The 54,568-nt window shown below is 61.4% G+C and carries 57 protein-coding genes (1 of these 57 cut by a window edge); 28 read left to right on the forward strand and 29 right to left on the reverse strand.

Annotated features, from left to right (window positions below; translation table 11 throughout):
* Together NH234_RS12035 and NH234_RS12040 are read left to right on the forward strand one after the other, a co-directional pair.
* Positions 1-84, forward strand: partial view of a diguanylate cyclase gene (locus NH234_RS12035; protein WP_367256656.1) — the 3' portion only. Its footprint begins 990 nt before the window's first position; 84 of the gene's 1,074 nt are visible here — the last part of the coding sequence; its start codon lies beyond the left edge, outside the window; it ends in the stop codon at positions 82-84.
* Positions 85-168: 84 nt separating this feature from the next.
* Positions 169-1,404 (forward strand): M20/M25/M40 family metallo-hydrolase, encoded by a 1,236-nt coding sequence (locus NH234_RS12040; RefSeq protein ID WP_367256658.1) that lies wholly within the window; start codon positions 169-171, stop codon positions 1,402-1,404.
* An 89-nt stretch (positions 1,405-1,493) separates the two neighbouring features.
* On the opposite strand, the gene NH234_RS12045 is transcribed toward NH234_RS12040, so the two are convergent.
* From NH234_RS12045 to NH234_RS12080, 8 genes are all read right to left on the reverse strand, one after another.
* Positions 1,494-2,363 carry an oxaloacetate decarboxylase gene (locus tag NH234_RS12045; protein WP_096822909.1) on the reverse strand — a complete coding sequence of 290 codons (870 nt, stop codon included), beginning with the start codon at positions 2,361-2,363 and terminating at the stop codon, positions 1,494-1,496.
* Positions 2,364-2,523: 160 nt separating this feature from the next.
* Complete coding sequence (astA, locus tag NH234_RS12050) at positions 2,524-3,558, reverse strand: arginine N-succinyltransferase (protein ID WP_367256659.1); 1,035 nt, start codon at positions 3,556-3,558, stop codon at positions 2,524-2,526.
* A 55-nt stretch (positions 3,559-3,613) separates the two neighbouring features.
* Positions 3,614-4,630 (reverse strand): arginine N-succinyltransferase, encoded by a 1,017-nt coding sequence (locus tag NH234_RS12055; RefSeq protein ID WP_085733175.1) that lies wholly within the window; start codon positions 4,628-4,630, stop codon positions 3,614-3,616.
* 118 nt (positions 4,631-4,748) lie between these two features.
* Positions 4,749-6,098, reverse strand: a complete 1,350-nt coding sequence (locus NH234_RS12060; protein ID WP_367256660.1) for an APC family permease — start codon at positions 6,096-6,098, stop codon at positions 4,749-4,751.
* Positions 6,099-6,185: 87 nt separating this feature from the next.
* Positions 6,186-6,938 (reverse strand): N-formylglutamate amidohydrolase, encoded by a 753-nt coding sequence (locus NH234_RS12065; RefSeq protein ID WP_367256662.1) that lies wholly within the window; start codon positions 6,936-6,938, stop codon positions 6,186-6,188.
* Entirely contained in the window at positions 6,922-8,253 is a 1,332-nt protein-coding gene (locus NH234_RS12070) for a glutamine synthetase (protein WP_367256664.1), read from the reverse strand. The genes NH234_RS12065 and NH234_RS12070 overlap by 17 nt, the downstream gene beginning before the upstream one ends.
* Complete coding sequence (locus tag NH234_RS12075) at positions 8,250-8,894, reverse strand: isochorismatase family cysteine hydrolase (protein WP_085733171.1); 645 nt, start codon at positions 8,892-8,894, stop codon at positions 8,250-8,252. Before NH234_RS12075 ends, NH234_RS12070 begins: the two co-directional genes overlap by 4 nt.
* Positions 8,895-8,896: 2 nt before the next feature.
* The gene (locus NH234_RS12080) at positions 8,897-9,751 is read right to left on the reverse strand and encodes a MurR/RpiR family transcriptional regulator (RefSeq protein WP_085733170.1); all 855 of its coding nucleotides are present in this window, start codon (positions 9,749-9,751) and stop codon (positions 8,897-8,899) included.
* Between the two features lie 318 nt (positions 9,752-10,069).
* Here NH234_RS12080 and NH234_RS12085 point away from each other — a divergent pair, with 318 nt between their 5' ends.
* Entirely contained in the window at positions 10,070-10,642 is a 573-nt protein-coding gene (locus NH234_RS12085; protein WP_085733169.1) for a histidine phosphatase family protein, read from the forward strand.
* Positions 10,639-11,394, forward strand: coding sequence for a precorrin-6A synthase (deacetylating) (gene cobF / locus NH234_RS12090; protein ID WP_085733168.1), 756 nt, complete (start codon positions 10,639-10,641; stop codon positions 11,392-11,394). The genes NH234_RS12085 and cobF overlap by 4 nt, the downstream gene beginning before the upstream one ends.
* On the opposite strand, the gene ftrA is transcribed toward cobF, so the two are convergent.
* Positions 11,363-12,352 carry a transcriptional regulator FtrA gene (ftrA, locus tag NH234_RS12095; RefSeq protein WP_367256667.1) on the reverse strand — a complete coding sequence of 330 codons (990 nt, stop codon included), beginning with the start codon at positions 12,350-12,352 and terminating at the stop codon, positions 11,363-11,365. The two genes, cobF and ftrA, sit on opposite strands and share 32 nt — an antisense overlap.
* 102 nt (positions 12,353-12,454) lie before the next feature.
* Between ftrA and NH234_RS12100 the strand changes: the two genes are divergently transcribed.
* From NH234_RS12100 to NH234_RS12115, 4 genes are all read left to right on the forward strand, one after another.
* Positions 12,455-12,889 carry a rhodanese-like domain-containing protein gene (locus NH234_RS12100; protein WP_085733166.1) on the forward strand — a complete coding sequence of 145 codons (435 nt, stop codon included), beginning with the start codon at positions 12,455-12,457 and terminating at the stop codon, positions 12,887-12,889.
* Positions 12,890-13,143: 254 nt separating this feature from the next.
* The gene (locus NH234_RS12105) at positions 13,144-13,923 is read left to right on the forward strand and encodes an ABC transporter substrate-binding protein (RefSeq protein ID WP_011333505.1); all 780 of its coding nucleotides are present in this window, start codon (positions 13,144-13,146) and stop codon (positions 13,921-13,923) included.
* 127 nt (positions 13,924-14,050) lie between these two features.
* On the forward strand, positions 14,051-15,163 hold the full coding sequence (locus NH234_RS12110; protein WP_085733165.1) for a M14 family metallopeptidase: 1,113 nt from the start codon (positions 14,051-14,053) through the stop codon (positions 15,161-15,163).
* Positions 15,164-15,230: 67 nt separating this feature from the next.
* Positions 15,231-15,947 (forward strand): alpha/beta hydrolase, encoded by a 717-nt coding sequence (locus NH234_RS12115; protein WP_367256670.1) that lies wholly within the window; start codon positions 15,231-15,233, stop codon positions 15,945-15,947.
* A 3-nt stretch (positions 15,948-15,950) separates the two neighbouring features.
* Here the strand turns inward: NH234_RS12115 and NH234_RS12120 are convergent, their stop codons facing one another.
* Both NH234_RS12120 and NH234_RS12125 read right to left on the reverse strand, forming a co-directional pair.
* Entirely contained in the window at positions 15,951-16,517 is a 567-nt protein-coding gene (locus NH234_RS12120; protein WP_367256672.1) for a hypothetical protein, read from the reverse strand.
* A gap of 86 nt (positions 16,518-16,603) precedes the next feature.
* Positions 16,604-17,377, reverse strand: coding sequence for a hypothetical protein (locus tag NH234_RS12125; RefSeq protein ID WP_085733162.1), 774 nt, complete (start codon positions 17,375-17,377; stop codon positions 16,604-16,606).
* A gap of 147 nt (positions 17,378-17,524) precedes the next feature.
* Here NH234_RS12125 and NH234_RS12130 point away from each other — a divergent pair, with 147 nt between their 5' ends.
* Both NH234_RS12130 and NH234_RS12135 read left to right on the forward strand, forming a co-directional pair.
* A complete protein-coding gene (locus tag NH234_RS12130) occupies positions 17,525-18,064 on the forward strand; it encodes a chalcone isomerase family protein (protein ID WP_367256674.1) in 540 nt (179 codons plus the stop codon).
* Positions 18,065-18,140: 76 nt separating this feature from the next.
* On the forward strand, positions 18,141-19,460 hold the full coding sequence (locus NH234_RS12135) for an Nramp family divalent metal transporter (protein WP_367256676.1): 1,320 nt from the start codon (positions 18,141-18,143) through the stop codon (positions 19,458-19,460).
* A 111-nt stretch (positions 19,461-19,571) separates the two neighbouring features.
* Here NH234_RS12135 and NH234_RS12140 read toward each other — a convergent pair whose 3' ends face one another.
* Genes NH234_RS12140 through NH234_RS12150 form a run of 3 tightly spaced genes read right to left on the reverse strand, consistent with a single transcriptional unit; the run spans position 19,572 to position 22,153 of the window.
* Entirely contained in the window at positions 19,572-20,753 is a 1,182-nt protein-coding gene (locus NH234_RS12140) for an acetyl-CoA C-acetyltransferase (protein WP_367256677.1), read from the reverse strand.
* Between the two features lie 11 nt (positions 20,754-20,764).
* Positions 20,765-21,430 (reverse strand): CoA transferase subunit B, encoded by a 666-nt coding sequence (locus NH234_RS12145; protein WP_011333516.1) that lies wholly within the window; start codon positions 21,428-21,430, stop codon positions 20,765-20,767.
* Positions 21,431-21,454: 24 nt separating this feature from the next.
* Positions 21,455-22,153: a CoA transferase subunit A gene (locus NH234_RS12150; RefSeq protein ID WP_085698663.1), complete on the reverse strand. Its 699-nt coding sequence runs from the start codon at positions 22,151-22,153 to the stop codon at positions 21,455-21,457.
* 221 nt (positions 22,154-22,374) lie between these two features.
* Between NH234_RS12150 and NH234_RS12155 the strand changes: the two genes are divergently transcribed.
* On the forward strand, positions 22,375-23,253 hold the full coding sequence (locus NH234_RS12155) for a LysR family transcriptional regulator (protein WP_085733158.1): 879 nt from the start codon (positions 22,375-22,377) through the stop codon (positions 23,251-23,253).
* Here the strand turns inward: NH234_RS12155 and NH234_RS12160 are convergent.
* Both NH234_RS12160 and NH234_RS12165 read right to left on the reverse strand, forming a co-directional pair.
* Entirely contained in the window at positions 23,237-24,085 is an 849-nt protein-coding gene (locus NH234_RS12160; protein WP_367256680.1) for an NAD-dependent protein deacetylase, read from the reverse strand. The two genes, NH234_RS12155 and NH234_RS12160, sit on opposite strands and share 17 nt — an antisense overlap.
* Before the next feature lie 80 nt (positions 24,086-24,165).
* A complete protein-coding gene (locus tag NH234_RS12165; protein ID WP_085733156.1) occupies positions 24,166-25,212 on the reverse strand; it encodes a class I SAM-dependent methyltransferase in 1,047 nt (348 codons plus the stop codon).
* A 298-nt stretch (positions 25,213-25,510) separates the two neighbouring features.
* On the opposite strand from NH234_RS12165, the gene NH234_RS12170 reads away from it, so the two are divergent.
* Both NH234_RS12170 and NH234_RS12175 read left to right on the forward strand, forming a co-directional pair.
* On the forward strand, positions 25,511-26,350 hold the full coding sequence (locus NH234_RS12170; protein WP_367256682.1) for a DUF692 domain-containing protein: 840 nt from the start codon (positions 25,511-25,513) through the stop codon (positions 26,348-26,350).
* The gene (locus tag NH234_RS12175) at positions 26,343-27,092 is read left to right on the forward strand and encodes a DUF2063 domain-containing protein (RefSeq protein ID WP_085733155.1); all 750 of its coding nucleotides are present in this window, start codon (positions 26,343-26,345) and stop codon (positions 27,090-27,092) included. Before NH234_RS12170 ends, NH234_RS12175 begins: the two co-directional genes overlap by 8 nt.
* Positions 27,093-27,147: 55 nt before the next feature.
* Here NH234_RS12175 and NH234_RS12180 read toward each other — a convergent pair whose 3' ends face one another.
* Positions 27,148-28,455, reverse strand: coding sequence for an ATP-binding protein (locus tag NH234_RS12180; RefSeq protein WP_085733154.1), 1,308 nt, complete (start codon positions 28,453-28,455; stop codon positions 27,148-27,150).
* Positions 28,452-29,192: a response regulator gene (locus NH234_RS12185; protein ID WP_085708690.1), complete on the reverse strand. Its 741-nt coding sequence runs from the start codon at positions 29,190-29,192 to the stop codon at positions 28,452-28,454. The genes NH234_RS12180 and NH234_RS12185 overlap by 4 nt, the downstream gene beginning before the upstream one ends.
* A 307-nt stretch (positions 29,193-29,499) precedes the next feature.
* Between NH234_RS12185 and NH234_RS12190 the strand changes: the two genes are divergently transcribed.
* The 3 genes from NH234_RS12190 to NH234_RS12200 all read left to right on the forward strand — a co-directional run bounded on the left by NH234_RS12190 (position 29,500) and on the right by NH234_RS12200 (position 31,423).
* A complete protein-coding gene (locus NH234_RS12190; protein ID WP_085708689.1) occupies positions 29,500-29,760 on the forward strand; it encodes a DUF2790 domain-containing protein in 261 nt (86 codons plus the stop codon).
* Positions 29,761-29,792: 32 nt separating this feature from the next.
* The gene (locus NH234_RS12195; RefSeq protein WP_367256685.1) at positions 29,793-30,131 is read left to right on the forward strand and encodes a hypothetical protein; all 339 of its coding nucleotides are present in this window, start codon (positions 29,793-29,795) and stop codon (positions 30,129-30,131) included.
* Between the two features lie 77 nt (positions 30,132-30,208).
* Positions 30,209-31,423, forward strand: coding sequence for a cytochrome c biogenesis protein DipZ (locus NH234_RS12200; RefSeq protein ID WP_367256687.1), 1,215 nt, complete (start codon positions 30,209-30,211; stop codon positions 31,421-31,423).
* An 18-nt stretch (positions 31,424-31,441) separates the two neighbouring features.
* Here the strand turns inward: NH234_RS12200 and NH234_RS12205 are convergent, their stop codons facing one another.
* Positions 31,442-31,903: a GNAT family N-acetyltransferase gene (locus NH234_RS12205; protein WP_085733151.1), complete on the reverse strand. Its 462-nt coding sequence runs from the start codon at positions 31,901-31,903 to the stop codon at positions 31,442-31,444.
* Between the two features lie 228 nt (positions 31,904-32,131).
* Here NH234_RS12205 and NH234_RS12210 point away from each other — a divergent pair, with 228 nt between their 5' ends.
* Both NH234_RS12210 and NH234_RS12215 read left to right on the forward strand, forming a co-directional pair.
* Positions 32,132-32,404 carry a DUF4242 domain-containing protein gene (locus NH234_RS12210; protein WP_085708685.1) on the forward strand — a complete coding sequence of 91 codons (273 nt, stop codon included), beginning with the start codon at positions 32,132-32,134 and terminating at the stop codon, positions 32,402-32,404.
* 33 nt (positions 32,405-32,437) lie between these two features.
* Positions 32,438-33,250 carry a class I SAM-dependent methyltransferase gene (locus tag NH234_RS12215; RefSeq protein WP_085733150.1) on the forward strand — a complete coding sequence of 271 codons (813 nt, stop codon included), beginning with the start codon at positions 32,438-32,440 and terminating at the stop codon, positions 33,248-33,250.
* Between the two features lie 45 nt (positions 33,251-33,295).
* On the opposite strand, the gene pcsA is transcribed toward NH234_RS12215, so the two are convergent.
* Positions 33,296-34,018 (reverse strand): phosphatidylcholine synthase, encoded by a 723-nt coding sequence (pcsA, locus tag NH234_RS12220; protein ID WP_085733149.1) that lies wholly within the window; start codon positions 34,016-34,018, stop codon positions 33,296-33,298.
* 258 nt (positions 34,019-34,276) lie between these two features.
* Between pcsA and NH234_RS12225 the strand changes: the two genes are divergently transcribed.
* A complete protein-coding gene (locus NH234_RS12225) occupies positions 34,277-35,020 on the forward strand; it encodes a tellurite resistance TerB family protein (RefSeq protein ID WP_085733148.1) in 744 nt (247 codons plus the stop codon).
* 121 nt (positions 35,021-35,141) lie between these two features.
* Complete coding sequence (ligD, locus tag NH234_RS12230; protein WP_367256690.1) at positions 35,142-37,679, forward strand: DNA ligase D; 2,538 nt, start codon at positions 35,142-35,144, stop codon at positions 37,677-37,679.
* Here ligD and NH234_RS12235 read toward each other — a convergent pair whose 3' ends face one another.
* Together NH234_RS12235 and NH234_RS12240 are read right to left on the reverse strand one after the other, a co-directional pair.
* A complete protein-coding gene (locus NH234_RS12235; RefSeq protein ID WP_367256692.1) occupies positions 37,680-38,081 on the reverse strand; it encodes a hypothetical protein in 402 nt (133 codons plus the stop codon).
* Between the two features lie 114 nt (positions 38,082-38,195).
* A complete protein-coding gene (locus tag NH234_RS12240) occupies positions 38,196-38,510 on the reverse strand; it encodes a DUF2388 domain-containing protein (RefSeq protein ID WP_119426518.1) in 315 nt (104 codons plus the stop codon).
* A 247-nt stretch (positions 38,511-38,757) separates the two neighbouring features.
* Here NH234_RS12240 and NH234_RS12245 point away from each other — a divergent pair, with 247 nt between their 5' ends.
* Both NH234_RS12245 and mqo read left to right on the forward strand, forming a co-directional pair.
* Entirely contained in the window at positions 38,758-40,371 is a 1,614-nt protein-coding gene (locus NH234_RS12245; RefSeq protein WP_367256694.1) for a methyl-accepting chemotaxis protein, read from the forward strand.
* Between the two features lie 490 nt (positions 40,372-40,861).
* Positions 40,862-42,508 carry a malate dehydrogenase (quinone) gene (gene mqo, locus NH234_RS12250; RefSeq protein WP_085733143.1) on the forward strand — a complete coding sequence of 549 codons (1,647 nt, stop codon included), beginning with the start codon at positions 40,862-40,864 and terminating at the stop codon, positions 42,506-42,508.
* A gap of 67 nt (positions 42,509-42,575) precedes the next feature.
* Here the strand turns inward: mqo and NH234_RS12255 are convergent, their stop codons facing one another.
* Positions 42,576-43,004 (reverse strand): nuclear transport factor 2 family protein, encoded by a 429-nt coding sequence (locus NH234_RS12255; protein WP_367256696.1) that lies wholly within the window; start codon positions 43,002-43,004, stop codon positions 42,576-42,578.
* A 421-nt stretch (positions 43,005-43,425) separates the two neighbouring features.
* On the opposite strand from NH234_RS12255, the gene NH234_RS12260 reads away from it, so the two are divergent.
* The 3 genes from NH234_RS12260 to NH234_RS12270 all read left to right on the forward strand — a co-directional run bounded on the left by NH234_RS12260 (position 43,426) and on the right by NH234_RS12270 (position 45,846).
* Entirely contained in the window at positions 43,426-43,872 is a 447-nt protein-coding gene (locus NH234_RS12260; RefSeq protein ID WP_085733141.1) for an NUDIX hydrolase, read from the forward strand.
* A gap of 98 nt (positions 43,873-43,970) precedes the next feature.
* Entirely contained in the window at positions 43,971-45,182 is a 1,212-nt protein-coding gene (locus NH234_RS12265) for a helix-turn-helix domain-containing protein (protein WP_367256698.1), read from the forward strand.
* A gap of 31 nt (positions 45,183-45,213) precedes the next feature.
* The gene (locus NH234_RS12270; RefSeq protein WP_367256700.1) at positions 45,214-45,846 is read left to right on the forward strand and encodes a glutamine cyclotransferase; all 633 of its coding nucleotides are present in this window, start codon (positions 45,214-45,216) and stop codon (positions 45,844-45,846) included.
* Between the two features lies 1 nt (position 45,847).
* On the opposite strand, the gene NH234_RS12275 is transcribed toward NH234_RS12270, so the two are convergent.
* Positions 45,848-46,717 carry a CAP domain-containing protein gene (locus tag NH234_RS12275; RefSeq protein WP_085733138.1) on the reverse strand — a complete coding sequence of 290 codons (870 nt, stop codon included), beginning with the start codon at positions 46,715-46,717 and terminating at the stop codon, positions 45,848-45,850.
* Between the two features lie 139 nt (positions 46,718-46,856).
* Positions 46,857-47,627 (reverse strand): alpha/beta fold hydrolase, encoded by a 771-nt coding sequence (locus NH234_RS12280; protein ID WP_085733137.1) that lies wholly within the window; start codon positions 47,625-47,627, stop codon positions 46,857-46,859.
* Positions 47,628-47,739: 112 nt separating this feature from the next.
* Here NH234_RS12280 and NH234_RS12285 point away from each other — a divergent pair, with 112 nt between their 5' ends.
* Positions 47,740-48,684, forward strand: a complete 945-nt coding sequence (locus NH234_RS12285; RefSeq protein ID WP_367256701.1) for an aldo/keto reductase — start codon at positions 47,740-47,742, stop codon at positions 48,682-48,684.
* A 56-nt stretch (positions 48,685-48,740) separates the two neighbouring features.
* Here NH234_RS12285 and paoC read toward each other — a convergent pair whose 3' ends face one another.
* Genes paoC through paoA form a run of 3 tightly spaced genes read right to left on the reverse strand, consistent with a single transcriptional unit; the run spans position 48,741 to position 52,530 of the window.
* On the reverse strand, positions 48,741-50,939 hold the full coding sequence (gene paoC / locus NH234_RS12290; protein WP_367256702.1) for an aldehyde oxidoreductase molybdenum-binding subunit PaoC: 2,199 nt from the start codon (positions 50,937-50,939) through the stop codon (positions 48,741-48,743).
* Complete coding sequence (locus tag NH234_RS12295; protein WP_367256704.1) at positions 50,936-51,892, reverse strand: xanthine dehydrogenase family protein subunit M; 957 nt, start codon at positions 51,890-51,892, stop codon at positions 50,936-50,938. Before NH234_RS12295 ends, paoC begins: the two co-directional genes overlap by 4 nt.
* Positions 51,889-52,530 (reverse strand): aldehyde dehydrogenase iron-sulfur subunit PaoA, encoded by a 642-nt coding sequence (paoA, locus tag NH234_RS12300; RefSeq protein WP_085733133.1) that lies wholly within the window; start codon positions 52,528-52,530, stop codon positions 51,889-51,891. Before paoA ends, NH234_RS12295 begins: the two co-directional genes overlap by 4 nt.
* Before the next feature lie 283 nt (positions 52,531-52,813).
* On the opposite strand from paoA, the gene NH234_RS12305 reads away from it, so the two are divergent.
* The gene (locus NH234_RS12305; RefSeq protein WP_085733132.1) at positions 52,814-53,020 is read left to right on the forward strand and encodes a hypothetical protein; all 207 of its coding nucleotides are present in this window, start codon (positions 52,814-52,816) and stop codon (positions 53,018-53,020) included.
* Positions 53,021-53,099: 79 nt separating this feature from the next.
* Positions 53,100-54,164, forward strand: a complete 1,065-nt coding sequence (locus tag NH234_RS12310; RefSeq protein ID WP_367256706.1) for a hypothetical protein — start codon at positions 53,100-53,102, stop codon at positions 54,162-54,164.
* A 92-nt stretch (positions 54,165-54,256) separates the two neighbouring features.
* On the opposite strand, the gene NH234_RS12315 is transcribed toward NH234_RS12310, so the two are convergent.
* On the reverse strand, positions 54,257-54,529 hold the full coding sequence (locus NH234_RS12315) for a hypothetical protein (protein ID WP_367256708.1): 273 nt from the start codon (positions 54,527-54,529) through the stop codon (positions 54,257-54,259).
* Between the last annotated feature and the right edge of the window lie 39 nt (positions 54,530-54,568).

Here is a 54,568-nt window from a genome sequence, read left to right on the forward strand (position 1 = left end):
TACGAAGCCAAGGCCAGCGGGCGCAACCGGGTGATCTGCTGCAACGATGACAAGCCTCGGCGCGGGGTTTTCGATTCGGTTTGAACGGATGGGGTGTCGCATCCGGGATAGAGCCTTGGAGCGATGTCAGGTACGGTTGAGTACCCGACACGAAACAAGGATTGATTCATGACGTTCCATTTCCCTCGCTCCCTGCTGGCCGCCGGTCTCGGCCTGACCCTCTCTTTCGCAGCCGCTGGCGCGTTCGCCGAATCGCACAAACAGGTGCTGGCCGACGCCGAGCAATACAAACCCGAAGCCCTGAAATTATTGGAACGCCTGGTCAATATCGACTCCGGTTCCGGCTATGAGCCGGGGCTCAAGCAAGTCAGCGACATCGCCATCGATGAGCTGAAAAAGCTTGGCGCAACTATTGCGTTGGTGCCGAACACTCCCGAAAAAACCAACCACGTGCTCGCAACGCTCAAAGGCACCGGCAAGGCGAAAATCCTGCTGATGGCGCACATGGACACGGTGTTCAAGGAAGGTTCTGCCGCCGAGCGCCCGTTCCACATCAAGGACGGCCGCGCCTACGGGCCGGGGGTGATGGACGACAAGGGCGGAATCGTCGCCGGCATTTATGCGTTGAAAATTCTGAAGAACCTCGACTTCAAGGACTACGCGCAAATCACCTTCCTGCTCGACGCCAGCGAAGAAACCGGTTCGGACGTCGCCACTGACCTGATCAAGAAAACCGCCAAACTTCACGACGTGACCCTCAACCTCGAACCGGGTCGTCCGGCTGATGGGCTGGTGGTGTGGCGCAAGGGCAGCGCCACCGCTTTGGTCGAGGTCAAGGGCAAGGCTGCTCACGCCGGCGTCGCGCCGGAACTGGGGCGCAACGCGGCGATGGAAGCGGCGCATCAGATCCTGCAACTGGGCAAGCTCGGCGACGAAGCCAGGAAAACCACCATCAACTTCACCGTGCTCAAGGCGGGCGACCGCACTAACGTGATCCCGGATCAGGCCACGGCCAAGGCTGACGTGCGGGCGGCGGTGCCGGAAGAGTTTGACCGGATCGAGAAGGATCTGGCGCGGGTGTCGCAGGACAAGCTGATTCCTGACACCGAAGTGAAGACTTCATTGCAACGCGGCCTGCCACCGATGCCGCAGACGGCGGAGTCGGATCGTTTGATGGCGATGGCTCAAGGGATCTACGGCGAGATCGGCCGCAAGTTAACTGAAGAAGGCAGCGGCGGGGCGGCGGATGCCAGTTTGTCGGCCGGGGTTGGGACACCAACGCTGGACGGGTTCGGGATAGTTGGCGGCAATATTCATACGCCGGAGGAATACGCCGAGGTGGAGAGCGTGGCACCGCGGATTTATCTGTTGTCGCGGATGATTATGGAGTTGGCGAAGCAGTAACGGCAGCTAGCGGTTTCGCGGCGGGCGCCATGCGAGTGGGACTCGTAATGGCGTCGGGCCGCTCTGCCTCTTTGTAGCGAGGTGCGAAGTTACTCTTTGACGCTCATGTATTCCTTGGCCCAGAGGATGTATTCCTCAGGCTGGGTGTAGGTGTGGGTCAGTTCGGTGGCGCTCAGGTCCGAAGCCTGGGTGAAGATCTGGCGCTGTTCGCGCAGGCTGTCGTAAGTCGCCTTGATCGCCGCGAAGTAAGCACCGTGGCCGTCGATGGTCACGCGTACACCCAGTTCGGCCAGGCGTTTGTCGTCGCGCAGCGCCGGGTTGCCGTAGGTCACCAGCATCAGCGGGACGGTCAGGTGTTCGGCGATTTGCTCGAGCTGATCGAAGTCCTGGATACCGACCATGCAGATACCGTCAGCGCCAGCGGCCTGGTATTGGCGGGTGCGGCTGATGATTTCCTGGTTCGGCAGGATGCCGGCGTTGGTCCGGGCGATGATCGCCATTTCCGAATCGACCCGCGCTTCCAGCGCCGCGCGGATCTTGCCCACGCCTTCAGCGACCGAGATCAGGTCGGTGGATTTACGGCCGAATTGGGCCGGCAGCAGGGTATCTTCGATGGTCAGGGCGGCAACGCCGGCGCGTTCCAGTTCGACGATGGTGCGCATCACGTTGAGCGCGTTGCCATAGCCGTGGTCGGCGTCGGCGATCACCGGCAATTGGGCGACGCGGCCGATGCGAGTGGCTTGTTCAGCGAATTCGCTGAGGGTGATCAAGGCAAAGTCCGGGGCGCCCAGGACCTGCAACGAGGCGACCGAGCCGCCGAGAATCCCTACTTCAAAACCCAGGTCAGCGGCAATGCGGGCGGACATCGGATCGAACACCGAGGCGGTGTGATAGCAGGTGTCGGAAGCCAGCAGCTGACGGAAGTTACGGCGCAAATCTTGATGAGAAAGCCTGGTCATACGAGTTCCACCAATACAAAGGAATGGAAAGGCTTGAGCAAAGGTGTCAACGCCGAAGGTGAAAAGGCTATCACGCCAATGGGTCAAGGATCATGACGAATTAACGAGGAAGTTAACCAGGAAAAACCTGTTCAGGCTTTCTTGCTGCAGGCAGAGGCGCTCAGGCCGCCGCTGCCTGCTGCTGTTGATTGAGCAGCGGCACCGCCCGCACTGAGTTGCCCGGCTGCAATTGCAGGCGTTTGGCGGTGAGGCGGTCGATCACCAGACTGCTGCCGACCCGGCGGCCCGGAGCGACGGTGATGCGGCAGTTTTCCAGTCGGCGGTTGTGGATCAGCCATAGCGGCGCCTGATCGTCCGGCGCGCCAATACTCAAGGTCAGTTCCAGGCTGTCGCGTACGGTGCGGATGCCGCGGATCGGCGCTTCGATGACCGGGCCACCGTCGAAGATGTCGATATAGCCTTTATGGGCGAAACCCTCGGACTGGAGGATTTTCAGTGCCGGTTCAGTGTTCGGATGGGCTTGGCCGATCACGGCCTGGGCCTGTTCGGTGAGCATGCAGGTGTACAGCGGCTGGCGCGGCATCAGTTCGGCGATGAACGATTTGTTGCCCAGCCCGGACAAGTGGTCGGCGTGGCTGAAGTCCATCTGGAAGAAGTGCCGGCCCAGACTGTCCCAGAATGGCGAACAGCCTTGCTCGTCGGCACTGCCGCGCAGTTCGGCAATCATCTTCTCGCCGAACAGGTGCGGGAATTCGGCGACAAACAGCAAACGACCCAATGACAGCAGACGTCCATTGCTGCCGTGGCGCTGGTCGTGGCGCAGGAACAGCGAGCACAGTTCCGATTGGCCGGTCAGTTCATTGTTGAGAAACAGTGTCGGGATCTGTCGCTGGATACCCAGGTCCGGCGCCGAGCTGACAGTCAGCCCGACCCGATAGTTGTACCAGGGCTCGCGCAGGCCGACGGCCCCGGCCATGGCGCTGACCCCGACCACCCGCTGCTCGTCGTCCTCGAGCACGAACAGATAATCGGCATCGGCCCGCTCGACCTGTTCGGCGAAGGCGCGCTGCGCCCAGCGTACCCGGTGGGCCAGGCGATTTTCGTTGGCGGGCAGGGTGGTGAACCCCGGCCCGGCCTGTTGCACCAGCGTCATCAACGCTGGCAGGTCGCTGACTTGGACCGGACGGACAATCATGCTGCAACTCCTTTTGCGCGCCTGCTCGGGCACTGTCGTTGGGTGAGGGCGCGGTTCACAGGGCAATCACCCGGATCGTGCTGCCAGCGCTGACATTCAGTGCTGAACAAATCGCCGGCGTAAGCGCCAGGGGCTGACCGGGCTGGAAATCCAGCTCGGCGACCACCGCCCGAAAGCCATGCAGTGCATCGTTACTCACCAGATAGCGACCGCGGGCATCGATCAGTGGTTCCGTTTGAACCTTGGCGGTCTGGCTCTGGGCGATCGAACGGATGTTGGCAGTGCGCGCGTACAACGTGGGGCCGGCATCGAACAGGTCGATGTAGCTGTTGGTTTCAAAACCCTCGCGCTCAAGGATGTCGAAGGCTTCCTGGCCGTCCGGATGGATGCGACCGATGCACTCCTGCGCCGCCAGTGGCAGCATCGGCACGTAGATCGGGTATTGCGGCATCAGTTCGGCGAGAAACGTACGGCTCTGCAAGCCGCACAGGCGTTCGGCCTCGACGTAGGGCAGGTCGAAGAAATGTTTGCCCAGCGCGTCCCAGAACGGCGAGTTGCCTTGCTCGTCGCTGTAGCCGACGATTTCGGTGATCACCGCTTCGGCAAAACGCGTCCCGTGGGCGGCGATGAACAATAACCGTGCCCGCGACAGCAATTCGGAAAACGGTGTGCGTACCAGCGCCGCGTCGATGTGAAAACCGCGCAGCAGCGTGTGGCCGCTGAGGTCGTGGCACAGCGACAGCGCCGGAACGCCGTGTTCGATGTTCAGTTCCCGCGATGCGCTGGTGAAGTGGCGGTTGCGCAGGCTGTAGAACGGTTCGTCGTGGCCGGCCGTCGCGAGAATCTCCGAGCAACCAACCAGACGACGGCTGGCCAGCTCTTCCAGCACGAAAAAGTAATTCTCCGGGCCCTGAGCCGCGGCGTCGCTGTCGAACGAAGCGCAGGACGTGGCGATTTTTTCGTTCAGGCGCTCGCTGTCGTCCGGCAGGGACGTGACGCCCACCAGGCTGTCGCGAGCCAGTTGTTGCAATTGAGGCAGGTCGTTTGGCTCGACTGGGCGTAAGACCAGCATGGATGCACTCCTGTATCAAAAGGTTCGGCACATTCGCCGAACCTGACTATCACTGTCGGTTTCCACGCGTTAAAGCGGCGGTCGCCTGATTTGTTGTCAGACGCCGCTCTTTTTCTTGTCAGCCATTGCTCGGGTCAGGCAGCGCGGTACTGGCGCCGAGCTTGTTCAGGAAGAACAGGTACACCAGACCCAAGGCGATCCAGATCAAACCGAGTTTTTGTGCATCGACGCCCATGTTGTACATGATGGCCGCGACGATAATGAAGCCGATGACTGGGCAGATCAGGTGACGGATCACCTGGCCGGACTTCTGCCGACGCCAGTAGTAATTGATCACGGTCAGGTGCAGCAACATGAAGCCGCTCAGGGCGCCGAAGTTGACCAGTGAGGTCAGGGTGTCCACCGAGTTGATGAACAGGTAGCAGATCACCAGCGACAACACGGCCACCAGATAGATGCTCAGGTACGGCGTGTTGTGTTTCGGGTGAACTTTGGCCAGCACTTTCGGTAGCTTGCCGTCGCGGGCCATGCCGAACAGCAGACGCGAGACCGCCGCTTGTGAAGTGATCGCCACCGCCACGCCCCAGGCCAAAGCCGTGGCCACGCCGGTCAGAGTCGCCAGCCAGCTGCCGGCGGCAATTTCGGCGATTTCATAGAACGCGGTGTCGGCGGACTTGAAGCCCATGCCAGCGGCCAGATCGGTGGCGATCCAGGTCTGGACGACGAAAATCGCGCCCATCACCACCAGAGTGATCAACGCCGCTTTGCCGACGCTGCGGCCCGGATCGCCCTTGATCTCTTCGGCGAGCGTGGAGATCGCATCGAAACCGAGGAATGACAGCACCGCAATCGACACCGCCTGCATCAGCAGGGCGAAGTTGAAGGTTTCCGGGTGATACAGCGGCGCCAGGGTCAACTGGCCATTGCCGCCGCCGTTATGCAGGTCATTCCAGGCGTAGAACAGGAAAATCCCCAGCACCACAAGCTGCGCCAGCAGGAACACGATGTTCATGCGGGCGGTGAAGGTGATGCCGCGCAGGTTGACGAACGTCGCGCTGACCAGGAACGCCAGGATGAATCCAACCTTTGGGATGTCCGGGTACAAATGGTTGAGCGCCATCGCCGCGTAGACGTAAAGCAGAGGCGGAATCAGCAAGTAATCGAGCAGCATCAGCCAGCCGGCGATGAAGCCGACGTGTTGATTCAGGCCCCGTTGCGCGTAGGAATAAACCGAACCGGCAATCGGAAAGGCCCGGGCCATGCTGCCGTAGCTCAGCGCGGTGAAAACCATTGCCACCATGCCGATGATGTACGCCAGAGGCACCATCCCCGGTGCCTCGGCGTTGACGTAGCCATACACGCCGAACGGGGCGATGGGGATCATGAAGATCATCCCGTACACCACCAGATCGGTCAGTGTCAGGCTACGTTTCAACTCCTGTTTGTAGCCGAACTCTTCTATTTCCATGAAGCGCAACTCCTTGTCAGCCAATCGTTCGTTTTAGTTGTTATGTCGGTCCGTCGTTTCCAGCGTCAGCAGTGGTTACAACAATCTTTACAACAGGGGGGCCAGATAATTCGCCCAACGGGTCACCGCTTCCGGGCTGCGCAGCAGGTCGTTACGCACCTCAATCAATACCGACTCAAGACCACGGGCATCGCCGTGCACTGGCACGGTCATGTCCCCCAGCGGGTCGATCTTGTACGGCTGGTTGCCGGCGACTTTCAGCGGATGCTCGCCGAGACCGTCGAGCAGGCGTTGGGCGTATGCCTTGGCCTGACCGAACAGCACGCCGACTTCCAGCTCACGTGGCTGGCCGTAGTACACCGGGGTAAAACTGTGAATCCCCACCACCCGCACCAGCCGGCCTTCGGCCAAGCGCTCGTCGATCAGTTGTTGCAGCCGTGTGTGAAACGGCTTGAACAGGCACTGGCGACGGTACTCACGGGTGGCTTCGTCGAGCTCGCGATTGCCAGGCACCTGGTAGATCTCGCTCTGCGCCGGAATGCTGTCCGGGGCGTGGCGCGGCCGGTTGAGGTCGATCAACAGTCGCGAATAATTGGCGCTCAGCAGCGTGGCGCCGATCTTCTCCGACAGTTGTTCGGCCAATTCCAGCGCACCGATGTCCCAGGCAATGTGTTCGCGCGCAGCCGTGTCATCCAGGCCCAGATTGTTGAGGGCGTCGGGGATGTAGCGGCTGGCGTGCTCGCACACCAGAATCAGCGGGTGCGTCGAATCTTCGCGGGTCAGTTTGTAGACCGGTCGGGTGTACAACCCAAGCTCGGCGGATTCAGTACAGGCGTGCATAGTGCTCACACAGGTCAGCGGGCGAGAGCTGTTCCGTCAGCGCCAGTTCCTCGGTTTTAAGGGCGAAATACGTGTCGAGCAACGGTGCCGGCAGCGCTGCCATCAGCGCTTCGCTGCGACGCAGGCATTCCAGTGCCTGAGCCAAAGAGGCGGGCAGGGCAACGATGCCCCGCGCCTTGCGTTGTTCGTCGTTGAGTGAATCCGGGATTTCATCGGTGATCGCGTTCAGCGCCAGACGCTGTTCGATGCCCAGGCGTCCGGCGATCAGCAGCGCGGCCATCGCCAGATGCGGCGAGGCGGTGGCATCCATGGCGCGGAACTCCAGGTTGTACTGCTTCGCCACGGATTTGCTGCCCAGGCTCACGGTCGGGCAGATGCGCAGCGCCGCTTCGCGGTTCTGTTGCCCGAGGCACGCGTAAGACGCGCTCCAGTGATGCGGCTGCAAACGCTCGTACGACACCGGGGTCGGCGCGGTGAAAGCACACAGCGCCGGCAAGTAATGCAGGACACCCGCCGCCCAGTGCTGGCCGAGAGTCGACAAACCATTGCTGGTGCCGGCGTCGTACAGCATCGGCTGGCCGGCCAGATCCAGCAGGCTGACATGCAGGTGAACGCCGTTGCACACCGCGTCGGCGGCGGTCTTCGGCGCAAAGCTCAAATCCAGGCCCATCTGCCGGGCGATTTCGCGGGTGATCTCGCGCACGTTCACCGCGCGATCCGCCGCCGCCACGCCGAGGGTCGGGCGGCAGGTGATTTCGTATTGATGCTTGCCGTATTCGGGCAGGAACATTTCCGGCTCGACGCCACCGGCGCGCAATGCGCTGAGCAGCCAGCCACCGAACTCCGCGCCCTGGCGCTGGGCCTCAAGGGAGAAGGCCAGATGTTCGGCAAACCCTGCGTGCAAGTTGAATTCGTGTTCGAACGCGGCGTTGACCTGCAAGCCGAGCTGGTCGCGATACCGCTCGATTTCATCGCTCAGCAATGTGCGCGGACAGGCGCCCCACGGGCGGCCGTCGGTTTCGCGGATGTCGCCGTGGATGAAGTCCAGCGCCGGGGCAGCGGCGTCCGGCCCGTTGCCGACCGTGACGCGGCTGGCGAGGTCGGGAATCAGCCGCAGATCGCCATAGGCGCCCCACGGGTTGGTCGAGGCAATGATGTCCTGTGGCGTCAAAGCGCTGTTGGCCGGCACCCAGCCGCAACCGCCGGCCTGATAGTGTTCCAGCTCATCGCTGGGAAACGAGCGGCCACGTGTGATGCCGATCAGGTCGGTGGTGACGATGGTGGTCATCGGCAACGGCGACAGTCGTTCGCTCATGGCTGCATCTCCCGCAGACGATCGAGCACGGTGTCGGTATCGGTGATCCAGCAGTAGCCCTTGATTGCGTTAAGGCAGGCGTCGTGACGTGCTTCGGTGTAGGTCGCGCAGGCGTCTGCCACCAGAGTGACCAGATAGCCACGGTCGGCGGCGTCGCGCACGGCCATGTCCACGCATTGGTCGGTGACGATGCCGGCGATGATCAGGTGTCGGGTTTCGAGGTTGCGCAGCACGTAGTCGATGTTGGTCGAGTTGAAGACCCCGGAAGACGTCTTCGGCAGCACGATTTCGTTTTCCGCCGGGGTCAGATCGGCGATGACCTGTGCCTGCGGGCTGCCCTTGGGCAGGTGCATGTCCGACAGTTTGTGATCCAGCGAGCGGTCGCGGCCGTCGGCGGTCAGGCTTTCGATCAGGGTGTGCAGCACGTTTTGCCGTGCGTCGCGGAAGGCGTTGAGCAGGCGTACCTGATTGGGAACCACTTGCGAGCGTGTGCGATTGAGGAAGTAGGCGGCGTCCGGGCCTTCGAGGTGCGGGTCGAACTGCGGTTCGAGCCAGGCACGCTGCATGTCCACCAGCAACAGCGCGGTGTGGTCGGTGACAAACGGCAGGTCCCGCGGCGAGCGGTGGGGAAGGCTGAACATCCTTATTTATCCTCCAGCAAATGGGTGTCGAAGTCGTTGCGCAGGGCATCGATGCCTTCCAGGCGATCGGCCAGGTCCGTGCTGCGCAGGGTCAGGCAAGCGATCAGCGCTTCAACCTGAGCCAGCGCCGGGACCATGGTGTCGAACGGCGAGGCCGACTCCACCGGAGCGCTGATGATCATGTCGGCCAGCTCGCGCAGTGGCGAGGCATAGATGTCGGTGAACAGTACGACGCGAGCGTTGTTGTTCTTGGCCGCAGTGGCCACGCGCAGGGCCTGGGTCTGGTAGCGGCGATAGTCGAACACCAGCACCACGTCCTGGCGTTGCAGGTCGAACAGACGATCCGGCAATTGCGCGTTGTCCTCCAGCGCAAAGCAACCGGGGCGCAGCAGACGCAAATGATTGAGCAAGTAAGTGGCCATCAGGCTGCTGAAACGCCCGCCGAAGCAGTAGACCTGATGGCGAGTGTCGAGCAGCCACTGCGCCAGTATCCGCACGTCTTCGGGTTGGGTCAGGGCCTGGGTTTCCGCCAGCAAATTGTGGCTGTGGGCCAGATAGTGGCTCCAGGCATCGTCCTGATTCAGGTTCGAACGCGGTTGCAACAGCGTGCGCGGCGAGCGCAAGCGATGATCCATGTCGCTGAGGAGGGCGTCCTGGAATTCGGCGTAACCGCCAAAACCGAGTTTTTTTACCAGACGCACGATGGTCGGATCGCTGACGCCGGCGTGCTCGGCCAGGCGCGCCATCGGGCCGAGCCCGTTGCGCGGGTACTGATCGAGCAAGGCCCGGACGACTTTGCGCTCTGATGGCGTAAGGTCCAGGCCGGGATCAGTAATCAGGTCTCTGAGAGGGGGCATCCGGGCTCCTGCTGGATGGGTGTGTTGAATTCGCTTCACAATCCTTTAAAACAGTATTTATGTAACTGGCGTTACATGTCTAGTGAATTTTCCTGGCAATTATTTCAGCCCCAAAATGGGGCGAGATGCCCGTGTAACAAGGGCTACACGTCTATCGATTGATCTTGTAGTCCATTGCCCATTGTTGCGTCAGATATTGCCGCTTTGTTTTGACAGGGCGATTGAAGGGCTTCCCCGGAACCGCCCGGTTTACGGCACAATTGCCGTCCTGTCGGCATGTTGCCGAGTGTTTTTTACCTTCTGACTGAGTGACTCATTGTGCAAGCCACCCGTTTGACCTTGATGTGTCACGCCAGAACCGTCGCACAAAAATTGGCGCGTTTTCCTACGAACGAAGCTGTTGAAGAAAGCGCTGTAGCGTCTGACTCGCTGGCCGCTCGGTTCGGGTTCCCACGGCATTTGATCTGCGGCCCGGAATTGCGCACGCGCCAGACCGCCGAATGGTTCGGTCACGATGCCCAGGTGGATGAAGCACTGCGCGATTGCGACTGGGGCCGTTGGCAGGGGCAGTCGATCAAAGACCTGCAGCGAGATGAACCGGAAGCCCTGCAAGCCTGGCTCGAAGATCCCGGCGCCGCGCCGCACGGCGGGGAATCGGTGGTGCAACTCGGCGAGCGAGTGGCAGCTTGGCTGGCGAACCTGCAAACCACGCCGGGTCATGTCGTGGCCGTCACGCATCCGTTCATCATTCGTGCGGCGCTGATGCAGGTCATGCAGGGCCAGGCCTTCCACAGCATCGATATCGAGCCGTTGGCGGTGGTCGAGTTGAGTTTCTTCGGACGCTGGCGGCTACGCGTGTCCGGCATCGATACTGGAGGAGACCGTTCATGAAACGCTTGCTGGTCATCGGCATTGGTGCCGGCAACCCCGACTACATAACGATGCAGGCGGTGAAGGCGCTGAATCAGGTGGACGTGTTCTTCCTGATGGACAAGGGCCAGAGCAAGGACAAGTTGATCGACCTGCGTCGCGAAATCTGCGAACGCTACATCACCGATCGTACCTACCGTTTCGCCGAAGCCCACAGCCCGGAGCGCGAGCGCGGCGATGTGGACTACAACGCCAGCGTCGATGATCTGAACCGCGCCAAGCAGCAAACCTTCGAACGCCTGATCAATGACGAATTGGCTGACGGACAGTGCGGCGGTTTTCTGGTGTGGGGCGATCCGGCGTTGTACGACAGTACGATTCGCATCCTTCAGGCAATCCTGGCCTCAGGACGATGCGCGTTCGAATTCGACGTGATTCCCGGCATCACCAGCGTTCAGGCCCTGGCGGCGCAGCACAAGGTGCCGTTGAACACCATCGGCCACTCGATTGAAATCACCACCGGCCGACGCCTGGCGGCGGGGCAGGTGAGTGATACCGACAGCCTGGTAGTGATGCTCGACGCGGAAGATTCCTACCATCAGGTGGCGGATCAGGAGACAGAGATTTACTGGGGTGCCTACCTCGGCACGCCGGATGAAATCCTCATCAGCGGCAAGCTCAGTGATGTTGCCGATGAGATCGAACGGGTGCGCAAGGCGGCGCGGGCCGAGCATGGCTGGATCATGGACACTTATCTGTTGCGCAAGCCTTGATCTCACGACCAAAGCGCTCGCGATACACCGATGGCGGCACGCCGACCACGCTGCGAAACGCTACGCGAAAGCTTTCCACCGAACGATAACCGCAGCGCTGGGCGATCTGCTCGGTGTTCTGTGGCGTGCTTTCCAGCAATTCCCGGGCCCGGGCCAGACGCTCGTGTTGCAGCCAGGCCTTGGGTGACTGGCCGCTGGCTTCGGTAAATTTGCGCAGGAAGGTGCGTTCGCTCATCGCCGCTTCGCTGGCCAGATTGCGCACTTCAAGTGGCTCATGCAGGCGCTCGCGGGCCCACTGCATCACGCGCGACAAGTCGCTGCGCGGCGTCGGGCTGACCGGTGTGGGAATGAATTGCGCCTGACCGCCGGTGCGCTGCGGCGACATTACCAATCGTCGCGCCACCGAATTGGCCACCTGAGTGCCGAAGTCCCGCGCCACCAGATGCAGGCAGGCGTCGATCCCGGCCGCACTGCCAGCCGAGGTGATCAACTGGCCGGAATCGACGTAAAGCACATCCGGATCGACATCGATGGCCGGGAAGCGCTCGGCCAGCTCCGAGGCGTAGCGCCAGTGGGTGGTGGCGCCATGCCCGTCGAGCAGGCCGCTGGCTGCCAGCACAAAGACGCCCGAGCAGATCGACAGCAACCGGGCGCCGCGTGAATGCGCATCACGCAAGGCTTCGAGCAATGCCTCCGGCACCGGCGCGCTGCGGTCGCGCCAGCCGGGAATGATGATGGTGCGCGCCTCCGCCAACAGCTCCAGACCGCCATCGGCCAGCACCTGAATTCCGCCCATGGCGCGCATCGGGCCTTGATCGACGGCGGCGATGCAGTGCTGGTACCACGGAAAATCGAACTCCGGCCGGGCCAGGCCGAAGATCTCCACGGCGATGCCGAACTCGAACGTACAGAGGCCGTCGTAGGCCAAAATCGCGACCAATCCAGATGAATCAGGCATTTGGCGGAAAATTCCCGGTGAGTGTCTTGTGCGCCACTGTAGCGGCAAGCGGCGGCTCGATAAAGTCTGTTCATCCCTTCACAGACGTAGGAGCAACACAACATGCCCAGCCTGGTTCGCGAAATTCCTGCCGCCCCTTCGGCGATTGCCCTGATGCACTTCAGCAACCGTCTGACCTTCGAAACCGATTGTTCCGACGTTTTCAGTAGCCAACAGGCTGGCGAGATCGATTTTGTGCTGGTCGATGTGCGCGGGCCGCTGGCCTTCGAACGTGGTCATGTGCCGGGGGCAATCAATATTCCGGGGCGTTTGCTGACGGCGGAAGGGCTGGTGGATTACTCGAAAAACACGCTTTTCGTGGTTTATTGCGCTGGTCCCCACTGCAATGGCGCCAACAAGGCGGCGGTGAAACTGGCGGCGCTGGGTTACCCGGTCAAGGAGATGATCGGCGGGGTCACCGGGTGGCTGGATGAAGGCTTCCAGTTGAGTGTTGCCACACCGCGCGTCGCCACCGCGCCGATCGCTTGCGATTGCTGATAGCCAGAGGGTTGCCGCTTCGGCGGCAGCTTTTGTCGGCTTTGTCCTACAACCCTTGCACCGCTCTGGCGCAGACTTTTCCCACGTGATGGTACTCGCCGATTTTCTGTAAGTATTTGTCGCTTAAAAACAATTTGCCCCGTGCGCGCCGCCATAGACTGCCGGCCACTTCGGTTTCTTTGCGCTACACAGCCCAAGGCCGAACCTGACAATCGAAAGCTGCCAATAAAAGCCTCCGCACACGGGAGTTATAAATGAAAAAGCTGGTTATGTTCGGTGCCCTGGCACTGTCGATGTTGTCCCTGACCGCCGTGGCCGAAGACGCCAAACCGATCCGTATCGGTATCGAAGCCGGTTACCCGCCATTCTCGATGAAAACCCCTGACGGCAAACTGGCTGGTTTCGACGTGGACATCGGCGATGCGCTGTGTGAGCAGATGAAAGTCAAATGCACCTGGGTCGAGCAAGAGTTCGACGGCCTGATCCCGGCGCTGAAAGTGAAGAAGATCGACGCGATCCTGTCCTCGATGACCATCACTGACGACCGCAAGAAAAACGTCGATTTCACCATCAAGTACTACCACACCCCGGCGCGCTTCGTAATGAAAGCAGGCTCGGGCGTGAAAGACCCGCTGACAGAGCTCAAAGGCAAGAAAGTCGGCGTGCTGCGTGCCAGTACCCACGACCGCTACGCCACTGAAGTGCTGGTACCGGCCGGGATCGAACTGGTGCGTTACGGCTCGCAGCAGGAAGCCAACCTGGACATGGTCTCCGGTCGTATCGACGCGATGCTGGCCGACTCGGTCAACCTGAGCGACGGCTTCCTGAAAACCGACGCCGGCAAAGGCTTCGAGTTCGTCGGTCCGACCTACGAAGACGCCAAGTACTTCGGCGGTGGCGCCGGTATTGCCGTGCGTAAAGGCGATACCGAGCTGGCGGAGAAATTCAACACCGCCATCAATGAAATCCGCGCCAACGGCAAGTACAAGCAAGTGCAGGACAAGTACTTCGACTTTGACGTGTACGGCCATTAATACGCCGTAGAAAAAAGTGGCCCCGTTGACGCGGTGGCCACTTTTTTTTCGCCCGTGATTTATCCTGTCAGCACATTTTCAATGCAGTCGCTGTCTAGCAGCCACTACAGAATTTCCGGAGTTCCCCATGCAACGCATCGATCATGTTCTGCCCTGGAGCCACCTGGGCAGCGAACGTTCCCTCAGCGTCTTCCGTTACGGCGCCGGCCCGCGCAAGGTCTACATCCAGGCCAGCCTGCACGCCGATGAGCTGCCGGGCATGCGCACTGCGTGGGAACTGAAGAAACGCCTTGCCGAGCTGGAATCCAACGGCCAGTTACAAGGTGTGATCGAACTGGTGCCGGTGGCCAACCCGATCGGCCTCGATCAGCATCTGCAAGGCAGCCACATGGGGCGCTTCGAGCTGGGCAGCGGCAAGAACTTCAACCGCTCCTTCGTCGAACTCAGCGCGCCGGTGGCCGAGCGTATCGGCGAGCAGTTGGGCGGTGATGCCCAGGCCAACATTGCGTTGATCCGCCAGACCATGGGCCAAATCCTCGACGAGCTGCCAGCCCCTGCCTCGCAACTGGAAGCGCTGCACCGTCTGTTGCTGCGCCACGCCTGTGAGGCCGATATCACCCTCGATCTGCATTGCGATTTCGATGCCGCGATTCACATTTATGCGCTGCCGCAACACTGGCCGCAGTGGCAATCCCTGGCCGCGCGCTTGAAGGCTGGAGTGGCGCTGTTGTGTGAAGACTCCGGCGGCAGTTCGTTCGATGAATCGTGCTCCACTCCATGGTTGCGTCTGGCGCGGATGTTCCCGGAGGCGGCTATCCCGCCGGCCAACCTCGCCACCACCCTGGAACTGGGCAGCATGGGCGACACCCGCGTCGATCAGGCTCAGGCCAATTGCGAGGCGATCCTGGGCTTTTTGGCCGAGCAAGGCTTCATCAGCGGCGAATGGCCGAAGGCGCCGGACGAATGCTGCGAAGGTATGCCGTTCGAAGGCACCGAATACCTGTTCGCCCCGCACCATGGCGTGGTGAGTTTCCTGCGCAATGCCGGTGAATGGGTGGAGCGCGGTGATGCGTTGTTCGAAGTGGTCGATCCGTTGCAGGACCGCGTGACCACCGTGCGCGCCGGCACCAGCGGCGTGTTGTTTGCCATCGATCGTGGACGCTACACCCAGCCGGGCACCTGGCAGGCGAAAGTGGCGGGGCGCGAGCCGATTCGGGCGGGCAAGTTGATCAACGACTGACGCCCCCATCTTCTGGATCACAGTGTTAGGCTCTGCCCCGAACCCTGCACTGCGTGAAGGAAGGCTTATGTTGAAGGTGTTTGCTCTGTTGACCCTGCTGGCGTCCAGCGCTGTCCATGCTCAAACCTCGCTGCAAACCGATCTGCCGCTCAACTACCTGGCTCAGGTTCACTCGGATGCCGAACAGCGTCCGCTGGTGGTGTTCCTGCATGGCTATGGCAGTAACGAGGCCGATCTGATCGGTATGAAATTTCAGCTGCCCAAGCAGTACAACTACCTGTCTGTGCAGGCACCGATGGCGTTGGGAGAAGGGCGTTTCCAATGGTTTCGCAAGAAAGGCGAAGGGGCCTACAACGGCGAGACCGATGATCTGAAGGCCAGCAGCCAGAAACTGCGGGCTTTTATCGCCGCAGCGGCGCAGAAATATCACGCGCAACCGGAGAAGGTGTACCTGATCGGTTTCAGCCAGGGCGCGATGATGACTTACGAGGTTGGACTGCGGCACCCGGCGGCAGTGGGTGGCATCGCGGCATTGAGCGGGCGGGTGTTGCCGGTGCTTAAGGGCGAGCTGAAGTCAGAGCAACAGCATCCGCCGCTGGAGATCTTCATCGGCCACGGCACGGCGGATGACCGTGTGCCTTACAGCGGTGGCACCGAGGCCGATACGTTGTTGCAGAAGCTGTCGTACAAACCGCAATTTCATGCCTATCCCGGCGTCGGCCACAGCATCAGCGCGGCCGAACTTCGGGATTTGAACGACTGGTTGCAGCAACTCAACCCGTGAAGATCACTTTTCCTTGAGGATGGTTTTCACCAGTGCCTCGTGACCGCTCTTGTCGCTGGCCCGGGAAATCACCTGGACCAACGCCATGTGCGTACCGGAGCCTGCAATCAGCGTGGTGTTGAGGGTCTGGCCGCCGCCCTGGGTCGCTGTGCTGTCCACTTGACGAAGGCCCAGGCCGTTGCCTTTCTGGGTCAGGCTTTTTTCGCTGAGCTTGTTGAAGTCCGGCAGCGCCTTGCGCTGGGCGTCGATGAAATCTGAGACGGTGCCGTCGAGGAACGCACTGTCGTTGTCCTTGACGTTTTTGCCTTCGGGAATCTGGTTTTCGGCGACGATGACCACAGTCTTGGTGGCGTCGTTGCTGTACATGGTGCCCTTGGCACCGGTCGGCCCGGCTGGCAACGGATCGCCGACAAAGCCCTTGGGCAGGACAAAACTGAACTTGCCGTCGAGCATCGAGACTTTCTCGGTGACAGCCTTTTCTTTGGCTTTGGCTGCCTGAGCATTGATGGCGCCGAAACCGGCCACCGCCGCCAACAACAGGACGACGGCTTTCTTGCTAAGCAATGACATTCGAATCTCCGAGGGATGGTCGCGCTTGGGCGGCGATCATCCCACGGAGCACACCTGGCACTCCAGAGCGGTTTGTCCGGGCGGGGTCAGTTTGCTGATGGCGCAGGCGCCGGTTTGGCCAGCAACTGCCGGGTGACGCCCAGCATCGCCACCGAAACGGCCACCGCCACCACGAAACCGCCGAAACCCAGACCTGGAACGGTCAGCGCCAGCACCAGACAAAACGCCGAAAACGAATACATCCCCGTCGCCGTCGCCCGCAACAACGCAGCGGTAAACGCCGGGCCACGGGTCTGCTGGGAAAACACCGCCATCACGCTGCCGAGCACCGGGAACACCGCGAGCAGACCGCTCCAGCGCTCGCCGACGGTGCTGGCCAGCATGGTCACCACTAGCGTCAATGCGGCCCCGGCGATCATCCGCCACACCAGTTTGTCCGACTTCGGCGCCGGGCCACTCACCACCGGTTGAACCTTGGGAAACAGGTAAGGCGCGGCGAGAAGGGCAGTCGCAGCGGCGGCGACCGAGAAGAGTAAAGACGCCGGAATCAGCGACAGAATCAGCGCCAGCACGGCCCAGACCGATAAAGAAACTACCAATGCCAGCGGCCAGTTCGCCCGCTGCGCCACCTGCGCATAGGTGACGCAAAACGCGATCATCGCAAACATGGCCGATAGCGCCGCGACCGCCGATTGCGCGGCAAACGCGGGCCCTTGCTCGATGGCGAGGAAAAACAGAATCGGCCCGACCACCACTGGCAACCCCGACAGCCACCCGGCGACGCTGGGGCCCCAACGCTTGCCGGCCAGGGAAATCAACAGCAGGAAACCGGGAATCAGCAGCAGTTTGAGGATCAGCACGCAGGTCTCTCCATCGGATCAATGAGGGCCACGTTAGCACTGTCGTTAATGGATTGCTGCAAATGCATGCAATAAATGTATACAAAGTGCCGGGCGTGATCGCCGACTATGCTCTGACTATCAGGGTTTACCGGAGTCGATGCCGCGATGAGCAGAACACCGAAGGTGTTACGTGGATGCTGCGGAATCGGCTTGTGGGCGCTACTGCTGACGCCGACCTGGGCCAGTTGGCAGGACGCAGTGCCCGGCGCGCAGATCATCGGTACCGGGGATTTCAGCGTGTTCGGTTTCGACATTTATAACGCTCGGCTGTGGAGTGCCGCGCGTCCGCTGGCCGATGGTCAGCCCTTCGCCCTGGAATTGATCTACCGGCGCAACGTGTCCCGTGAAGATCTGGTGCAGGCCAGCGTCGATGAGATCAAACGCCTTGCTGGTTCTTCCATCAGCCCGGCACAACTGGCCGTGTGGCAAGCGCAGATGCAGCAATCGTTCGTCGATGTTCAGGCCGGCACGCGGATCACCGGGGTGTATCTCCCGGGGCAGGGGGCGCGGTTCTTTGTCGGTCAGCAGTTGCAGCACGAAATCGATGATCCGCAGTTCGCCCGGGCATTTTTCGACATCTGGCTCGACCCGCGCACGCGCAGCCCCGAATTGCGCCAGCAATTGCTGGGTACTGCCAAACCCTGAACGCAGCACGTCTGCTCTTGGGCACGCCGACTGAAACGTCTAAGCTGCGCCTTTCGACTTGTTTCTGGATGTGTGCGTGAAATTCAGCTTACCCAAAATCGCCACTGCGCCGTTCTGCCCGCCGGAAGTGGCCGGCAGTGTCCTGGTGGACCCGAATGCCTCGTTCTTCAAACGCGTGCTGCGTTTTGCCGGCCCCGGTTTGCTGGTGTCGATCGGCTACATGGACCCGGGCAACTGGGCCACCGCCATCGAGGCCGGTTCACGCTTCGGTTACAGCCTGCTGTTCATGGTGTTGCTGGCGAGTCTGGCGGGCATGGTCGTGCAATGCCTGTGTTCGCGGCTGGGCATCGCCACCGGGCGCGACCTGGCGCAGTTGTCCCGCGAACGCTACAGCACCCCGACGGCGCGGCTGCAATGGGTATTGGCGGAAATCTCGATCATTGCCACCGACCTTGCGGAAGTGCTCGGCTGCGCACTGGCGTTTCACCTGTTGCTGGGTTGTTCGCTGACATTCGGCATCGCCCTGACCGCATTCGATACATTGCTGGTGCTGGCCCTGCAAAACCGCGGTTTCCGCAGGCTGGAAGCGATCATGCTGGTACTGGTGGGCACCATCGGCGTGTGCTTCTTCGTCGAACTGCTGCTGATCAAACCGTACTGGCCGGACGTCGCTCAAGGTTTCAAACCTTCGCTGTCGGCGATCAGTGATGCAGCACCGTTGTACCTGGCCATCGGCATCCTCGGCGCCACGGTGATGCCGCACAACTTGTACTTGCACACTTCGATCGTACAAACGCGGCTGATCGGCCAGGATATGGCGAGCAAGCAGGACGCGGTGAACCTGGCGCGCATCGACACCATCGGCTCATTGGCGCTGGCGTTGCTGGTCAACGCGGCGATCCTGATTCTCGCAGCGGCAGCCTTCCATCAAACCGGGCATTCCGACGTGGTGGACATCCAGGACGCCTATCACTTGCTCGATCCGCTGGTGGGCGGCGCGCTGGCCAGTGTGCTGTTCGGCGTGGCGCTGCTGGCGTCGGGGCAGAGTTCGACCTTCACCGGCACCATCGCCGGGCAGGTGATCATGGAAGGTTATCTGAACCTGCGGATTCCCTGCTGGCAGCGGCGCCTGATCACCCGTGGGCTGGCGCTGATTCCGGCATTCATCGGCGTGTGGCTGATGGGCGACGGCGCGGTGGGCAAGTTGCTGGTGTTGAGTCAGGTGGTGTTGAGCCTGCAGTTGCCGTTTGCGCTGTACCCGCTGATTCGCATGACCAACGACAAACAACTGATGGGGCCGTTTGTGAACCGGTTGCCGACCAAGGCTCTCGCGTGGGGATTGTTTGTGGTGATCAGCGGCGCCAATGCCTGGCTGATTCTGCAACTGGCCGCGTGACCTTTCGGCGCAGGCAAAAAATACCCGGTGCGACGTGAGCCGTACCGGGTTTGTTGCCAACGGGCAGTGGATGTCGTGGATCCGCCACCCGCTGTTGAACCTCTTTTGCGCTTAAGCGCGTTCCAGTGCCAGCGCCACGCCTTGACCGCCGCCGATGCACAGGGTCGCCAGACCCTTTTTCGCATCACGTTTGATCATTTCGTGCAGCAGGGTTACCAGCACACGGCAGCCTGATGCACCGATCGGATGTCCGAGGGCGATGGCGCCGCCGTTGACGTTGACCTTGTCCAGATCCCATTGCAGGTCCTTGGCCACCGCCAGGGATTGCGCGGCGAAGGCTTCGTTGGCTTCGATCAGGTCCAGTTGGCCAATGTTCCAGCCGGCCTTGTCCAGGCAGCGGCGAGTGGCGGACACAGGGCCGATGCCCATGATGGCCGGGTCGACGCCCGCGTTGGCGTAGGCGGCGATTTTCGCCAGCACCGGCAGGCCCAGGGCCTTGGCTTTTTCGGCGCTCATCAGAATGACCGCGGCGGCGCCGTCGTTCAGCGACGAAGCGTTGCCGGCGGTGACGCTGCCGTCCTTCTTGAACGCTGGACGCAGTTTGGCCAGGGATTCAGCGGTAGTGTCGCCGCGTGGCTGTTCGTCAACCTTGAACGCCACCGGATCGCCTTTGCGCTGCGGGATCAGGATTGGGGTGATTTCATCGACAAAACGACCGGCCTCGATGGCCGCGGCGGCTTTCTGTTGCGATGCGGCAGCGAAGGCGTCCTGCTGCTCGCGGCTGATCTCGTATTTCTCGACCAGGTTCTCGGCAGTGATGCCCATGTGGTAATCGTTGAACGCATCCCACAGGCCATCGCTGATCATGGTGTCGACGATTTGCGCGTGACCCATGCGCATGCCGGTGCGCGCGCCGGGCATGACGTAGTTGGCCAGGCTCATGTTTTCCTGACCGCCGGCGATGATCACGTCAGCATCGCCGCAACGGATCGCCTGGGCACCAAGATGCAAGGCCTTGAGGCCCGAGCCACAGACCTTGTTCAAGGTCATGGCGGGAACGGCGTGGGGCAGGCCGGCCTTGATCGCCGACTGGCGTGCCGGGTTCTGGCCGGCGCCGGCGGTCAGCACCTGGCCCATGATCACTTCATCGACCTGAGCACCGTCCAGTCCAGTCTGCTCAAGCAACTGGCGGATGACCGCTGCGCCCAGATCCACGGCGGAGACGGTGGCCAGGGATCCCTGGAAACTGCCGATCGCGGTACGCGTGGCGGCAACAATGACGACGTCTTGCATTTTCGAATTCCTCACTCGGCAGCGAACTGCATTTCCGGTACGTGATCCGGGACGATCAGTTTACCAGCGGTTTTGGCGACGATTTCCTCGACGCTGACGCCAGGTGCGCGTTCCTTGAGGACAAAAGCGCCATTTTCGATTTCCAGGTACGCCAGGTCAGTCAGCACACGCTTGATGCAACCGGCGCCGGTCAGCGGCAGGCTGCACTGGCTCAGCAACTTGGACTCACCGTCCTTGGACGCGTGGGTCATGATCACGATGATGTTGTCGGCGCCGGCCACCAGGTCCATCGCGCCGCCCATGCCCTTGACCAGTTTGCCGGGGATCATCCACGAGGCGATGTTGCCCTGTACGTCGACTTCGAAGGCGCCCAGCACGGTCAGGTCGACGTGACCGCCACGGATCATCGCGAAGGACTCGGCAGAGTTGAAGATCGAAGCGCCGATACGGGCGGTCACGGTCTGTTTGCCGGCGTTGATCATGTCGGCGTCGATGGTGTCTTCAGTCGGGAAAGGGCCCATGCCGAGCAGGCCGTTTTCCGATTGCAGCATGACTTCCATGCCTTCGGGGATGTAGTTGGCGACCAGGGTCGGAATGCCGATGCCGAGGTTCACGTAGTAGCCGTCCTGCATTTCGCGGGCGACGCGTTGAGCCATTTGTTCGCGGGTAAGTGCCATGTTCTTGTTCTCCGTCAGCCTGGATTATTTGCGGATGGTGCGTTGTTCGATGCGTTTTTCGAACGTGCCGCAAATGACCCGGTCGACGTAGATGCCGGGCGTGTGGATGTGTGCCGGATCCAGCTCGCCGGGTTCGACGATTTCTTCGACTTCGACCACGGTGATCTTGCCGGCGGTGGCGGCCAGCGGGTTGAAGTTCTGGGCGGTGTGGCGGTAGATGACGTTGCCGAAGTGGTCGGCCTTCCAGCCTTTGACGATGGCGAAGTCGCCGGTGATGGACTCTTCCATCAGGTATTTGCGACCGTGGAATTCACGCACTTCCTTGCCTTCGGCAACCGGAGTGCCGACGCCAGTAGCGGTGAAGAACGCCGGGATGCCGGCGCCGCCTGCGCGCATTTTTTCGGCGAGAGTGCCTTGCGGGGTCAGGACGACTTCGATGTCGCCTTTGAGCAGTTGCTCTTCGAACAGTTTGTTTTCGCCGACGTAGGAGGCGACCACCTTGCGGATCTGGCGATCGGTCAGCAGTACGCCGAGGCCGAATCCATCAACGCCGCAGTTGTTGGAAACGACGGTGAGGTCGCGGGTGCCTTTGCGCTTGATCTCGGCGATCAGGTTTTCCGGGATGCCGCACAGGCCGAAGCCGCCGGCGATCACGGTCATGCCGTCTTCAAGACCTGCCATGGCTTCCTCGTAGGAATACACGCGCTTGTCGAAACCTGCCATATGCACCTCTTTTATTGTTTGTCGGGCGGCTGGCTAGCCGAATGACTGGAGTGTCGCGCTGGTGAATATATTTGTTAAGTTGATTTTTAAGGTTGATTGATTGATAAAGCTCAATAATTGGCTTGGTTCTCTGTTCCCACGCAGGAGCGTGGGAGCGATCAAGAAATGCTCGCCATCGTCGGCGGGTGGATGTACAGCTTAGCCGTTGGAGCGACACGACCATGACCATCAAGCAGATCCGCGCCTTTCTTGCTGTGGCCCAAAGCCTGAGTTTCGCCGTGGCTTGCGAACGCCTGCACCTGTCGCAATCGGCGCTGAGCCTGACCATCAAGGCGCTGGAGGAGGGCTTGGGGGGGCGCCTGTTCAGTCGCAATACGCGCAACGTGGCGCTGACCCCGGAAGGCGAATCGCTGCTGCCGCTGGCCCGGCGCCTGATCGCTGATTGGGACAACGCCGAAGACGAAATGCGCCAGCGCTTCAGCCTGCAACGGGGGCGAGTGACACTGGCGGCGATGCCATCGTTTGCCGGCAACCTGCTACCACCGATCCTCAAGACCTTCCGCGCGCGCTATCCGAACGTAAACGTGACGGTCAACGACGTGATCAACGAGCAAGTGCTGGAAATGGTCCGCGATCGTCAGGTCGAACTTGGCGTGGCGTTCGAGCCGATGCAGAACACGTCGCTGACCTTCACACCGCTATATAGGGATCGTTTCGTCGCGGTGGTGCCACAGGATTCACCGCTGGCCCAGCGTACGGACATCGACTGGCAGACCTTGTTGCGGGAGCCGTTCATCACCCTGCAACGCCCGTCCACGGTGCGGGTGATGCTTGAGGAACACTTGCAGGCCCGGGGCATGAAACTGCCGGTGGAATTTGAAAGCCATCAACTGGCGACCGTCGGGCGGATGGTTGCCAGTGGCCTGGGCGTCAGTGCGGTGCCGGCGTTGTGTGCCGAGCAGATGCGCGAGTTGGGGGCACGGTGTCTGACGTTGCATGAGCCAGTGGTGGAGCGGGCGATTGGCGTATTGACTGATTCCGGGAATGAACTGTCGGCGGCGGCGCAGGCGTTGTTCGACATCCTTAAGGCTGAGCATTGAGGCGTTGTGTCAGTAGCGGCAATAGCTGTTCGCAAGACGCCTCGATCTTCAAATCCAGCAACTCATCCGCCCGGGTCTTCCCCAGATTGATCGCAATCAGCGGCTTGCCCCGATCCGCAATCACCCGGCACAGGCGAAACGCCGAATACGCCATCAACGACGACCCGACCACCAGCATACCGGCAGCATTCTCCGCTGCCGCCATGGCCCGTGCCGCTGTCGGCTGCGCCACGTTCTCACCAAAAAACACCACGTCCGGTTTCATCCGCTCGCCTTCGCAATGTGGACAGTGCGGCACCTGGAAGCGTGCCTCGAAGGTCGGGTCGAGCAGGGTGTCGCCGTCCGGCGCCTGCATGGCATCGACACCCGCCAGATACGGATTCTGCATTTCCATCAATTGCTGAATCGAATCCCGCTCGCTGCGCTGGCCGCAATCCAGGCACAACACTCGATGCAGGCTGCCGTGTAGTTCGATGACATCGTGACTGCCGGCCTGATCGTGCAGGGTATCGACATTCTGGGTGATCAATCCGCTGATCCGGCCATGGCTTTGCAGGCTGGCCAGCGCTTCATGAGCCGCGTTCGGTTGCGCCTGACGCACACGGAGCCAGCCGAGCATCGCCCGGGCCCAGTATCGGCGGCGTGATTCGGGTGCCGACAGAAACTCCTGATACATCATCGGCTGCCGGCCCCGGCGCACGCCGTTGGTGTCGCGGTAGTCCGGGATGCCCGACGGCGTGCTGATACCGGCCCCGGTCAGTACCACGAAATCGCCGTCGGCCATGGCCTGTTGCAGGTAGTCGAGATGTTCGTGGAGGGGGCGGTCAAGCATGGTCAGCGCTCCGCAGGCTGTAAGTGCCTTGCAGGTTAGCACTGCCGGGCGCCTCTTATGGAGGCGCCCGGTACAGACGTTTACTTGCGTGCTTCCAGAATCAGGTTGAACGGCGTCTGCGTCGCCCGCCGGAACTGCTTGAATCCGGCTTCGCTGAACACTTTGCGCAAACGCATCTCGCCGGCCTGCGCACCGAGCCCCAGGCCCACTTCCTGGGACAGTGAGTTCGGCGTGCAGATGAACGTCGATGCTGCATAGAAAAGTCGCCCGACCGGGTTGATGTTGTCGTCCAGCGTGTCGTTGGCAAAGGGTTCGACCAACAGCACCGTGCCGTCGTCCTTCAGGCAATCGTAGGCATGCCGCGCCGCGCCGACCGGGTCGCCCATATCGTGCAGGCAATCGAAGTAGCAGATCAGGTCGTAGTCGTCGCCGGGAAAGCTTTTTGCTGTGCCCTGGAAAAAACGCGCCCGGCTGCTGACGCCGCCTTCTTCGGCTCGCTGGGTGGCGACACTTACCGATGGCGCGTGATAGTCGAAACCGACGAAACGCGAGTTGGGATAGGCCTGGGCCATGATCACCGTGGAGGCGCCATGACCGCAGCCGACATCGGCGACCTTGGCGCCGTCTTCCAGTTTAGCCACAACGCCCTCCAGCGCCGGCAGCCATTCGGCGATCAGATGCCCTTTGTAGCCGGGGCGGAAGAACCGTTCAGTGCCGGTGAACATGCACGGATGGTGATCGCCCCAGGGCAAGGCGCCATTGCCGCGCATGGCTTTGACCAGTTTGTCCTTGTCGTGGAAAAACGACGCCACTACGCCGAGCCCGCCAGCGACGTAGACCGGCGAATCCTCCTTGGCCAGGGCCATGGCCTGTTCTTCCGGCAGGCGGAATTTGCCGTCCAGGTGTTCCATGTAGCCGGAGGCCGCGTGGGCGCTGAGCCATTCGCGAACCAGCCGGGAGTTGCAGGCGGTTTTTTCGGCGAGGGTTTCCGGGGAGATCGGCTGGCTGTCGGCCATGGCCTTATACAAGCCAAGTTCTTCGCCGACGATGACATTGGCCAGCATCGCCGCGCCGCCCATGTCGTTGACCAGTTTGCCCATGAATTCGTTGAGTCTGGCCTCGTCCATGTCATGTGCTCCTGTCAAGGATCACAGTCCGGTGGTGATGGGGGTCGAGGCATTCACCACCGGGCGGTGGTCGTGGAAACGGGCAGGGCGACACTGCTGTCCTGCGTCCCCCTCGACTGGGTACTGATTGAGTCTAGTCGGTGTTGGGCGACTCTATGTATTTGCGTGTATCAGGAGGGCTTGGGGATACACAGCACCGCAAATGCCGGGGCGGATGAACACAGCCGTGATACAGCGTTCGCATTCACTGGACCTCTCGGCCGCCACTGTCGTCGGCTCTTTTGCAGAGGTCTTGCCCATGCAGATTCCCCACCCCACCTTGCAGGCCAGCGTCGGGCTCGGCCTGCGTCGCGGCTTGATGAAGGATCTTCAAGCCGCCTGCACCGGCGATTTCGACTTTCTTGAAGTCGCCCCGGAAAACTGGATCGGCGTCGGCGGCGCCCACGGTGCCGCGCTGCGCGAACTGGCCGAGCGTTATCCGTTGTCTTGCCATGGCTTGTCGTTGTCGCTCGGCGGGTCGGCACCGTTGGACGTCGACTTCCTTCGGGAAGTCCGGGTGTTTCTCGATCATTACAACGTGCCGCTGTACAGCGAGCACTTGAGCTATTGCAGCGACGACGGTCATCTCTATGATCTGCTGCCGTTGCCGTTCACCGACGAGGCCGTGCACCACGTTGCCGCGCGGATCCGTCAGGCCCAGGACATCCTCGGCCGGCGCCTGGCAGTGGAAAACGTTTCCTATTACGCCGCTCCCCGGCAGGACATGGACGAGGTGGTCTTCACCAACGCCGTACTGCGCGAGGCCGATTGCGACCTGCTGCTGGACGTGAATAACGTCTACGTCAATTCGATCAACCATAGTTTCGACCCGCAGACATTTCTGGCCGGTATCGAGCCGGGTCGGGTGGTCGGGATGCACGTGGCGGGGCATTTCGACGAGTCCGACACGCTGAAAATCGACACCCACGGCGCGTCGGTGAAACCTGTGGTCTGGTCGCTGCTGGCGGACGCCTATGCACGCTTTGGCGCCCAGCCGACCTTGCTCGAACGCGACTTCAACTTCCCGGCGTTCTCCGAGTTGGTGGCGGAATTGCAGGCCATTCGCCGCTTGCAGCATCAGGGAGGCCAGCGTGGATAACCTTGAGCAGCAACAACGGGCCCTGACGCGCTACCTGCGCGATCCCGAGAACCAGACGCCACCGGCCGACATGAACGCGGCGCGGGTCAATGTCTATCGCGATCTGGTGTTCAACAATGTCTCGCAACTGTTGGGCGGGACCTTTCCGGTGCTGATCCGGATCATCGGCCAGGAGCGTTGGCGCCTGCTGATTCGCGGCTTCCTGCGGGACTACCGGGCGCAAACGCCCAAATTCGGTGAAATCGCGGAGGAGTTCGTCGGTTACCTCGCTTCGGAACCTGTAGTGTTGAGCTCGGGCGAGTGGCCGGCGTTTCTGGTGGAGCTGGCGCATTACGAGTGGGTGGAGATGGTGTTGCAGCAGTCCGACATCCAGCCGCTACCGGCAAGTGATCCCGCGCTTTTGCTGGAGCAGCCATTGCAGGTTTCGGCGCTGGCCTGGCCACTGGCGTATGCGTGGCCGGTACAAATGCTCAGTCCTGAATATCAGCCGTCTGCGCCACCGGCCCAGCCAACGTTGTTGCTGGTGCGGCGCGCGGTGGATTTCAGTGTGAAATTCTCCGAGCTGAGTCCGTTGGCGTGGCGGTTGTTGCAGAGGATTGGCGAATTTCCTGCGCTGAACGGTCGGGCGCAACTGGAAGGGCTGGCGATGGAGGCGGGTTTACCAGGAACAGCATCGTTCATGGACAGTGGTTTGGCGTTGTTGCGGCAGATGCATGAAGACGGTGTGATCGGACTTAACTGATCGCACAAAAAAAGACCCGGGGGGCAATATAGCTCCCCGGGTCTTTTTGTTTGTTTCAGGCCTGTAGCGGCAACTTCAGCTCCGCACACAACCCGCCACCGTCACGGTTGCTCAGGTTCAGCGAGCCACCCAGCGCCATCGCCAGTTGCTGCGCAATCGCCAGCCCCAGCCCGGTGCCACCCGTGCTGCGGTTGCGCGAGTTCTCCACGCGGTAGAACGGCTCCATCACCTGCGCCAGCTCTTCTTCGGCAATGCCAGGGCCTCGATCCATGACTTTGATCGACAGTTCTGTGTGTTTGCGCTCGACGTACAGTTCGGCAGCACCGGCGAATTTCAACGCGTTGTCGGTCAGGTTGACCAGCACCCGGCGCAGGGCGTGGGGGCGGGTGTCGATCACAGCCTCACTCTTGCCGCTCAATTGCACCTCTTTGCCCATGTCCTGATAGTCGAACACCAGGCTGTCGAGAAACGAGTCGAGGTTGGTGCGTCGGCTTTCTTCGGTCGAACCGTGAATGCTGCGCGCATAGGCCACGCCTTCACGCACCAGATGCTCCATCTCACCGAGGTCGTTCCACAGTTTGTCCTTCTCCGCCGAGTCGTCCATGAACTCCGCGCGCAGTTTCATTCGGGTGATCGGGGTTTGCAGGTCGTGGGAAATCGCTGCCAGCAACTGCATGCGTTCCTTCAGGTACGCGGCGATCCGCGCCTGCATGGTGTTGAACGCACGGGCGGCGTACGCCACTTCGTTCGGACCTTGTTCGTCCAGATTGATCGGATGGGCGTTGGGATCAAGGGTTTCCACCGCGTTGGCCAATCGGGTAAGGGGACGGATGGCGATGCGTACCGCCAGCCAGGTGCAGGCAATCATCAGCGCCAGTTGCCCGAGCAGCACCACCGGCAGCCACGGCGACAGCGGCACCATCGAAGGTCGAACGTCGATGGTCACCGGGCTGCCATCGCTCAGGCGCAAATGGCCCTGAAAGTGCTTTTTCGGCCCAGGAATGTCGGTGAAGGTCAGCGGGTAGGCTTCGCCGATGGCGTCGGTGATCGAGGTCACAGCAATCGGCACCTCGCCCGGACCGATCGGCGTGCCCGGTTCGCCTTCGCTGAGCAGGTAGCCGTAGTTTTTGCGGGCCAGGCGATCAAGCCACATCGGGCGCTCTTCGGCCGGCAAGCGGTCGAGAATCGCAATCGAGGTCGAAACGTCGGTTTCCAGGTTGCCGAGCATGGTGTTTTTCGCGCTTTCGTAGCGCTCGTAATACTGCGCGCCGAACGACAGGGCTTGAGCCAGGATCAGGCCGATCAGAAAAATCAGCGACAACCGCGAGGCGAGGGTGCGCGGCCAGTGCAACGCAACCTTCATGCCGGGGCTCCGAGGATTTCCACCGGCAGCGAGAACACGTAACCCTCGCTGCGCACGGTCTTGATGTAGGCCGGTTCGCGGGCGTCGTCGAGCAGGCGCTGGCGCAGACGACTGACCAGCAGGTCGATGGAGCGGTCGAACAGATCGGCGTCGCGACCCTGGGTCAGGTTGAGCAGCTGATCGCGGCTCAACACCCGCTGCGGATGATCGAGAAACACTCGCAGCAAGCGGTACTCCGCGCCGCTCAAGGCAACCATGGTGCCGTCGGTGTCCAGCAGATGCCGGGCCGAGGTATCGAGCTGCCAGCGACCGAAGGCCAGCAAGCGACCGCTTTCAGTCACCACCAGATTGGGCGGCAGCATCCGCGTGCGGCGCAGCACGGCGTTGATCCGCGCCAGCAGTTCACGGGCGGCAAAGGGCTTGGTCAGGTAATCGTCGGCGCCCATTTCCAGGCCGATGATGCGGTCGGTTTCGTCGTTGCGGGCGGTGAGCATCAGGACCGGCGTGGCCTTGTGTTTGCCGGCGCGCAGTTCGCGGCACAGCAGCAGGCCGTCATCGCCGGGCATCATGATGTCGAGCACGATCAGGTCGACGGTGTTGGCTTCCAGAAAACTGCGCATTTGTCGGCCATCGGCGACCACGGTGGTGCGCAGGCCGTTCTTTTTCAGGTAATTGCCAACCAGTTCGCGAATCTCGCGGTCGTCATCGACGATGAGAATGTGATCGACATGATCCATGGAGCCAAACCTCTATCAAGTGGGGAATGTCTCGCAGTCTATAGAGCCCGCGCGGGCTCGCCTGCCTGCCTTTGTATTGCAGTGTATCTGCCGCAACGACGGATACATGTGGACGCAAAATCACGATTTTTTCAGGGTTTTGTATCGCTGTGTATCCCCCGGCGGGCGAGATACGCAGCGATTTATACCGGCCGTTTTCCGACACAGACGGGATACCTCGCGAGCTTTAAATGAGCTCCATCGAGGCACACCACAGCGCCTCGGCCCAATCAACCGATCTACCCATTGAAGCCCTGAGGAAAACGCCATGACCAACAAATCCGTAATCGCCGCTTGCCTGTTTGCCGCCCTGAACATCTGCACCCTGTCGGCCCGTGCCGAAGCCGTTGCCCCGCAAACCTACACCTATGGCACACATCTGGATATCCAGAAAGTGATCTCGATGAAAGAAGACAAATCGATGACCTGCGGCATCGTCGACGCCCGCATGACCTACCTCGATTCGGCCGGTCAGACCCGCGTGCTCGACTACAGCAAATTCGCCGACGGCTGCGACAACCAGAACTGATCCGCCACCCACTGATTTAAAGGAAGATTGCCATGAACAACGTATCGCGTTTCTTGACCGCCATTGCCTTCTCTTTTGCCGGTGTCGCGGCTCACGCCAACAGCGCCGTCGAGCAGAGCAGCTGCGCCGGCAGCACCTGCTTTCAACTGAGCCCGCTAGCCAAACAGGGCAGCGATGCCTTGATCGCCGCCGACGGCGCCAGCCACACGCCGCAAGGGCAGATGGTCGCAGCGGACGGCTCCAGCCATACGCCGCAAGGGCAGATGGTCGCAGCGGACGGCTCCAGCCATACGCCGCAAGGCCAGATGGTCGCCGAAAACGGCGCCAGCCGGACCCCGCAAAGTCAATGGCTGGACAACCAGAACGCCTGAATCCCGTGCGTGTCTGCCGGTGAACGGCAGGCACCTCTTTTATCGGCAGACCGCCCATCCTTCAAGAGGTGAACCTCATGTTCCTTATCGCGTTCCTGGGCGGTCTGTTGACTGTCCTCAGCCCCTGCATCTTGCCCGTGGTGCCGTTTCTGTTTGCCGGCGCCGACCGCACCCGTTCTTCGATCCTGTTGACCCTCGGCGGTATGGCCCTGACCTTCGCCCTGATCTCCAGCCTCGCGGTGGTCAGCAGCGAGTGGGTGATCCAGGCCAACAACACCGGCCGACACATCGCGCTGATCGTGATGGTGCTGTTTGCGCTGTCGCTGATTTCCGCACGCATCGGTGACTGGCTGGCGCGGCCGTTCGTGTTGCTCGGCAATCGCCTGGATCCGGACATTCGCAAGAAGGCTGGCCCCATGGGGTCGGTGATGATCGGCGTGGCCACCGGTCTGCTATGGGCACCGTGCGCCGGGCCGATTCTCGGCGTGATCCTCACCGGCGCCATGCTGCAAGGCGCCAGCGCTCAGACCAGCCTGTTGCTGCTGGCCTACGGCGCGGGCAGTGCGCTGTCGCTGGGGACGCTGATTTTCGCCGGTCGCGGCCTGGTCAACCGGCTGAAACCGTCGATCCCGTTCACGGGCTGGTTCCGTCGTGGCGCAGGTGTCGCCGTGCTGGCGGCGGCGGTCGTGATTTCCACCGGTGCCGATCGCACCCTGCTGGCCGGCACATCGTCCGAGGGCGTCGCCAGTGTCGAGAAAAACGTGTTGGAAAACGCGCCGAAAGTGATCGATTACTTCATCAGCAAAGTGCGGGCGGATTCGACTTCGGACGAGCAGAGTAAAGGCGCGATGCCGTCGCTGGCGGGCGCGGTGCAATGGCTGAATTCACCGGAGCTGAAGGCCGAATCCCTGCGCGGCAAAGTGGTGCTGGTGGACTTCTGGACCTACGACTGCATCAACTGCCAGCACACGCTGCCTTACGTGAAAGCGTGGGAGAAGAAGTACGGCAAGGACGGCCTCGTGGTGATTGGCGTCCACACCCCGGAATACGGTTACGAGCGGATCATCGACAACGTCAAGGATCAGGTGAAGAAACTCGGCATCACCTACCCGGTGGCCATCGACAACAACTACGCGATCTGGCGCAACTTCGACAACCAGTACTGGCCGGCGCACTACCTGATCGATGCCAAGGGGCAGGTGCGTTACACCCACTTTGGCGAGGGTCGTTATGAGGCGCAGGAACAGATGATTCAGCAGTTGCTGAAAGAGGCCAAGGCACCTGCAGCCTGAACCGTGAACATCAATGGCTCACAGGTCGCGCACCATGAGCCATTGTTCGTTGTCCCAGGCTTGAAAACGTTCCATTACTGTCCAGCCGCGCTTGGCGTAGTAATCCTGCTTGTTCTGCGTATGCAGGTAGAAGCGCGGCAGGCCTTGTTTCCTGGCTTCCCCGGCAATGCCTTCGATCAGTTTTTCTGCCAGACCCTGCCCGCGAGATTCCGGACTGACCAGTACACACGCCAGCCAGGGTCCCAGATCGGGACGTTGCGCAAGATCTGCACGCGCCAGTGCCGCGCCACCGAGCAACTGCTCGCCGTCCAGTGCAATCAGGCAGCGCCAGTCACCATTGGTTTGCCCTTCGGCAAACTCCCGTTGCCAATCGGTCAGCGGCTGATCAGCGTATTCGTAATGAAACTGGCGATGGATCCACTCGGCATAGGTGTTGCTGTGCTGCATGTGTTCGGCGAGCCATACGAGGCGCAATGACATGTTCGGATTCCGTTCACGAGGCGGGTCTGCATGAAAGCCGATCCCCCCGCGCATTGGCAACCCCGGACAGTGTTTCGAGCACTTTACAAAATCCCGCCACTCATCGGCGAAGTCATGGTTTACGGGGCTCTCCAGACGATTGGCAAGGACGCCGCACAGTCTCGGGACGATAGTGAAAGAGCAGGGCTGCATCCGCCCTGTCACTGATAAAAAGAAAGCGAGGTTGCCATGCCGAAATTCGTGATCGAACGCGAGATTCCAGGGGCCGGAAACCTGTCGGAGCAAGAACTCAAGGCGGTATCGCAAACGTCCTGTCAGGTGTTGCGTGAACTCGGGCCGCAGGTGCAGTGGCTGCAGAGTTATGTCACCGCCGACAAGATCTACTGCGTGTACATCGCCCCTGATGAAGAGCTGGTGCGCGAGCATGCGCGGCTGGGTGGATTCCCGGCCAACAGCGTGTCCCGGGTGATGAGTGTCATCGACCCGACCACCGCCGAGTGACGCCCGGTCCAGCCTGTCTTGGAGCACCTGTTGATGAGCACTCCCATCGATCTCAATGCCCTCAAGGAACGCCAGAAAGTCGCGTGGGCCAGCGGCGACTATGCCGTGATCGGTACCACCTTGCAGATCGTCGGTGAGAACCTCGCCGAAGCCTGCGATTTACGCTGCGATGAAGAAGTGCTGGACGTCGCCGCCGGCAATGGCAATGCCACGCTGGCGGCGGCGCGTCGGGGTTGTCGGGTGTTGTCCACCGATTATGTCGCGGCGTTGCTGGAGCGTGGCCAGGATCGGGCGCGGGCCGAACATCTGGACGTGACCTTCCAGGTGGCCGATGCCGAAGCGCTGCCGTTTGCCGACGCCAGTTTTGATGCCGTGCTGTCGACCTTCGGGGTGATGTTCGCCCCGGATCAGACCAAGGCTGCGCAGGAACTGGCCCGGGTCTGTCGCCGTGGCGGGCGGATCGGTCTGGCCAACTGGACCCCGGAAGGCTTCGTCGGCCAGATGTTCAAGACCCTCGGTCGCCATCTGCCACCGCCGGCCGGTGCGCAACCACCGTCGAACTGGGGCGCGGAAGCCTGGCTGCATTCGCACTTCGATGAGCGCCAGTTCCTGATGCAAGTGACTCGCCGCCACTTCAATTTCCGTTATCGCTCGGCGGCACACTTCATCGACATCTTCCGCCACTGGTACGGGCCGGTGCACAAGGCGTTCGCGGCGCTGCCGCCAGAGAGCGGGCAGGCGCTGGCAGAAGATCTGACGCAATTGATCGACGGGCTGAACCGGGCAGGACCGGAATCGATGGTGGTGCCGAGCGAGTATCTGGAGGTGGTGATTACTAAACGCTGAGCGCAAACCCATGTGGGAGCGAACCTGCTCGCTCCCACGGGATTTCTATTTCAAGTGTGACGCATCAAACCACTCCAGCGCCGTGCGCCAGATGCAGATGCCGAGGAAATACGCCGACGCCAACAACCACAAACCCATCACCAGCGGGTTGATGACCGGGTGGTTGAGCACCAGCGACAGGCTGCACAACAGCCAGATCGCCGTCACCGCGATGTTGATCGGCATGAACCGGCGCACGCGGAAGGGGTGCAGGAATTTCATTCGGGTGATGGTCAGCAACGCCAGGCCGATCACGGTCAGGAAAGTGATCCACGGCCCCGGGGCGATGATGTAAAGGCACAGCGCGACCACGTTCCACGCGGCGGGGAAACCGACGAAGTAGTTGTCCTTGCTCTTCATGTTGACGTTGCAGAAGCAGAACAGCGATGACACCAGAATCAGCGACACTGTCAGCAACAGCGTGTAGTCGGGCAGGGGAATGTAGCGATAGATGAACAGTGCCGGAATGAACACATAGGTCAGGTAATCGATCACCAGATCGAGGATCGATCCGTCGAAACTCGGCAGTACCGACTGCACGTTGACCTTGCGCGCCAGCGCGCCATCGAGGCCGTCGACGATCAGCGCCACGCCCAGCCACATCAGGCAGTGGGTCGGCTGGTTTTCCAAAAGGGCGAGGGTGGCCAGAAACGCAGTGACCACGCCAGTCGCGGTGAAACCATGGGCGCCCCAGGCCTTGAGCCTGGCAATGTGGACGGTCGATATCACAGGGGCGTTCTCCAGAAAGTGAAGCAAGCCGGGTATCACGCTTGATTGACAAGGGTGGCAGCCAACCGGTTCGGGTTTGCAGCTATCGACCGGTCGGGCCGGGATAAGGTTCACCCTTGATGATCTTAGCTGGCCCGGAAAATTTTTCGACGCCGAAGTCGCTTCCCAGCAGCAGCGTCGGCCAAACGGTGCTGGCGCAACGCGTGCGGAGGTCTATCGTTGCCTGACGCTGTTACGCCTTTGCCTGAGGACGACGTCATGAACACCAGTGATCTGCTTGAACAACTGCTGCGGGGCCAGGCCTCGGCGGGACAACAACGTGGCGCTTCGGCTGGCGATGGCCTGGGTGGGCTCGGCGGTTTGCTGGGTGGCCTGCTGGGTGGCGGCGGTACCAGCGGTGGCAGTTCGCCTGCCGGAGGACTGGGAGGCCTTGGAGGACTGCTTGGTGGGTTGCTGGGTGGTGGAGGACTGGGTGGCGGGGCACTGGGCGGCGGTACGCAGAGTCGCTCCGGCGGCACCAACTACGCGGCACTGGCCTCGCTGGGCATGATGGCGTTCCAGGCGTATCAGGCCTGGCAGCGTAGTCAGGCGTCGGCGGCGCCGCAACAAACGCCGCAGACCGCAGACCTGCTGGCCGGCCCGCAAGTTGAAGAACACAGTCACGCGGTGCTGCGCGCGCTGATCGCCGCGGCCAAGGCTGACGGGCGAATCGACGATTCGGAGAAACACCTGATCAGCAGCGAAATCGGCCGCCACACCGACGACCCGAACCTGCAGCAATGGCTCGACGCCGAAGTCGCCAAACCCCTCGATGCCAGCGAAGTCGCGCAAGCCGCCAACAACGATCCGGCGGTGGCCGCCGAAATGTATATCGCCAGTGTGATGCTGGTGGACGACCAGCAGGACGCCGAGCGCAATTACCTGGATGAACTGGCGGCGGCACTGCAGATCGATCCCGAATTGCAGGTGCATCTGGAGCAACAGGCCAAAGGCACCGCCTGAAATACCTCAACACCCGGGCCCCGGACGTTCCATCCGTCCGGGGCTTTTTTACGTCGATTGAATTTTTCTGCGCAGGCGTCGCTCTTCTGCATAACAGCACCAGACTGCAGCCGGAGCCGCCATGAGCAGGAACCTCGACGACTACAACCGCAAGCGCGACTTCTCGGCGACCTCGGAACCGGCGGCGGTCAAGCGGCGAGGCAAGAAGGCTGACGCCGATCACGCGTTACAGTTCTGCATCCAGAAGCACGACGCGTCGCACCTGCACTACGACTTTCGCCTGGAACTCGACGGAGCGCTCAAAAGCTGGGCGGTGCCCAAGGGCCCGTCACTGGATCCGAAGGTCAAGCGCCTGGCGGTGCATGTCGAAGACCACCCGCTGGATTACGCGACCTTCGAGGGCAATATTCCGGAGGGGCATTACGGTGCAGGAGATGTGATCGTTTGGGATCGCGGTGTGTGGATTCCGCTGGAAGACCCGCAGAAGGCCTACGCCAAGGGCAAGCTCAAGTTCGAGCTGCAAGGCGAGAAGCTCGGGGGAATATGGAATCTGGTGCGCACCCACATGCCGGGCAAGCAGGAGCAATGGTTCCTGATCAAGCATCAGGACAACGCCGCCCGGCCGCAAAGCGATTACGACGTGCTGGTCGCCGAGCCGGACAGCGTGCTCAGCGAGCGTACCTTGGTCGACAAACCCAAACTTGATGCCAGACAAGTCAAACCGCTCAAAAAGCCAACGCGCAAGCCGGCCTCAGGAAAGCTTGTTGGCGCACACAAGGCCCGTATTCCCGCGCAGTTGAAACCGCAACTGGCCACCCTGGTGGACAGTGCGCCAGAGGGAGACTGGAGCTACGAGATCAAGTTCGACGGTTACCGGATCATGGCGCGCATCGATCATGACGACGTGCAGTTGTTCACCCGTAACGGTCATGACTGGACACACAAACTGCCGGAGCAGGCCCGGGCACTTGCAGCCTTGAGGTTGGAGTCTGCATGGCTTGACGGTGAAGTGGTCGTTGCCAACGAAGCCGGCGTGCCAGATTTTCAGGCGCTGCAGAACGCCTTCGAATCCGGCCGCAGCGCCAATATCATTTATTACTTGTTCGACCTGCCTTACCTCAACGGCGTCGATCTTCGCGAGGTGCCGGTCGAGGAGCGGCGAGCGGCACTGGCCACGGTGTTGAAGGCACACAAGCATCCGCTGTTGCGCTTCTCCGAAGCGTTCGACGAAACCCCGGAGGCATTGCTCAACAGCGCCTGCCAGATGCAGATGGAAGGCCTGATCGGCAAGCGTCTCGGCTCGCCCTACGTGTCGAGGCGCAGCAGCGACTGGATCAAGCTCAAGTGCAAGCATCGCCAGGAGTTCGTGATCGTCGGCTACACCGATCCGAAGGGTTCGCGCAGCGCGTTCGGCGCGTTGCTACTGGGTTTGCACGATCGCGACAGCGGTGAATTGCGTTATGCCGGCAAGGTGGGCACCGGCTTCAATGAGGCCACGTTGAAAAGCCTGCTCGCGCAGTTGAAACCCTTGCGGGCGAAGAAGCCGGTTGTGGCCAACCCGCCGAGTGGTTTCGAGGTCAAAGGCGTGCACTGGCTGAAACCGAGCCTGTTGGCGGAGGTCGCGTTTGCCGAGATGACTCAGGATGGCTCGGTGCGCCACGCCGTTTTCCATGGCCTGCGCGACGACAAACCGGCCAAGGACATCACCGAGGAGCGCGCCAAACCCATGAAGACGTCAAAGACTCAAGCTACCGCGCCGTCCCAATCCGGCCTGGCCGACGGCAAGGTGCGCATCACTCATCCCGACCGTGTGATCGACGCCAGCAGCGGTACCACCAAGATGCAATTGGCCGAGTATTACGCCAGTGTCACCGAGTGGATCCTGCCGCAACTCAAGGATCGCCCGGTGGCGCTGGTGCGGGCGCCGGACGGCATTGCCGGCGAGCTGTTCTTCCAGAAAAACGCCGAACACCTGGCGATCCCCGGCATCCGCACGCTGGACAAGGACGTTACCGGGCAACCGGTGATGCTGATCAACAACGCTGAAGCGCTGATCGGTGCGGTGCAGATGAGCACCGTCGAGCTGCACACCTGGAATGCCACTACGGTGGATCTGGAGAAGCCCGACCGCTTTGTCCTCGACCTTGATCCGGACCCCGCGCTGCCCTGGAAAAGCATGGTCGAGGCCACCGCCCTGACCCTGACCGTGCTGGATGAACTGGGTTTGCGGGCATTCCTCAAGACCAGCGGCGGCAAGGGCATTCATCTGGTGGTGCCGCTGATTCGCAAGCACGGCTGGGACGAGGTCAAGGATTTCAGCCATGCGATCGTCAGTCACATGGCCAAACAGTTGCCGGAGCGGTTTTCCGCGGTGTCCGGACCGAAGAACCGTGTGGGGCGGATCTTCATCGATTACCTGCGCAACGGGCTCGGCGCCACCACGATTTGTGCTTACGCGGCGCGGACCCGCGAAGGGCTGCCGGTGTCGGTGCCGCTGTTTGTCGATGAAGTGAAGGCGATCAAGGGCGGCAATCAGTGGAATATTCATAACGTCCACGAACGATTGGCGGACGTCGGCGATGAACCCTGGGCGGACATGAAGAAAACCCGCCAGAGCATTACCGCCGAGATGCGCAAACGGGTCGGCCTGAAAGAGTGATCAGGCGTCGCGCAGCAAGTCGTGGGCGTTGAGCAGTTCGAAGGCGATTTCCGGGTGTTTTTCCAGCCCGCGGCGAATGGCGGCCGGAATCGCCTGACGGGTCTTGCGACACATCCCCGGCAGTTCATCGATTTCGATGGCAATGCCGCGCATGGTCCGTACTTCATTGAAGCCCGGAGCGATGGCCATGCGAATCCCCAACTGTTCGAACATCCGCTGTTGCAGCCGTTCGAGGTCAGCCAGGCTTTGCAGGTTTTCCAGGCGTTCGAGCAGGCGCCTTTCCTCCTGCCGCGTGAGCAAAAGAATGCGCAAATCCGCGCCGGGCATTTCCAGCAACGGATCGCGCCCGCAGATGCAGGCGCCGGGCGGGCAGGGGGAGCGAAGTGGGGCGGCAATCGTCATGGCCTCCATCATAGAGGCCGTTCGACGGTTTTGCCCATGGTCGCCCGGCTGCCGTCCATCGGCAGAACGGAGAGGTGGCAAATCCGTCAGCCACCGTCGTTGTGCGTGCGGCTTTTATTGCGACAGGCCTTCGTAGTGGACCAGGATCGCATTGGCCAGCTCTTCATCGCTGGCGTTCAAGCCCGGGTTTTGCTGACGAACCTGTTGCAGCGCCGACTCCAGATACGCGCCACGAATGGCACCGCCGCTGGCGACGAATGCGGACAGGTCGTCACGGGCCGGAATCACCATTTTGTGATCCTTGAAGGTGGAATACAGCGACGCGGAAACACCGGCCGAAGTGGCGACATCCCCCGCATCCACGCGGGCGAAGGCCGAGCCAAAAGGCAGGCAGAGCACAAGAGACGAAACGAGTAATAAACGACGCATGACGGTGTTCCTCCAGCAGCGTAAAGCGAAAAGGAAGTACCACATAATGTGAGAGGTGCGGCGTGGCTCGGGAGTTCCATGCGCCGGAACAAGTTCTCGGGGCTGCAAACCGATAACTGCCGCACAGAATTCTTCTTTACCAGATGTGACGACATACCTTGAGACGCTCTAACCCGGCGGGTTTGCGGAAATAGGCTTAACTGAAGCGTTGAAAGCGCTGTGCGGCGCGACCAGGTAGGAAATCACCGTGTCGATCAAACTGCGTTTGGTGCTGCTGATTGCGACCAGCCTGCTGACGGCGCTGATCGTGAGCCTGGTCAGTTATGTCGGCAATCAGCGCATGGCTTCGGCGGTCAGTGCCAACGCCGTCAGCATGAGCGCGCTGCGCAATCACATGGAAGCCGACATGATGCACGACGCCCTGCGCGCCGATGTCTACTCGGCGATGCTGGTGGGGCTGGGCAAAAGCACCGGTACGGCGGACGAAGTGCGCAGTTCGGTCGAGGAGCACGCCGGGCATTTTCGCGAGGTGTTGGGCGAAAACCTGAAACTGCCGCTCGACGCAACGATCCGGGCCGCGCTGGAGCAGATCAAGCCAAGCCTCGACACTTACATCAACGCGGGCGAGCGGATTGTCGGGCTGGCGCTGGACAATCCCGACACGGCGCAACAGGAACTCGGCACCTTCAGCGCTGCGTTCAGCCAGCTCGAAGAGCAGATGGCGTCTCTGAGCGAGCTGATTGAAACCAACACCCGGCAGACCAGCCAAGGCACCGAAGCGGCGATCCGCAATGCCAACATCGCCCTCGGCATTGTGCTGATCGCCAGTCTGTTATTGCTGTTGGTGCAGGGCCGCTGGGTGATTCGGAGCATCACCGGCCCGCTGAAAACGGCCAGCCGTATCGCTGAAAGCATCGCCCATGGCAACCTCGGCGAACCGATCGCCGAGCCTTCCGGCAAGGATGAGGCCAGCGCGCTGATCCGCACGCTGGCCACCATGCAGCGGGATCTGCGCGACATGATCGACGTGGTGCGGCGCAATGCCCATGGTGTCAGCGGCATAAGCGAACAACTGAGTCACGGCTGCCATCGGGTGGCCGACAGCAGCCAGCAACAAAGCACCGCTGCCGGAACCATGGCCGCTGCCGCGAGCCAGATGACCGCCAGCATCGAGGAAATCACCCGGCATGCCGAGCGGGCCCTGAGCATGGCGAATCAGGCCGAGTCACTGGCCAAGAACGGCGGACAGGTGATTCATCAAGTGGTCAGCGACATGGACGACATCGCCCGGTCTGCCCAGCAGTCGGCGCAGGTGATCCGTACTCTGGATCATGAGTCCGAAGGCATCTTCAACATCATCCAGGTGATCAAGAGCATCGCCGACCAGACCAACCTGCTGGCGCTCAATGCGGCCATCGAGGCAGCCCGGGCCGGTGAACAGGGTAGAGGGTTTGCCGTGGTCGCCGATGAAGTGCGCAGCCTGGCTGCCCGCACCAGCGCTTCAACCCAGGAAATCGCCGCAATGGTCGCGCGCATCCAGAACAGCACCCGCGAAGCGGTCAACAGCATGGAGGCGGGCGTGGCCCAGGTCGACAAAGGCATGGCGGTCACCGCCGACGTCGAACGCGCCATTCGCGAAATCCTCGAGGCCACCCTGAACACCACGCAACTGGTCAACGACATCACCCGTACCATCGGCGAACAAAGTCAGGCCAGCAACGAAATCGCCCATCAGGTGGAGATGATTGCCGGGATGTCGGAGGGTAACAGCAAGGTGATCGGCGAGACGGCGAATACGACGGATGAGTTGTCGAGCCTGGCGGGGAGGCTGGCGCAGTCTGTGGATCGGTTTCGGTTGTGAAGGTTTTGGAGAGCTCAGTCGAGTGGTGCCGAGAATCCTATTTGTAACAAGGGAAAGTCCGGAGTCTGGATGGGAAGGGGCGGTCGAACGGCTCAAAGGCTTAAGCCAGAGGCGCTGGCAGGGGGCATGTTCGGTCACTGGCAGACGATAAGTGCTTGAACGGATAAAGACTATCGAGTCGGGAACAGACGCGCGGGTTTGCCCTGACGTGATATTCTTCGCGCCACTTGGTTTGACCTAATTCAGTCTGGCGCGCTTTTCGGCGGGCCGACAGAACCCCTGTCGCTCAAGTAGCTGAAGCCAATAATGATAAGAAGTCAGTTCAGAAGGGACATATAACTGAGGTCGACGCAGCCTGTCGGCCTTGTGTGCCCACCCGTCAAAATTGAAGTGTGCCGGAACCCGCGACGCTGGCCTGAGTGTCGCGAACAAGGGGAACTCATACGTACAACAGCGGCGGGCGGAAGACGTTTTATCATAGGTGCAACAGATGTTTAAAAAAGTGAACACAGCCTTGCTGGGGCTGGCTTTGGCGATGGGGATGTCGTCCGCCAATGCCGAAGAAGCAAAGAAAGTCGACGTTCTGCTGATCGGCGGCGGCATCATGAGCACCACTCTGGGTGTGTGGATCAATGAGCTGGAACCGACCTGGTCGATGGAAATGGTCGAGCGCCTTGACGGCGTCGCTCTGGAGAGCTCCAACGGCTGGAACAACGCCGGTACTGGTCACTCCGCACTGGCCGAGCTGAACTACACCCCGGAAGACGAGAACGGCAAAGTGTCGATCCCGAAAGCCGTCGAGATCAACGAAGCGTTCCAGATTTCGCGTCAGTTCTGGGCCTGGCAGGTTCAGCAGGGCGTCCTGAAGGACCCTCGCTCGTTCATCAACACCACTCCGCACATGAGCTTCGTGTGGGGCGATGACAACATCAAGTTCCTGAAAAAGCGCTACGAAGCCCTGCAAGCGAGCCCGTTGTTCGCCGGCATGCAGTACTCCGAAGACCCGGCTGTGATCAAGAAGTGGGTTCCGCTGATGATGGAAGGGCGTGACCCGAACCAGAAAATCGCGGCCACCTGGAGCCCGCTGGGTACCGACATGAACTTCGGCGAAATCACCCGCCAGTTCGCCGGTTACCTGCAGACCAAGCCTAACTTCAGCATGAAGCTGTCGAGCGAAGTACAGGACATCACCAAGAACGCCGATGGCACCTGGCGCGTCAGCTACAAGAACCTGAAAGACGGCACCAAGACTGAAACCGACGCCAAGTTCGTGTTCATTGGCGCCGGCGGCGGTGCTCTGCATCTGCTGCAGAAGTCCGGTATCGAAGAAGCCAAGGAATACGCTGGCTTCCCGGTAGGCGGCTCGTTCCTGGTGACCGATAACCCGGCCATCGCCGAGCAGCACCTGGCCAAAGCCTACGGTAAGGCTTCGGTTGGCGCGCCTCCGATGTCCGTTCCGCACCTGGACACCCGTGTCCTGGACGGCAAGCGCGTCATCCTGTTTGGCCCTTTCGCAACCTTCAGCACCAAGTTCCTGAAGGAAGGTTCGTACCTGGACCTGCTGACCAGCACCACCACCCACAACATCTGGCCCATGACCAAGGTCGGCATCAAGGAATACCCGCTGGTCGAGTACCTGGCCGGTCAACTGATGCTGTCGGATGAAGACCGTCTGAACGCGCTGAAGGAATACTTCCCGAACGCCAAAGCCGAAGACTGGCGCCTGTGGCAAGCCGGCCAGCGCGTGCAAATCATCAAGCGTGATGAAGCCGCCGGCGGCGTGCTGAAACTGGGCACCGAAATCGTTGCATCGAAAGACGGCTCCATCGCCGGTCTGCTGGGGGCATCGCCAGGCGCATCGACCGCTGCACCGATCATGCTGAGCGTGCTGCAGAAAGTCTTCAAAGACAAAGTCGCTACCCCTGAGTGGCAAGCCAAGCTGCACCAGATCGTTCCAAGCTACGGCACCCAGCTGAACAACGATCCAGCCAAAGTGGCTGAAGAGTGGGCTTACACTGCCAAGATCCTGCAACTGCCAACCCCTCCTGTGATTGGCCAGGCTGCAGCTCCGGCGGCAGAAGCGGCTGACAAGGCTAAAGCTCCAAAAGAAAACGCTGCACGTGACATGGCTCTGTAATTCAGACGCCTGACACACAAAGCCCACTGAACCGGCGATGGTCAGTGGGCTTTTTTGTGTCCGGGTTTCAGGCCTTGGCGGCTGCCAGATAAGCGCCAAGCCGCCGGCCCATTTCTTCTCCCAACGCCTGCAACCCGCTCAACGGCCGCACCATCACCTCGAATTCGACAATCTTCCCCTGTTCATCAAAGCGGATCATGTCGATACCCTTGAGCTCCTTCGACCCGACCTTGGCACTGAACTCCAGCACTACATTCAAACCGTCAGCTGTCGCCAGTTCACGGTGGTATTTGAAATCTTCAAACACCTCGAACACAGTGTTCAGGATCATCGCAACCACCGGCGCGCCAGGGTAAGGCGTGTGGGCCATCGGCGAGCGGAAAACGGCTTTGGGATCGAGCAGGTCGAGCAGGGCTTTCAAGTTGCCGGTACGGATCATGTCGTGCCAGCGGTTCAGGGATTCGGCGGCGTTCGGATGCAGGTTCAACTCGGACATGGTTTCACTCCTGTATTTTTTGTTGTTCTTTGCGCGGCGCCCATGACTCTAGATCAAAGCGGCGCAATGGAAACCCTCTGTACCGGTCTGAATATCGATACATGCGCGGGCCGAATCCATCTGATCCGCTTTTTCCTGTTGGATCTGCATCTGTAACCGTCTCAGTCAAGCGCCCAAAATAGCCCTGCGGTTCGGCCACACGCGACGCGTTTCATTCCGAAGCGCCCGGTGCGCCGGACATTCAGTATTCAGGAGGCCTTCATGGCTAAGATGGCGTTTTTCCTCGGCGGCTTTCTCGTGTTGACCATCATGATTGGCGTTCTGGCCACGATTTCACCGGTCTGACGCGTACCTGACTCACTCTCCATGGGGCGTGTGATCTAATGCCGGGCTTTTCATTCAGCAAACGGATTTCACCCCCATGGCCGAACAGCGTATCCGCGCAATTGCACTGTGTGTCTTTCAGCACAACGGCAAGATTCTGGTTAACCGGTTTCATGATCCCGTGGCAGACCAAACCTTCTACCGACCCATCGGCGGTGGCATCGAGTTTGGCGAAACCAGTCGCGAGGCGATCGTGCGCGAGGTGCAGGAGGAACTGGGTCTTTCCATGAAAGATCTGCGCTTGCTCGGGACACTTGAAAGCCTCTTCGTCTACAACGGCAAACCGGGGCATGAAATTGTTCAGGTGTACAACGCCCGTTTCGAAGACGCGCAGGTGTACGAGCAATCGCAGATCGTCGGTCACGAAAGTGACGGTTCGCCGTTTACCGCGAGCTGGCAGGACGCCTCAAGCTTCAACGATCAGTCACTGCTGGTGCCCGTCGGTTTGCAGGCGTTGCTCAAGGACGCCGGCATCCTCGGCTGAGGTGGGTGCGCAAGCGCCATCCTCCAGACAAATCCGCATTCGGTATTAGACTCCACCCAGGATCGGATACCGGAACGCCTTGCCATGTCGGACTCACCATGGACTCGCTGATCAACGCCGCCGGCCACGCCCTGGCGGCGGGTGACCCGTTGGCGGCGCTGAATTTCGTGGCCCTGCGTGAAGATCCTCCCGCCCTGGCTCTGCGCGGAATCGCCATGGCCCAGCTCGGCGATATGGCGCGGGCCAAGACATTGCTGCAACGGGCAGTGAAAGCGTTCGGCGCCAACGAGCCGTTGTCCCGGGCGCGCTGCGTGGTGGCCGAGGCCGAAGTGGCGCTGGCGGCGCGGGATCTGGGCTGGCCGGTGGAGGCGCTGGAGGCGGCGCGGCAGGTCTTGCAGGATCACGGTGACCGGCTCAATGCGGCGCACGCACGCTACCTGCAGATTCGTCGGTTGTTGTTGATCGGGCAGTTGAATGAAGCTGACGCGCTGCTCGATGAACAGGACCCTGCACCATTACCCCCGGCCTTGCGTGCCGCCCATGAACTGATGTCAGCCGGGATCGCGCTGCGGCGAGTACAGGCGCACAAGGCGCAATCGGCGCTGGAGCGTGCGCAGCGGGCGGCGCAGATGGCCAACATTCCGGCGCTGCTGACGGAGATCGAACACACCCGGCAAACCCTCGACGCTCCTGCCGCCCGTTTGCGCATTGCCGGTGACGTGAAAACGGTGACGCTCGCACAGGTCGAAGCCTTGTTTGCGTCCGCGACGCTGGTGGTGGATGCCTGTCGCTACAGCGTGCGCGGGGCCGGCATGACGGTGGCGCTGGCAACCCGACCGGTATTGTTCAATCTGCTTCAACTGCTCGCTGAGGCCTGGCCCGGGGATGTTCCGCGAGAGACGCTGATCGCCAGGGCCTTTCGTTTGAAACTCGATGATGAATCCCACCGCGTCCGATTGCGGGTCGAGATCGGCCGGCTGCGCGCCGCACTGAAGCCGTTGGCCGGAATCACTGCGACTTTCCGTGGCTATGCGCTGGTCGCGCAAGACGTCGCGCTGCTGACGTTACCCCTCGAAGACAAGCACGCGGCACTGCTGGCCCTGCTTGCGGACGGCGAGGCATGGTCGAGTTCGGCACTGGCGCTTGCGCTGGGCAGCAGCCAGCGCCAGATACAACGGGCCCTGGAATCGCTGGCCGCGCAAGGCAAGGTCCAGGCATTCGGTGTCGGCCGTGCACGTCGCTGGCTGACTCCGCCGGTGCCGGGTTTCGCGACGATCTTGTTACTCCCGGTGTCGTTGGGCAATGGCTAGGCTGGACTCACCACTCAACGAGGCAACCGGCATGAAACAGGCAAACGCAGAAATCCTTCGTGAATACGGCCCGTTCGAAGGCATCCACGGCGTCCATGGTGTGACCTTCGACGGCCAGCAGGTCTGGTTCGCCAGCGACGGCCAGCTCAATGCGCTGGACCCGGCCAGCGGCCAGACCGTGCGCACCATCAAGGTCGGGGCCGATGGTGGTACCGCATTCGACGGCAAGCATCTGTATCAGATTGCCGACCGGCGTATCCACAAGATCGATCCGGCCACCGGCAAGGTGCTCCATACCATCGCAGCCCCCGGCGGTGGTGGCGACTCGGGCATGGCCTGGGCCGAGGGCACGTTGTGGGTCGGGCAGTATCGCGAGCGCAAGATCCATCAGATCGACCCGCAGACCGGCAAGATCCTCCGCACGCTGGAGTCAAACCGCTTTGTCACCGGCGTGACCTGGGTTGACGGTGCGCTGTGGCATGGGACGTGGGAAGGCGATGAAAGCGAGATCCGGCGTGTCGATCCGGGCAACGGCGAAGTTCTCGAAAGCCTCGCGTTGCCCAACGGCATCGGCGTCTCGGGACTGGAAGCCGATGGCGGTGAACGTTTCTACTGTGGCGGTGGGGACACCAACAGCGTACGGGCGGTGCGCCGGCCGAAGTGAGTCAGGGCGCGCCGAACAGCATCGTCCAGTACACACCGTTGTCACTGCGGGCATCACTGGCAAATCCGGCGCCGACCTGGGTGAACATCGGGTTCATCAGGTTGGCGCAGTGCCCGGGGCTGGCGAGCCAGCCGGCCATCGCGCTGCCCGGTGAGCTTTGCCCGGCAGCGATGTTCTCGCCGATCTGCCGGCCACGGTAGCCGGCGGCGTGGGCACGGTCGGCCGGCATGTCGCCGTCCGGGTCCTGGTGAGCGAAGTAGTTGCCGTAGGCCATGGCCTTGCTGTGACCCTGGGCAGCGGCGCCGAGGGACGGGTTCCAACTCAGGGGCCGGGCGGCGGCGAAACGCTGGCGTCCGCACATCCGGGGCCGGGCGCGGGCAGCGTTGACTTGCGCCAGCAGGGCCTTGCCGACGCTGCGGTTGTCGCCCATGCGACTGTCGATCACCGGCCGGGCCAGCACCACTTGCCACTCACTGCGGGCGCGGCTGATGCCGATGTCAGCGTACTGCGCGTCGATCAATGCGCTGCAGTGTTCGTCCTGCAACTGATCGAACGCCTCTTCGGCATCTTCGGCCCCGACAATGCGGATGCTGCGCACGGCCACCGCCGCATAACCGGAAGACTTCAACTGCTCGCGCAACCCACCGCCGCCGTAGCCATAACCAATGGGCAACGCAATGTTCTGCTTGAGCGCCAGCGGCGCCAGGCGTTGTCCCGCACGCCGGTCACAGCGTTGCGGATGGGCGCGCAGGTCATTGATGGCGGCCGCCAGTTGTCGCTCCGCGCCAGCATGGGCGGAGGGGGCGAGCAAAGGAGAAAGGAGCAACAGGCACAGCGATACGAAGCGAGACGAACGAACGGCGTGGCGCATGGGACGCAAGACTCTGAAAAAGACAGTGCTGACAGGGAGTTAACCGCGAATGCGGCGCGTGTAGGACTGACCTTTCTGCACTTGGTTCACGGGGCGCCCATGGCTTTGTCCGGACGCCGACGAACTGCGCAGTGGCCGCTCACCGGTTCAACACTTCCTTCATCCATTGCAGGTATTGCGGGCGTTCGGAAATCGTATTGTGCGTTGCCTCCGCCACCACTTTCAGGGTTGCCACGCCATCGGGGAAACTGCGCAGCAGGCGTTCGCTGCTACCCCGTGGCACCACCTCGTCATCGCTCGCCGCCAGCAGCAGGGTCGGCGCACGGATATGCTCGGCGTATTTGCCGGATTCGTAACGCTCCTTGAGTAGCCATTTCACCGGCACCCATGGGTAAAGCCGGACGGCGAGTTCCTGGAGACTGTTGAAGGGTGTGACCAGAATCAGCCGTGTCACCGGCCGCTGACTGGCCAGCCGCACCGCGACACCGGAACCCAGGCTGCGCCCGATCAGAGCGATCTGCGGATGCCTGGAAAACACCTGATCGAACAACCCCAGAGCGTCCCGGGCATTCGCCTCTTCGGACGGGGAGCCACCGCTGCCGCCAAAACCGCGATAGTGCAGCAGGTAGATCGCGTAGTCGGGGAAGGTCTCGGCAAAGGCCGGCAGATTGCGTGAAACGTCCTCGGCATTGCCACCGAAATAGATCAACGCCCGCGCCCCGGAATGCTCGCGGACACTGACGCGAATGTCCGCATCGGGCATTGTCAGAGTCATCCGCGATTCCGCCGAATCCATTGAGCCAGCCTGCGGAAAATAGATCAGCGAGCGCTGGAACACGAACAGCGCTGCACACAGGATCAGGTACAGGGCCAGCAGCAAAGCGACGAGTGACATCAGGATTCTGGACATTCGACTAACTTTAACGGGGCGTGAGGGTTCGCCAATGCAGTGTAGTTGAGCCTTCCCCGGTGACTGCCGCCGCACACAAGGTGCAACAGATCCACCCGACAGAGAAGCCAGCATGAGCCACACTGAGGGCTATTCCCGCCGCCGTCTGCTCGAGTTGGCGGCGGGAGTCACTATCGTTTTCACGTTTGACCGGGCGTTGGCTGCCGCCACGTCGTCGAGTGCCCCCGGAGGCCAGACCATGCAGACCCGCGCCATTCCTTCCAGCTCTGAACTGTTGCCTCTGGTAGGGCTGGGCACCTACCGCGGCTTCGACGTCGCGCCCGGCGAACCGGCCTATAAACAATTGCCGGCGGTGCTTGATGAACTGTTCAGAAAGGGCGGCACGCTGATCGACAGTTCACCCATGTATGGCCGCGCCGAGGAAACCACCGGCGAGCTGTTGTCGATTCACGAACCGCGCTCACCGGCGTTTTTGGCGACCAAGGTGTGGACCCGCGGGCGCGAGGAGGGCATCGCGCAGATGGAAAACTCCTTCCGTCTGCTGCGCACCGATCGCATCGACCTGGTGCAGATCCACAACTTGCTGGACTGGCAAACTCATCTGCCGACCCTGCGGGACTGGAAAGAGCAGGGGCGCATCCGTTACATCGGCATCACCCATTACACGCCCTCGGCCTATGACGAAGTGGAAGCGGTGTTGAAGGCCGAACCGCTCGACTTCCTGCAAATAAATTACGCCCTCGATGACCGTGGCGTGGAAAAACGCATCCTGCCGTTGTGCCGCGAACGGGGTGTGGCGGTGATCTGCAATCGGCCGTTTGGCGGTGGCGGGCTGTTGGCCCGACTCAAAGGCAAACCCCTGCCGGGTTGGGTATCGGACGTGCAGGTCAACAGCTGGCCGCAACTGGCGCTGAAGTTTTTGCTCTCGAACATGGCGGTAACCTGCGTGATCCCGGGCACCGGCAATCCGCGTTACATGGCCGACAATGCTGGCGCCGGGTTCGGGCCGATGCTGACGGATGCGCAGCGGCAGCAGTTGATTGCGCTGGTTGGGTAATTTCTATCGGAGGAGTGAGTAGCGCACTGGCACCCCATGCTAGTGCGCCAGCGGATTCAGGTCATAGGCGGCAGCGAATCGAGAATCTTGTCCAGGGTAATCGGATACTCCCGCACCCGCGCACCAGTGGCGTTGTAGATTGCATTCGCCACCGCCGCGCTGACCCCGCAGATCCCCAGTTCGCCTACGCCTTTGGCCTTCATCGGCGAAGAAATCGGGTCGGTTTCATCGAGGAAGATCACCTCCTGATGCGGGATGTCGGCGTGTACCGGCACCTCGTAGCCGGCCAGGTCGTGATTGACGAAAAAACCCAGGCGCTTGTCCACCGCGAGTTCTTCCATCAACGCCGCGCCGACGCCCATGGTCATCGCGCCGATAACCTGGCTGCGGGCGGATTTCGGGTTGAGAATCCGCCCCGCAGCGCAGACCGCGAGCATGCGTCGCACGCGCACTTCACCAGTCGCGGAATCGACCGCCACTTCAACGAAATGCGCACCGAACGTCGACTGCTGATACTGCTTGGCGAGATCGGCGAATTCGATGCTGTCCTCGGCTTCAATCGCCCCGTTTTGTGCGGCGTTGCGCAACGGGACGTGTTTGTTGCCGAGCTGCACCTGGCCATCGGCGAACACCGCGTCACCCTCGGTCATGCCCAGTTTCGTCGTCACCGCTTCGCGCAGTTTCATGCACGCGGCGTAGACCCCGGCGGTCGAGCAATTGGCGCCGAACTGGCCGCCGGAGCCGGACGACACCGGAAAACTCGAATCCCCCAGATGCACCACCACATCCTCCAGGCCCACGCCCATCATTTCTGCGGCGGTCTGCGCGATGATCGTGTAGCTGCCGGTGCCGATATCGGTCATGTCGGTTTCCACGGTGATCTTGCCGTCACGCTCCAGTCGCACCCGGGCGCCGGATTTCACCAGCAGGTTGTTGCGAATCGCCGCCGCCACGCCCATGCCGATCAGCCAGCGACCTTCGCGACGGGTGCCGGGCGTTGCATTGCGCTTGTCCCAGCCGAAGTGTTCGGCGCCGGTTTGCAGGCATTCGATCAGGCGTCGTTGCGAGAAGGGCCGTTCGGTTTTCACCGGATCGACCTGGGTGTCGTTGAGGATGCGGAACTGGATCGGGTCGAGCTTGAGCTTTTCCGCCATCTCGTCCATGGCGATTTCCAGCACCATCAAGCCCGGGGTTTCGCCGGGGGCGCGCATGGCGTTGCCTTCGGGCAGATCCAGCGGTGCGAGGCGCATGCTCACCAGGCGGTTTTCCCCGGCATAGAGCAACTGACTCGGCTGTGCAGCGACTTCGACCTTGCCCTCGGCCAAGTTGCCCGACCAGCCTTCGTGGGCGATTGCGGTGAGTTTGCCGTCCGCCGTGGCGCCCATGCGGATGCGCTGGAAGGTGGCCGGGCGGTGGGTGGTGTTGTTGGCGATTTGCGGGCGGGCGAGGGCGACCTTCACCGGGCGGTTGGCCAGGCGCGCGCCGAGTGCGGCGAGGATCGAGTCGGCGCGGATGAACAGCTTGCCGCCGAAACCGCCGCCGATGTAGGGCGATATCAGCCATACCTTGTCTTTGGGCAGGCCGAGGGTGGTGGCGACGTCGCCGACGCTCCAGGCAATCATCTGGTTCGAGGTCCACAGGGTCAGTTGATCGCCTTGCCACGCGGCGAGTGTCGCGTGGGGTTCCATCATCGCGTGGGACTGGTCCGGGGTGCTGTATGTCTGGTCGAACTGCACCGGGGCGGCAGCGAAGGCCGTGGCGAAATCGCCGTGTTTGACGTCCGGCAATTCCTCCTTCGGTTCTTTGCCCTGATCGCGTACCGCGGCGAGATCGAACTGGCCTTTGTCTGCCGCGTACTCGACGTGCACAAGTTGCGCGGCGGCCCGCGCCTGTTCGAAGGTTTCAGCGACCACCAGCGCCACTGCCTGGTGATAGTGTTGCACCTCGGGGCCGGCCAGCAGGTGTGCGGCATTGTATTTGCCCTTGCCGAGTTTGCCGGCATTGGCGGCGGTGACAATGGCCAGCACGCCAGCGGCGGCGTGGGCCTCGTCCAGATCCATGCGCGTGATGCGACCCTTGGCAATGGCCGCACCGACCATGACGCCGTAAGCCTGATTTTTTGCCGCTTCATGTTGTTCGTAAGCGTAAGGCGCCTGACCGCTGGTCTTCAGCGGGCCTTCGATGCGGTCGGCGGGTTTGCCGATGACCTTCAACTGGTCAATCGGATTGGTCGCGGCGGGTGTGTCGAATTTCATGCTTCGTCCCTCGCTTGGGCCAGCACCGAGGCGAGCGTGCGATCCACCAGCGTTACTTTGAACTGGTTGTCATGGGTTGGCGTGGCGCCGTCAAGCAGACGCGCACTGACGGCTTTGGCGCCTTGAGGCAGTAGCGCTTCTGCGGCCTCGACACGCCAGGGTTTCGGCGCAATGCCACCAACGGCGATGCGGCCGCTGCCGTCCTTTTGCAGAATCAACCCGACAGACACCAGCGCGAAGGCATAGGACGAGCGATCCCGCACCTTGTGATAGACGTGGGTGCCACCAACCGGGGCGGGCAGGGTTACGCCGGTAATCAATTCGCCGTGTGTGAGTGCGGTTTCGATATGCGGTGTACTGCCGGGCAAGGCGTGGAAATCAGCCATGGCGATGCGCCGGGTGCTGCCATCGGGCTTGAGGGTTTCGATCTGCGCATCCAGCGCACGCAGGGCAATCGCCATGTCGCTCGGATGCGTGGCGATGCACGCGTCGCTGACCCCAATGATGCCGAGTTGCCGGGTGACCCCGCCAATCGCCGCGCAACCACTGCCGGGATTGCGTTTGTTGCAGGCCTGATTGGTGTCGTAGAAGTACGGGCAACGGGTGCGTTGCAACAGGTTGCCGGCGGTGGTTGCCATGTTACGCAACTGCCCCGAGGCTCCGGCCAGCAAGGCACGGGAGAGCAGGCCGTAGTCTTTGCGCACGCGCGGATCGGCGGCTAGATCGGTGTTGCGCACCAGCGCACCGATGCGCAAGCCGCCCTCGGGAATGGCTTCGATCTGGTCGAGCCCCAAGTGATTGACGTCGATCAACTGCGGCGGCGTTTCGATGTCGAGCTTCATCAAGTCCAGCAGGTTGGTGCCGCCGGCGATGAACCGCGCGCCTTGCGTTTGCGCCGCTTGTGCAGCGGCTGCGGCGGGGGAATCGGCGCGACTGTAATTGAAGGCTCTCATGCCGATTCCTCCGCAACTTCGCTGATGGCTTCGATGATGTTGGAGTAGGCGCCACAACGGCAGATGTTGCCGCTCATGCGTTCCTGCAACTCGCTGGCGATCAGTTGCGGCGGCTCGGTCAGGCTCGGACTGGCGTGGCTGGGAATGCCGTCGCGGATTTCCTTGAGCACGGCCACCGCCGAGCAGATCTGCCCTGGTGTGCAATAGCCGCACTGATAACCGTCATGCTTGATGAACGCCGCTTGCATCGGATGCAATCGGTCCGGCATGCCCAGGCCTTCGATGGTGGTGACTTTGGCGCCGTCCTGCATCACGGCCAGGGTCAGGCACGAATTGATCCGCCGGCCATCGACGATCACCGTGCAGGCGCCGCACTGGCCGTGGTCGCAGCCTTTTTTGCTGCCGGTCAGGTGCAGGTGTTCGCGCAAGGCGTCGAGCAGCGTGGTGCGGGTATCGATATCAAGGGCCTGCGGCTTGCCGTTGATCTCAAGCGTTACTTTGGTCATGGCCGGTCGCTCCAGATTGGCCGCGTAGGCCTTGAGGCTGATGAAGGGCGGCAGCGCAAACGCTGTCGCTGTCACGGCGCCGAGAATCAGGAACCGGCGTCGGGACATCCCCGATGGCGGATGATCGTTCATGGCTGGGCTTCCTCTGATCAGGTCGGCGGGTTGCAAATGACCCGCACGTGCACGCCGGCGTGGTTGCCGGTCTTGGTCTGTTCTAGGAGTGACCGCGGGGGAGAGGAAAAGGTTTTGTCGGATTTTTGCCCTCGCACCCCGCGTCCCGAACAGAGGCAGACAAGGCGATCAACGGTCATGGACCGTCAGTGAATCATCGGTGTTTTCCCCGGTCGAAACTGCGGTTGCGCGCACCGCGCTGACCACTTCCGTCGTCAAGACCTTGGTTTTAGGGAAATTCTGAATGATGCGTGCAACAAGCTTGTTGCTGACTGTTTCTGCCGCCGTATTGCTGGGCGGTTGTGTGGCGGACTTTGATGATGACTACCGCCATGGCCGGCATTACGACCGCGACCATGGCCGTTACTACGAGCATGATCGGCGTTGGGACGACCGCGATTACGATCGCCGCGATGGGCGTCGCTACTACCGTGACCGGGATGATGATTGACCGTGTGTGAGCAGGCATGACGGGATGGACGTAGTAGTGGCGATTCAGTAGCATCGCGGCTTTTCCCTCAAGGATGAACATGCCAGTCACTTCGCTCCTTCGCCGTTCTTCGGCGCTTTTCGGCTTGATGGTGTCCCTCTCGGGGCTTGGTGGTTGCGCACTGACGGGGACCTATCAGGACGCCACCGGGCCGGACGCTGCCAAGATGCGTTTCGTGGCCAACACTGACAATGCCACCGTCAATTACTTCGACGCCGAGCATTGTGATGGCCTGACCACTGGCATCCTGAACAATTTATTTGTCAGAGACAGTCCGCGGCGGGTGGGCATGATTGTGGCGCCTCCGGAAAAGGCCCGTGGTTATCTTGAAGTGAAGTTGCCACCCGAAAAGGAAGTGTTCCTGCAGGTCAATACCCAGGTGGGCTATGGCGTGTGTGGCGCGGTGTTCGGTTTCAGACCCGAGCGCGCAACGGAGTATGAACTCACCTTCGAACTCAAGGGCAACCAATGCTTGACCTTGATGCAGCGCCTGCAACGGGTTGATGGCAAGGACGTGCGTACACCCGTCACCATCAGGCGTGACGGATTTGCCGCTTGTGAGGGCCGCAGCCCGATCTTTCCGAAACCACCTGCGCTGCTGCCCGATACGCCGGAGCGCACGGCGATGATGGATCGCATCATTGCCGGCAGTACGTTTGTCCGGATGACCTCCGACACGACCAAGGACAAGGTCGTGGGCAACTCACCGGAAAAAATCGACTCACTGATCAGCGAGCGCAAGGCCAAGCTGGGCTTCAATCTGCCGGACGAATACTGGACGCTGTATCGTCAGAATCTTGAGGCGTTCGATCAGGATTTCGCCGCCAAGAAGACGCTGGTCATGCAACGCTCGACCGACGAATACCGCAAACGCCTGAGTAGCGCGGATGACAAGCAATTGAAGGAGTGGGCAGGAACCGGCGAAGCCGCCAAACCCAAGAATGCGGCGCCGGCGGAGCTGGAAAAAACCATGATCATGTTCTATTTCCAGACGGACAGAGAGGTGACGGTCGAAACCATCAATCGCCACCTCGACCGCATGGCGAAAATGGAGCAGCAGTACGACGTCTGCTCGCGCTACGCCGATTGCTGGAAACGTTTGTAGTCCGTCGGCGCTGACAAAAAAAGCCCACTGAGCCGAATTAGCCAGTGGGCTTTTTCATGGCCGTTGCTCAAGGGAACGGCAAGTTGCAGCGATTAAAAATGAGCGTTCGCCCGGACGCTGGATCGCGCAGGCACGGAGGCCTCGATGTCCAGCAAATGGGTGGCGAGTATGTCGCTCAGAAAGCGGAACTGATCGTTGAGGCCCACCACTTCATTGCTGAAATGATTGCTCGCGGCGGGCATCAGCAGATCTTCGAAATCTTCGTTGAACACCAGCGGCTGTGTCTTCAACGACACTACGTGCTGGTCGTAATAGTTGTTGCCGAAGTCCGGGAAACTCACGGAGAGGGTGACGGTATGACTCATGATGTGAACTCCTCGTGGTGTGTGTCTCGGATGGGTGAA

Origin of the sequence: Pseudomonas sp. stari2 (assembly GCF_040760005.1) — a bacterium.
GTDB lineage: Bacteria > Pseudomonadota > Gammaproteobacteria > Pseudomonadales > Pseudomonadaceae > Aquipseudomonas.

What these genes read in the sequence shown, in the direction of transcription:
- NH234_RS12040 (WP_367256658.1), top strand. Translation starts at nt 169, where the DNA reads ATGACGTTCCATTTCCCTCGCTCCCTGCTGGCCGCCGGTCTCGGCCTG.
- NH234_RS12045 (WP_096822909.1), bottom strand. Translation starts at nt 2,363, where the DNA reads ATGACCAGGCTTTCTCATCAAGATTTGCGCCGTAACTTCCGTCAGCTG.
- astA (WP_367256659.1), bottom strand. Translation starts at nt 3,558, where the DNA reads ATGATTGTCCGTCCGGTCCAAGTCAGCGACCTGCCAGCGTTGATGACG.
- NH234_RS12055 (WP_085733175.1), bottom strand. Translation starts at nt 4,630, where the DNA reads ATGCTGGTCTTACGCCCAGTCGAGCCAAACGACCTGCCTCAATTGCAA.
- NH234_RS12060 (WP_367256660.1), bottom strand. Translation starts at nt 6,098, where the DNA reads ATGGAAATAGAAGAGTTCGGCTACAAACAGGAGTTGAAACGTAGCCTG.
- NH234_RS12065 (WP_367256662.1), bottom strand. Translation starts at nt 6,938, where the DNA reads ATGCACGCCTGTACTGAATCCGCCGAGCTTGGGTTGTACACCCGACCG.
- NH234_RS12070 (WP_367256664.1), bottom strand. Translation starts at nt 8,253, where the DNA reads ATGAGCGAACGACTGTCGCCGTTGCCGATGACCACCATCGTCACCACC.
- NH234_RS12075 (WP_085733171.1), bottom strand. Translation starts at nt 8,894, where the DNA reads ATGTTCAGCCTTCCCCACCGCTCGCCGCGGGACCTGCCGTTTGTCACC.
- NH234_RS12080 (WP_085733170.1), bottom strand. Translation starts at nt 9,751, where the DNA reads ATGCCCCCTCTCAGAGACCTGATTACTGATCCCGGCCTGGACCTTACG.
- cobF (WP_085733168.1), top strand. Translation starts at nt 10,639, where the DNA reads ATGAAACGCTTGCTGGTCATCGGCATTGGTGCCGGCAACCCCGACTAC.
- ftrA (WP_367256667.1), bottom strand. Translation starts at nt 12,352, where the DNA reads ATGCCTGATTCATCTGGATTGGTCGCGATTTTGGCCTACGACGGCCTC.
- NH234_RS12100 (WP_085733166.1), top strand. Translation starts at nt 12,455, where the DNA reads ATGCCCAGCCTGGTTCGCGAAATTCCTGCCGCCCCTTCGGCGATTGCC.
- NH234_RS12105 (WP_011333505.1), top strand. Translation starts at nt 13,144, where the DNA reads ATGAAAAAGCTGGTTATGTTCGGTGCCCTGGCACTGTCGATGTTGTCC.
- NH234_RS12110 (WP_085733165.1), top strand. Translation starts at nt 14,051, where the DNA reads ATGCAACGCATCGATCATGTTCTGCCCTGGAGCCACCTGGGCAGCGAA.
- NH234_RS12115 (WP_367256670.1), top strand. Translation starts at nt 15,231, where the DNA reads ATGTTGAAGGTGTTTGCTCTGTTGACCCTGCTGGCGTCCAGCGCTGTC.
- NH234_RS12120 (WP_367256672.1), bottom strand. Translation starts at nt 16,517, where the DNA reads ATGTCATTGCTTAGCAAGAAAGCCGTCGTCCTGTTGTTGGCGGCGGTG.
- NH234_RS12130 (WP_367256674.1), top strand. Translation starts at nt 17,525, where the DNA reads ATGAGCAGAACACCGAAGGTGTTACGTGGATGCTGCGGAATCGGCTTG.
- NH234_RS12140 (WP_367256677.1), bottom strand. Translation starts at nt 20,753, where the DNA reads ATGCAAGACGTCGTCATTGTTGCCGCCACGCGTACCGCGATCGGCAGT.
- NH234_RS12145 (WP_011333516.1), bottom strand. Translation starts at nt 21,430, where the DNA reads ATGGCACTTACCCGCGAACAAATGGCTCAACGCGTCGCCCGCGAAATG.
- NH234_RS12150 (WP_085698663.1), bottom strand. Translation starts at nt 22,153, where the DNA reads ATGGCAGGTTTCGACAAGCGCGTGTATTCCTACGAGGAAGCCATGGCA.
- NH234_RS12155 (WP_085733158.1), top strand. Translation starts at nt 22,375, where the DNA reads ATGACCATCAAGCAGATCCGCGCCTTTCTTGCTGTGGCCCAAAGCCTG.
- NH234_RS12160 (WP_367256680.1), bottom strand. Translation starts at nt 24,085, where the DNA reads ATGCTTGACCGCCCCCTCCACGAACATCTCGACTACCTGCAACAGGCC.
- NH234_RS12165 (WP_085733156.1), bottom strand. Translation starts at nt 25,212, where the DNA reads ATGGACGAGGCCAGACTCAACGAATTCATGGGCAAACTGGTCAACGAC.
- NH234_RS12170 (WP_367256682.1), top strand. Translation starts at nt 25,511, where the DNA reads ATGCAGATTCCCCACCCCACCTTGCAGGCCAGCGTCGGGCTCGGCCTG.
- NH234_RS12180 (WP_085733154.1), bottom strand. Translation starts at nt 28,455, where the DNA reads ATGAAGGTTGCGTTGCACTGGCCGCGCACCCTCGCCTCGCGGTTGTCG.
- NH234_RS12185 (WP_085708690.1), bottom strand. Translation starts at nt 29,192, where the DNA reads ATGGATCATGTCGATCACATTCTCATCGTCGATGACGACCGCGAGATT.
- NH234_RS12190 (WP_085708689.1), top strand. Translation starts at nt 29,500, where the DNA reads ATGACCAACAAATCCGTAATCGCCGCTTGCCTGTTTGCCGCCCTGAAC.
- NH234_RS12195 (WP_367256685.1), top strand. Translation starts at nt 29,793, where the DNA reads ATGAACAACGTATCGCGTTTCTTGACCGCCATTGCCTTCTCTTTTGCC.
- NH234_RS12200 (WP_367256687.1), top strand. Translation starts at nt 30,209, where the DNA reads ATGTTCCTTATCGCGTTCCTGGGCGGTCTGTTGACTGTCCTCAGCCCC.
- NH234_RS12205 (WP_085733151.1), bottom strand. Translation starts at nt 31,903, where the DNA reads ATGTCATTGCGCCTCGTATGGCTCGCCGAACACATGCAGCACAGCAAC.
- NH234_RS12210 (WP_085708685.1), top strand. Translation starts at nt 32,132, where the DNA reads ATGCCGAAATTCGTGATCGAACGCGAGATTCCAGGGGCCGGAAACCTG.
- NH234_RS12215 (WP_085733150.1), top strand. Translation starts at nt 32,438, where the DNA reads ATGAGCACTCCCATCGATCTCAATGCCCTCAAGGAACGCCAGAAAGTC.
- NH234_RS12225 (WP_085733148.1), top strand. Translation starts at nt 34,277, where the DNA reads ATGAACACCAGTGATCTGCTTGAACAACTGCTGCGGGGCCAGGCCTCG.
- ligD (WP_367256690.1), top strand. Translation starts at nt 35,142, where the DNA reads ATGAGCAGGAACCTCGACGACTACAACCGCAAGCGCGACTTCTCGGCG.
- NH234_RS12235 (WP_367256692.1), bottom strand. Translation starts at nt 38,081, where the DNA reads ATGACGATTGCCGCCCCACTTCGCTCCCCCTGCCCGCCCGGCGCCTGC.
- NH234_RS12240 (WP_119426518.1), bottom strand. Translation starts at nt 38,510, where the DNA reads ATGCGTCGTTTATTACTCGTTTCGTCTCTTGTGCTCTGCCTGCCTTTT.
- mqo (WP_085733143.1), top strand. Translation starts at nt 40,862, where the DNA reads ATGTTTAAAAAAGTGAACACAGCCTTGCTGGGGCTGGCTTTGGCGATG.
- NH234_RS12255 (WP_367256696.1), bottom strand. Translation starts at nt 43,004, where the DNA reads ATGTCCGAGTTGAACCTGCATCCGAACGCCGCCGAATCCCTGAACCGC.
- NH234_RS12260 (WP_085733141.1), top strand. Translation starts at nt 43,426, where the DNA reads ATGGCCGAACAGCGTATCCGCGCAATTGCACTGTGTGTCTTTCAGCAC.
- NH234_RS12265 (WP_367256698.1), top strand. Translation starts at nt 43,971, where the DNA reads ATGGACTCGCTGATCAACGCCGCCGGCCACGCCCTGGCGGCGGGTGAC.
- NH234_RS12270 (WP_367256700.1), top strand. Translation starts at nt 45,214, where the DNA reads ATGAAACAGGCAAACGCAGAAATCCTTCGTGAATACGGCCCGTTCGAA.
- NH234_RS12275 (WP_085733138.1), bottom strand. Translation starts at nt 46,717, where the DNA reads ATGCGCCACGCCGTTCGTTCGTCTCGCTTCGTATCGCTGTGCCTGTTG.
- NH234_RS12280 (WP_085733137.1), bottom strand. Translation starts at nt 47,627, where the DNA reads ATGTCCAGAATCCTGATGTCACTCGTCGCTTTGCTGCTGGCCCTGTAC.
- NH234_RS12285 (WP_367256701.1), top strand. Translation starts at nt 47,740, where the DNA reads ATGAGCCACACTGAGGGCTATTCCCGCCGCCGTCTGCTCGAGTTGGCG.
- paoC (WP_367256702.1), bottom strand. Translation starts at nt 50,939, where the DNA reads ATGAAATTCGACACACCCGCCGCGACCAATCCGATTGACCAGTTGAAG.
- NH234_RS12295 (WP_367256704.1), bottom strand. Translation starts at nt 51,892, where the DNA reads ATGAGAGCCTTCAATTACAGTCGCGCCGATTCCCCCGCCGCAGCCGCT.
- paoA (WP_085733133.1), bottom strand. Translation starts at nt 52,530, where the DNA reads ATGAACGATCATCCGCCATCGGGGATGTCCCGACGCCGGTTCCTGATT.
- NH234_RS12305 (WP_085733132.1), top strand. Translation starts at nt 52,814, where the DNA reads ATGATGCGTGCAACAAGCTTGTTGCTGACTGTTTCTGCCGCCGTATTG.
- NH234_RS12310 (WP_367256706.1), top strand. Translation starts at nt 53,100, where the DNA reads ATGCCAGTCACTTCGCTCCTTCGCCGTTCTTCGGCGCTTTTCGGCTTG.
- NH234_RS12315 (WP_367256708.1), bottom strand. Translation starts at nt 54,529, where the DNA reads ATGAGTCATACCGTCACCCTCTCCGTGAGTTTCCCGGACTTCGGCAAC.